Genomic DNA, 57,671 nt, shown 5'->3' on the forward strand with positions numbered 1-57,671 from the left:
TAACGCAAAATTAAATTAGTTTTAAGAACTAATAATACTCTTTTATATAAGCACAAGCTCTTTCAAATAAGATCTGATCCTTATGCAGTTTGTACTTTAAAAGTGCCTTACGTAACGACTTTTGAACTTCACGCTCTCCAGAACTTGTCACTTGCCAACCCGGAAAACGAACTATCCGCACAATGGCATCAATGTCTTCAACGATACGTTCTACTACGGCTGGTGTTTGGTCGGTTTTAAGCTCTAAGAACAATTCGGTCAATGCTGCTTTTGGTGTTCTTTCTATGAGAAGCTCTTCAAGCTCCTTCTCTGCCTCTACAGTTTGTTTGGCCAGTTTACAAAGTTCCTTAATAAATTCTATGGAAGTAATTAAGCCTTGTTCGGCTTGATTCCTTAAATCTTCAAGACGTTCACTTAGTGATTTAAATTTTGGATTTCCCGCGAATTTCTTGAAACGCTTTATTAATATCTTTTCAAGTTTTTTAACGCTCTGTGGATCTGGGTTGTTAAATATATCTTCAATTATATCAGCATCTAACCTGAATTCTTCAAGCTGATGCACCTCTCCCACATGAATGTTATCGTGAATCAACTTTGTAGTTTGTGCACCCAATGAAAACCAAAGTAATTTCCCGATATTATCTGAAGCGGGCCTTACGGATTCAAAGACTTGACTTAACCATTTATAATCCTCTTGGTAACTATTTAAAACGTTATCCGGTGATAGTGACTCCCATAATTTGGAAAGAAATTTATAATCACTAGCAAAAGCATCCTTCTTTTTGTTATCACCTATTGCATTCTGGGCAAGTTCCAACCCTTCAAAACCACCTATGGCCCTATCTACACCTTCAAAATGTGACAAAGTATCTTTCATGGCATCAGGTAATTTCTCCCTTAATTCTGATAGATTTGTAATAACTGTTTTAATACTTTCTTCATCAAATTGTAAAGCTTTAGCTGCATCATCAAAGACGCCAAAATAATCTACGATGCGACCAAAGGATTTTCCTTTATACAAGCGGTTTGTTCTACAGATGGCTTGCAAAAGTGTATGGTCTTTAATTGATTTATCTAAATACATAGTCTGCAAAATAGGCGCGTCAAATCCTGTCAATAATTTCGCGGTAACGATTATAAACTGTAAATCACCCAATGGATCATTAAATTCGTCTACAATTTTTTCTTGTTGTCCTTTATCAACAGCCCACTTTTGTTTAAACTCCAAAGTATCATTTGCTGAAGTTGAAATCACGACGCGACTGGCATCTACAGGGAAGTATTTATCTAGCTCTTCTTTGTATTGAACACAAGCATATCTATCTGGTGTAACAATCATGGCTTTAAAACCATGTGGTTCTACTTTTTCCTTGAAATGAATAGCGATGTCCTTCACGATTTTATCGACACGCTCTGGTGACTTTAAAAACGCCGACATCTTTGCCGATTTCTTATTTAATGCATCTGCTTCTTCATCTGTAAGTGCTGACGATTCTCTAAATTCCTCAAAAGCTTTATCAATTGTTTCTTTATCCACATGTACATCTACCAAACGGGGTTCAAAGTGTAATGGTAAAGTAGCATTATCCCTAATAGAGTCATGAAAGGTATAGCGCGACATGTAACCCCCTTTGTCTTCTTCAGCTCCAAATGCCCAAAAGGTATTCTTATCTGCTTTGTTGACTGGTGTTCCTGTTAATCCAAAAAGAAAAGCATTCGGCAATGCAGCTCTCATTTGTCGACCCAAATCACCTTCTTGTGTGCGGTGCGCTTCATCAACCAAAACAATAATATTGTCTCTGGTGTTCATGTTAGGTTTTGCATCCCTGAACTTAAAAATCATAGAAATGATAATCTTTCTGGTATCGTTTTCTAATAATTTTTGAAGCTGTTTGATATTATCGGTAGTCTCAACATTTGCAATATCTGCTGCATTGAACGTTCCTGTAATTTGTGTATCTAAATCCGTTCGATCCACTAAGACAATTACCGTAGGACTTTTCAAGTCTTTTTCGCGCCTCAATTTTTGAGCGGCAAAAACCATTAATAACGATTTACCAGACCCTTGAAAATGCCAAATCAAACCTTTTTTAATTTTACCCTCCTTAACACGTTCTACAATTTTATTGGCACCTTCATATTGTTGAAAACGCGGTATAATTTTAATACGTTGCTTCTTATTATTAGTGGTGAAAAGTGAAAAATTCAAGAGTATATCCAATAAACGTCTGGGATGCATTAAATCTGATAACTCTTTACCGATCTCACCTAAACCCAAACGCTTGGCTATGGCATCTTCATCATTCTCTAAGCGCCAAGGCGCCCAAAACTCTAAGGGTGTTCTAATAGCCCCATAATAGAGCTCTTTCCCTTCCGTTGCAAAGGATAATATGTTAGGAACGAATAATTGAGAGATAGAGTTCTCATAAATATCATGAACCTCATAGGCACCATCCAGCCAACTGACCGATGGACGAATTGGGGTCTTTGCTTCCCCTATAACTACTGGGATTCCGTTTATAAATAAGACAATATCTGGTATTTTGGTCTCTCTGTGATGAATTCTTAGTTGAGAAGTTGCAATAAAACTATTGTTCTTCAATTCTTCAAAGTCGATTAGCCTAATTGGCACATGTCGATTATTCTCACCAAAAGGCATGGTTTTATCACCTTGTAACCATTGAAAGAACTCCTCATTGGCACGAACCAACCCAACTTGATGTACGGAAATTAGAATAGCCCGTAACTTATAAATTACTTCATCAGCTAAATCGGGGTTTTGTGTGATTTCAGGGTTTAGCCGAATTAATGCTTCTTTTAATTTTGATTCAATCAACACCTCATTTACGGAACGTTGTAATTCTTGGGAAGATTTATATTTCCAAAACCTCGGATACGATGTTGAATCTTCAGATACTTCATTAGTATTTAAATTAACACCCGTAAGTTGTTTGATGATGTAGTTTTCTACACTGTTTAGTTCGTTGAAGCTCATATTACATTTTTATAATAATTTATACATCATAAATCCAAAACTTACCACCGTAACTATAAGAATAGATACAACAAATAGTAAAAGCTGATCTATTTTTTTCCTATTCATATCTAATTTGGAACTTAAGTTTACCATTTGCCTCAAAACTTCGTTTTCCTTCTCATCGACTAATTGTAGTTGTTCTAATAATCTGCTTTGACTATCCGTTATTGATTTATTAAGTTTTTTAGTGTTAATATCAATTTCTCCGGAAGTTGATTTCGAAAAACGACTAAAATCCTCACTAACTACTTCTTTAAGGCTCTTTAGTTCAGCAGAATAGGTATCAACCTTTTTTTGAAACTTATCGAGAACTGAATCAAGAGTTTGATTAGTTGATTCCTCATAATTATTAGCTAAAGTTTCAAACTTATGGCTTTGGTCCGAAACATTGCTACTTAATGTTATTAATGCATCATTCAAAGACTTCTTTATAACTTCAAAGTCATTTTTCTTAGATTGATAATCATTTTCAATAGATGTCTTAAAAATTTGTACAGATTGTACAAAAGACTCAATTTCATCAATTGTTTTTTTTGCGTTTTCGCTATTTTTCGATGTTATCTCGTTTATTGATTTTAAACGCTCAAGTTCATTTATTAGCGCTTCAAATTCTTCTTGTAATTTTATAGTTTTAGCCATTATTCTGTGATTTTATCTAGAAGTTCTTTTAATCTAAAATGTGTTCTGTTCACCAATAATTCAGAAGATAGTTCATTCATTAAAGTTTCAATTTCTGAATTAAAATCAAGGGTTTTTTTATTGAATAGATCAATTAAAGACATCACCTCCTCCCATGAGTCAATGCGCAACATACGCCTAAATCCTGATCTATATAAATCAATTGCTGTAGCTACTAATGGCTTAGTATTAGCACTTTCTAAGGTATCTTCTTCCTTCAACTCCAAAGCAAATAAACTAAAGGAGGTTAATAAATCAACACTAGCATTATCCACCATGTTAATCCGTAAATTATCACAGGCACCTCTCAAGTGTTTGGCGTTATCAATCTGTCCTCCTAGCCCATCTGGTGGTTTATCAATAAAATTGATGTATTTTTTTACAATAGCACAATTTTCTTTAGTTCCTTTTTCAGTGTCGGCAGGCAGATAATCTTGGCGAGCATATTTAGAAGTAAAGTATCTAATCATTCGATCACGAAATTCATCCTCCCCCTCACTTAAGTGAACCTTACACAATTCTTGCATATAATCTATTGAACGTTTTCTTTTGTCTGAAATCTCGCTTTCAATAAATTCAATTAACACATACAATACCTTAGTAAGTATAGAGTTTTCTTTGACTTTTCTAACTTTATTAAGCCACAGCTTGGTGGTTTCTATTCCCAAGTATCTTCTTAAATAAGATTTAAAGTTGTTTCTATATTCTCTATCACTTTTTGCCTTAAAACGTACTTCAATAGATTGTCCAACATAATCAATAACATAATCATCAATTATCCCTAAAATATTCAAACGATAAACAGCACGTTGAGTGTCCTGAGCATTCCTTATCCTTGAAAAATTATCTTTCAAAAACTTTTCAGTATCGCTATTTGGAGAAAATTCCCGTTTTGCTACGCCATACTTATTGATTTGAAATTTATAATATTGATATCTAATACTTTCTGAAAAATCATCTTTATCAGTACTAAAGTTATAAGCAGCTCGTATAATCCGCTCTTCGAAATCCTGATACCCAATTCCTTTAATAACTTCATTCATTTTAGAAACTGTTCCATTTGTAAAACCTATTTTCAATCTATACTGATCATTTGTACCACTCTCAATAAGTGTTCTTATACCATCTGCTGTTTTAGTTTTAAAATAGCCTAAGTAGTCGTTATTCTCACAAGAATCTTTTAAGGTCTTTCTTGCAAATTCGAGTATCTCATTTGCTTTCTCAATATTAAAGTTTTGTGTGGCATCTGGATAACTGCGCAGATTCCTCTCCAAATCTAATAATCCAATTTTTACACGCACATCTGCGTTATCGTGCCAAGGCCCGTTTACATAAACATACCGATCTTTATATAGATTCACCGATTTCACCTCTGGATATTTATCTGTAATCTGTTGCTTCAAAACATTTACGAAAAAGTTATCTTCATACTGAACTTCTTCTAAAAGTTCATCTATTATAAGTCTTTCTCGCTCTATACCCTTAAAGGCATTCTTATAAAAATCATAATTAGTTTCAACATCTGCGGGATGATACAGAATGGAACATAACGAAGGATTTCCATCTCGACCAGCTCGACCAGCTTCTTGATAGAAACTTTCTACAGAGTTAGGAAAAGAGTAATGTATCGAATAACGAATATTAGGCTTATCTATTCCCATTCCAAAAGCCTTAGTTGCTATCATTAAGTTGGCTTTGTTCTTAATAAAATCATCTTGATTACCATATGATTCTTCAGCTTCAGATTCCACTAAATTATCTTTGATAACATTATCATCTCCACCACCAAAAAAAGTTCTAATATCTAAAAATGACAAATCTTTAAGACCTCCACCAAAATTGTCTCTGCCATAAGCTAAATGCATTACTCCATTGGGCAGTTTAGTTGATTTTATTGGGCAAAAAATTACACCAGCATTTTTATATTCATTATTTGATTTTCCGAAAAAATCTAAATCTTCATTGATATATCCATATTGTTTTTCTAAAGCACGGATTCTATTAGGCATAGCCGTGATGAAATCTTTAATAACAGGATATTTACTGAGCCCAAGTTTTCGTTCTCTCTCGTAAAATTCTAAACCGTTTGGAACTTCAGCTTTTATAGGAATAATATTAAAATTAAGCTCTGCTCTGTCAATGGATTCTGCGGCTAAGCTAATTATGGCTTCTTCATTCAAGTCCAATTCTCGCTGTACATCAGCTAACACATCAAATGATGCTGTAGCCGTAAGTCCGAAAATGGTAAGTTTACCTTTCTTGGCAGAGCAATGTCGTTTTAAATTTTCGGCCAAGTTTAAATACACGTGTCTAAAGTCATGGCCCCATTCAGATACACAGTGTGCTTCATCGATTACTGCATAACTGAAATACACATTTAAATCTCGACAACTTGATAATATCTGTCGGAAATTCTCCATTTGAAACCGTTCAGGAGAAACAAATAGAATTAAATAATTTCCCTCTATAAGTTTTACCATACGCTCTTCGCGTTCTTCCTTAGTATTGAAAGAATTGATATAGCTTGCATTACTAATACCATTATCAATCAATTTATCGTATTGGTCCTTCATTAAAGAGTTAATAGGATCCACCACCATGGTAACTCCTGGATGCAACAATGCACAAATTTGAAAAGTTAAAGACTTACCACCACCGGTAGGCAACAGGCCTATTACATCTTTACCAATTAGCGCTCTATTAATAATAGCCTCTTGGCCTGGCCTAAAATGAGCTTTTCTAAAAATATTTTGTAAGATATATTGTAAAGCGTCTTTCTGTTTCTGAGTGTAATATTCAAAACTATGTAATTCCCTACGCTTACCGTTTGTCATCTCTTTTTCCGTAATGACAACTTTTCCTAATTTTTTGTAATTAATTTGACGGTCTGTAAGAATCTTGAAATTTAAAGAAGATTTCTTCCCTTCTGTGAGGGAGGACAATACTATTGCATTTTCATTCTCGTCATTTATTGATATCAGTACTTCATTATTCAATTGATTCTTTCCTAAAAGTGGTATTTTAATCTCATCTTTATCAGATAAGTTATTCAACGCGCTGAACAGTTCATTTAAATCATCTTGTAATAAGCTATTTTCCTGATCAGTAAGTCCTTTTATTTTAAAAGAAGTCTCTACAGGATTTGACATAAGCACCAACAACATGGTTTTTTGAAGTTGGTTATATGTGATTCCCATTTTTAAACATTTGAAAATATTGAAAATGGAGTGATTTAGATCATAAACCTGCTTTTCTTCTAGAAAACCAAATTGCTGCATTACCAAAGTAAGATCGGTCGTATTAACATTTTGATCCCAATTTAATTTCGATTTAATTTCTGGTCTCGAAAAGTTAAAAGGCTGGTGATCAGAAAAAAACCTATTAAGTAGATATGTACTTATTTTTAACGAAGCTCGTGTTACATCGCCCCTATTTAAAATGTTCCAACCTGTTTTAAGTAGAGGTGGTACTTCACTTTGATTTATATAATTTGGCGCATTACTAATTGAACACGAACTATTTTTCGTATAAAATTCTGCAACATTTTCAGTACCTATAAGTGAGCTGAGGTATTGATTTAATTCATCTATATAAAAGGCTCCATTTATTACAGTCATAATTTAAATATATAACACCGGTTAGCTAAATCCCAATGTATTGGGCTATGTTAATAATCTACCAATTATCCTCTTTCAATACCTCTTCGATTTTACTGGATAGTTTAAAATAATTTTTGAATGTATCTAAACTTGGCTTCAGTATTTCAAATTCAGGTAACTCCACAAGTTCCTCATCAATTATATCAAACACTTTATAATTTGCAATGACAATACATTTTATCATACCTCTTGTAATAGCTACATTCAAACGATTTGGACTGTAAAAAAAGTCCAGCCTTCTTTTAGACTCTAAAGGATGAGAGTTAGACATACTGTAAATAATATAATCTCTCTCTTGTCCTTGCATTCTGTCTACAGTATCAATAAAAATAGGCTCTGCATCAATATTTTGAACAAATTTATTCAGGGCTTTTTTAATTTCTCTAACTTGTGCTCTATATGGAGTTAATACCCCAATATTCTTTAAATCAACACCATCATTTATTAAATCATTAACTATTTCAGCAACAATATTAGCCTCATGTTGAGACCTTCCTTGAGAATCAAAAATTTTATGTAAATACAATACCTTCGAATCTGGGTGATTAATTACTTTTGAAAACCCATTGCTTTTTATATAAAATGACTCAAAAGGACGAGCAGACGTTAGATTATTATTATAAAATAAAGTATTAGGTATCCTGATAAGTTTATCGTTTAATCTGTATGAAATATTTAATAATGACTTTTCATTTGGATACAACCTTACTAATCTACTAAAAACAGATTCAGAGAACATTGAAACTCCCGTACCAGATGGCATAATTGGATCAAGCTGTTGGTGGTCACCAACAAAAATAAATTTATCTGATTTTGACATTACAGAAACTGCCATAGGAATACTCATTTGTGCAGCTTCATCTATAATAGCAACATCAAACTCCCAATTGTTTAAGCGTTTAGAAGCTGGGTAACACATCGAGTATGGCGTTCCACCTATAACTATGCCTTCCTTGCTTACATGAGTGTTAAACGCGTATTTATCCATAGGCAATCTAATCATTCTCGTCAAATTTTCATTTCCTATAACCTCAGCGGCTTGGTACTTTTCTCCTATTTTGACAACTTTAGATTTATCTTTTATTTTGTTAGATATTGCGTTTAAACAATTATTGATGGCTGTATGTGTTGGTGCCGATACAAATACTTTTTTTCCTGCATCAACTAAAAGTTTAGCTATATGTGCTATAGTTTCTGTTTTACCTGTACCTGGTGGACCTTGTATCAAATGAAAATTTGGAGCACAAATAGCTCTGTTTACCGCATTATTCTGAGAGTCATTTAATTGGATATAATTAAATGTGTTACTACTTAAATTTCTTAATTCTCCCTTGAGTAAATTCTCAATTTTGTTAAGACGCAAACTGTCATTCTCTAAATTGCCAGCTGTTGCTGATAATAATTTTAACGTGATATCTGTTTTTACAATATTAATTTCCCAGTGATTCCGATTGTAATTTTCTGAATCTATATAACAGGATTTAACATCGAAATCATTTGGTGCTAGTATGAAATTATCAAGAGAGTCTTCAATAATCTCCATTTTGAATTTTATATTACCATTACTAAGAACCACTAAGCCACCTTCTCTAAACTTAGATATGTTATTATCACAGTAAATTTTAGCAGACTGAATGAACTTTATAGGATAATTTAATTGCTGACACCATTGGTTAGGTGCCTGATCAAAAAAACTAAACACAACTTTTAGGTTGGTCATAGTTGTTCCCTTTGCCACACGTTCATCTAAAGGCAAGTTTATTTGCTCTTCATAAGATTCATCATCTTTATTTTGCTGGATTGAAATCGCTTGCCTAAACTCTGTTAATACTGACATATTTATATTTTATGGTTAATGGAATTTAATATTATAGCTACTTCTTTATCCATATTTACAAGGCTAACCCTATGATAATCCTCATAGTTTTCATGTAGCACTATTAAATTCATAGATGAGATGGGCATATTGTACTTTTTTTGAAGTATGTGTTTATAAATATTTTGTTGTAAAGCATATTTATAATAGCTCGAGTTATCTATATGGCTTAAGTCTGACATAGCATATCCGTAACCGTATTTTTTCGGATATCCATCTACCACAAGTTTCTTACTACGTTTCCAATCTGCAATTAGATACTCCTCTTTGTTCGGCTTTTTAAAAAGCGCATCTACGGTTCCGGCAACATTAAATTCATCCAGCAGAATTCTTTTTTCTGCCTCAACAAACTCAAATCCCTTTTCTACAACAATTTCTTCATAAAATTTTTTGAATAATCTAAACTCCTTAGAGTTGGCATCATGTTTTTCGCCTTTTAAGAAGTTCTCAATTTGTTCATGCATAAAAGTTCCCCTTTCTGCAGCCTCATCCCTCATTTTAAGAAATTCATCTAAAACCTCTTCCTCTGTTCTTTCTTCCCTTTTGGCTTTAACTTCAATAAACCTATCCATATCAAATGGAAAGAATCTATCAATTACTGTAGTCACTGATATATATTCGGCATTCCCAGTCTCGTCTTTTGGATGATGGTATTTATGAGATTCATCTTCAAAAGCAATATTTTCTTGAAGTGTAGCGGATTTAAATTTTTTTGTTCTTTCTAATTGATTCTCAATACCATCTATATCATATATATCTACTAAAATTTCTGAAGATCTATTTTGTTTCTCAAATTTCTCAATCCCTAAATACCGTTCTCTATAATTGTCTTTTTGCCATCTTACTGCTTGTTGATAAGACCATTGTGGCTCAGAGGCACAAGTGGAGAGTTGTTCTAGTTTATAACTGCGTATGGAATTTATGACATCCGTTATAAATGCAATACATTCCTGTTCTTGAAGATGTACTTGGCGCTCAGTGAATCTAATAACTACCCATCCACTTTCTGTAAAAAACAAATCTCTAGTATCATCTTTTTCTTCCTCATGAGTTGGGAAACGATAGTACCCATCATAAGGCTCGTCTATCTCAATATCGATATATAGATTTATATTTTTATCTATTAAAACAATGTCTGGTTCATAAGGTTTGTTGTAAAATGGAATTACCATATGTAAATCCATTGCAATTTCCATATCATGAATTTTTGCACAAATAGCCTCATAAAAATCTTGCTCTTTGTATCCTTTTCCCAGAGCTCTACCTTTTCTAGGTAATTTAAGAAATGACTCCTCTTTAGGCATTTTTACAACAGGATACTCATAAACTTCTCCTTGTTCAAAAAATTGATTAGGATAGAAATTAATTTTTAGATTATCTGTTTGATTTGGATTTTTTTCAGAATGTAATTTGGTTGTATCATTACCTACGACAGTTGATTTAATTACTTTCTTATACGTAGCAGCAGGTTCGATTGCTATAGAAGGTCTTGACACTTTAACTTTTGCGTATTGCTCTTTTTTAGAGATTGGACGCTTTACTTCATTACCGCCGGATAGTTCCCTCTTTTTTACTTTCCACTGTTGTTTTATACTTGTAAAAAACTCGCTTTTTTGTTCCTTTGTGAGATTAGCAGGTGAGCTTACATTATAGTTAGCAAGTGTTGCAAGGAAGAACTCCCTGTACGCTTTTTGTAAAAAAGACAACTCCCGCTTGGCCATTTATAAAGTGTTAATTAATTCTATGTATAACGTAATGCTGAAAATCAAACCCACTCCCACCAGACTTCACATCCTTTAAATACTTAAAATTCCTATCGGCGGAAATCTCCAAGTCTACAGCGTTTTTATCTTCTCGAATCCTGAATGGAATTCCTTTCGCAAATCCTTTTGGTAATTTTATCCAAATGGCGCTATCCGTCATATTTAATAAAAGATGGACATCATTGGCAAATTTTGATACATGAACATTAAACCACCAGACCTCTTTAGATTTATTAATCTTGGAATATGACGTATTTGAACTGTTTAGGCCTGCATTATGACGCTCGTTAATTATTGCAATAAGTTGAGATTTTGTTTTCATACTTTATTTCATTTATTACCTCGCGCTATTTCCGTACAATTGTTTCTCAAGACCCTGAGGCTATTTAAAGCGCATATCATTCCATTATTTCATTGTAAATCTTTAATGCTTTTTCTTTTGCAGTTTTATATGACTCATAATGTATTTGCAGGTCGTTTTGAAATCTTGGCCATTTACCTGTTTTGTTACGGATGAGATATACCAATTCTGATTCTACAGCTTCTAAATGTTGACAGACAAACTTATTCTCCTCGGCGCCCTTACCAAATAGATTCTGAAACACAAAAACAGTTAACTCTAATTCCTCTTGTATATGTTTCCATTTATAGCCAATGGCGCGATTATTTTCTTTTGCTTTTAAACCGGAATTTAAACGTGTTGCAATTGATTGAAACGTAAAGCCAATGTAAACGATTTCATTAGCCACACTAATAACATATAGTTTAGGCAGAGCGCTATCGGTTAATGGATCAGTGAAATTAACCTCCTTTTCGTTATAAAACTTTTTTCCTATTTTTCTATTATTTGCATCCCCAGCTAATAGTATTTTATATTTATATGGACCTCTATACATAACTAAAACACCTGATTAATTAAACTCTTTTGTAAGGCTTTGGAACTGGAGATTTTGGATTCAAGTTCCAACCTGGTATTTTCATATTCTAATAATTTCCCTGTAATATTCTTCATTACACCTTTTGGAGGAATCACAACCCTAAATCTCCTTATAGAAGATTTTGAAATTTCTAAAAAAGTACTTCCACCAGCAAGTCTAGTCAATTCGTTCGTTAAATATTTTAAGAGAAAATAGAGAAAATAATTAGTGACCTTTTCGTTACAAATGAAATTTGAAAAACCTTGGTTAGTCGCCATGGGCACATCATTAATAATTGCATGACCAATAGTTGCTCTTGAACAATACAGTAATGATCCTATTGGATAAAGTCTATTGGAGATGTTTCTCAACCCACTTTCTGTAATATATTCTTTAGTTCTGTCTAGCGTTATTCTATTATGATTTGTCACATCTGTTGGTGTTAACCAAGGAATATCACCGTTCCAAAATTCTTTCACATCTCTTGATGGTGTCGAGCCTCCTGTTATTTCAGCAATCTCCGAAAGTCGATAAACTTTATAGTTTATCGGAAGTTTTTTTTCTATTCCACTTGTATATTTATTAAGCCATTTCTTTTCATATGTCCGTTTTGAAATATCAATTTTCTCTAAAACCTCATTCTCCCTCTCAATCACCTCATCCATAGCCCAAAGTAATTCAGCAAGTTTGGCTTGTTGGTCTTTTGGTGGGAGGAGGAATTCGTAGTTGGCTAGGTCTTTAAATTTTACTCGGGGAGATAAACCACCTGCAGAATGTTTAATAGCATAATCGAAAAACTTGTCATTTTGAACTATAAATGGTAATAATTGTGGAAGTAAATTATCCTTTGCTCTCAAAACAGTTATATCTCCTGAGCAAATACCACTAAACTTAGCTTGCGCTGCTTTTTTTAAATATGCTCTACGCCTTCCAAATAATACATCACCTTCCGCAAATCCCTTTGAAAATGTTGTAGAAGTATCAAGATTTGCTGAATGACGTAAATGGATATCTTCAGATTCTATATGCTCAAGTCCAACTACATGTTTTATGCCATCTGCTTTTGGGTCTTTAGATGATTCTTTAGGCTCAAAGACTACATCGCCGAATTTAACTGGAGTCCAATCACTCTTATCTATTGATATTTGTTCACTTATCATCGTCTCCATTAATTTTGCAATATTTTAAATAAATCATCCATCGATGATTTCAGATTACTTCCTGATTTGTTCCAATTATCATATGCTTGCTCAAAGGATAAGATTTCGCTTCCTTCTTCTTTTTCAGGTTGTACATAAAGACTAATATTCATATTACCTTTATTAGCAAGTACATCTTCCGCACTTACCAAGACAGAAAAGTTCTTTTGACTTTCATAGTTTTTAAAAGCATTGAATATTTTATTGATATGCTTTTCTTCTAAGAAAGATATAGTCTTTTCCTGTTTCACTTCATTAACAGCATTGATAAATAATATTTCACCTTTTCTTTCTTCACTTTTATTAGTTCTTGTAATTAACAAACAAGCTTCCATCGGAGAGTTGTAAAATAAGTTTGGGCCTAGCCCAATAACACATTCTACCAAATCTTCCTCAATCATTTTTCTACGCATGTCGGCTTCTGCATCTCTAAACAAAATACCGTGAGGCCATAATGAAATGGAACGTCCGTTTTCAGCATCTAAACTCTTCTGTATGTGTTGCTGAAACGCATAATCGGCACAGCCTTGTGGTGGTGTTCCCCAAAGATTACGCCCAAAAGGATCGTTGGTAAACGCTTTTTGGTCCCAAGATTTTATGGAGTATGGTGGATTGGCCAATATGACATTAAAGGTTTTAAGGCTGTCGTTCTTTAAAAAAGCAGGTTGCGCCAAGGTATCGCCACGTACAATACTAAACTCTTCGATGCCGTGCATAAACATGTTCATACGTGCAATGGCCGAGGTAATTAAGTTTATTTCTTGTCCGTATAATTTTAGGGTGCGGTATTCTTTGCCTTCATCACGTAAATGCAAGGCGCAGTTCAATAATAAACCTCCAGAACCACAGGTAGGATCGTACACGCTTTCTCCTGGTTGTGGGTCCATAATCATGGTCATCAACTTCACAACCGTTCTATTGGTGTAAAATTCTGCCGCAGTATGGCCAGAATCATCTGCAAACTCTTTTATTAAATACTCGTAAGCGTTTCCTAACTGATCATCAGGAACATTGGCTTGATTAAGTTTGTGTTGCGAATAATGTTCTATAAGATTAGTAAGTGTTTCATCACTCAATCTGTATTTATTGGTCCAGGAAGCATCACCAAAAATACCATAGAGGGTTTCAGGGTTTGCTTTTTCAATGTCGCGCATGGCATCTTGGATAGCAATACCAACATTTACTGTGGTTTCGCGAACTTTATTCCAATGTGCGTTTTCTGGGACTATGAAATGATGGTTTTCGGCGAAGGCGGCATATTCCAAATCGCCATCACTCACTTCAAGTGCTTTTTCAAATTCCTCATCATACACATCGCAGATGCGTTTAAAAAACAATAATGGGAAAATATATTGTTTATAATCGCCTGCGTCGATGGTGCCACGTAGTTGGGTTGCTGCTCCCCAGAGGTATTTTTCTAATTCTTTTTGGGTCATTCTATTCGTTATCTACTGTTAATTCCGCTCTTTTCTTATATGGTCTTATGATAGAAGTGAACCATAAAATAGCAGCCTCCCCATCTTTTATAGTAGCATCTGTTATGTCTCTACTATGTCTTATTGAATTTCTCAATTCCGCAATTTGATTGAATCGAACTTCTAAAGTCCCCTTACTTCCAAAAATCTCTTCAAAAGAGGCGTAAGCAGGTTTGGATACAATAATATCTTTATATTCCTGCATATCAAAAAAGTCCATACGCCTTCTTAAGTCGTAAAACTGATTTTTATCCTCCCCTGGGTTTTTACCTAACCAATTTTTAATTCTTGCGTTGACTTTCTCTTTAATATGATTTGGAATCATTTCTTGATAAGCATCTAACTCTGCTGCCGACTCAAGTCGTTCGGCTATAATGCTACGTAAGGAAATCTCAATATTTTCAATTTCCTGATCAAAATGCTGTAGGTCCTGGTTTTTAACATCCTTAGAATAATCTTCGTAATATGATTTCAAAAAATTGTTTATTCCATCCGTTAATTTTTTTCTCCTTTCGTCCAGAAATGTGTCATAGTTATCTAAGGTATAAAGCGAAGCATCTGTTGGTACAAACTGTTTTCTCAACTGTTCTGGATCTATTTTTGGTAAATATTCGGCAGGATCACCATCCAAGATTTCCATGTTTGATTTTTGAGTAATAAATGCAATATTGGATATTTCATTTACCATTGCTTTATGTATGGAACTTGACGAATTATACTTTTTGTATAAAAATGCCTTTGGGAAAATATGATGTCTCTCCAACTTATTATTATACCCAACACTCTTAGAATATAGACTCAATACAGGATTAGTCCAATCTTTAGCATTTTGAGCTCTCACTGAACTATAAAAAAGATTGTATATCCTACTTCTCACTCCTTGCATTGAAATATCTTCTGGACGCAGATATAAATTTGTACCTCTAAACAAATGCATTTCTTCTATAAGTGCATCAATTGAGTTATGTTCTTTTATTGCATTCATATCTTTTTCTAAAAAAGATTCTGATGAACCACTAAATCTCCCCCATAGTAAGGCAGTGAACATCCAATAAACAGCTTTGTTTGCTTCTTCTTCAGATTTAAACTGACCGCCATTTTTCTTCAAATAATATCCTAAAACATAAAATACATATAAAGAGCTAAAACTATCTGATGAATCTATAAATGCTTTATCCCTTAAAATATTAATTAAATAGGATAAAATTTTCTTGATTTCTTTCCATTCGGCTTCAAATGTTTCAGGTGTTATCGCTCCTATTTCATCAGAATATTTTCCACGCTCTGTAGTAAATATATTAAGTAAACGAGTGTAATTTCTGAAAGTAAAATCATAATTATACTTGATAAACTCTACAGAGGCTTCTCTAAATCTGTCTTTAGATTCTGGCCAATTTGATGTGATAATGGCCAATGCCAAATCGGATTCATTAAGTGTAGTACCAGTTTTATTAACTAAATTAAAAATTTCTACAACTTTGTCTAATTCAGACATAGTGATTTCTTTAATATAATAGCCATAATCTTGTATGGACCCCAATTTATTTAAGGTAACAATTTTACTTAAATAGTAATTTTTCACATCATCTTCTAATGTTTGAATTTGAGAAATAAAAGTACTTACACCACCCTTACTTAAAAAGTCCGATACATTAATCCACTCAGGATTATTACTCATCTTTTTCTGCATAAAATATTCAAATTCCTCTGTTTCCAAATTAAAATATAAATCCGTTCGTAACGAAACGCCTTCATACCAATCTGGAGTTTGTCCTCTAAATATTGTATAAATTGTCGTTAAGCGTTGTTGCCCATCTAAGATCAACTGATGAAACACAGAGTTTGTATCAGTCATTTTTCCTCTAATTTTTGAAGGGTCTTTGGTTTTCCATATTAAGAATGAACCTGAAGGATATCCCAAGTATAGTGATTTGAAAAATTCCTTCACTTGCTTGCTATTCCACACATAACCTCTTTGAAATTCTGGTATTTTGTATTCTCCGTTATCTATTGAATGTAAAACTTCTGATATCTTCTTTTCCATTAAATAAACTCTTTTAAAATAGTTTTAAACTTCTCTTCTGCTTTTTGACTTTCCGCCCAAGCTGTTTTCAAATCTTTAAGTGCATCTTCTACACTTGGTAAATTGTCCTCTATTATTTTTTCAACATATAGCGGAATGTTAAGGTTAAAGTCATTTTCTTCAATGTCACTCATGGAAGCTACTTTTACATAGTTTTCAACATTATCATAGTGAATATACCAATCAAATAATTGATGTACGTGCTCTATTTCAAGATAGTTCTGCGCACGCCCTACTCTAACCTGGTCAGAACCATCAATAAACAGGACTTTATCCTTTTTACTTTCTTCTTTGTTCTGTTTAAAAACAAGTACACAAGCGGCTAATTGAGTTCCGTAGAAAATATTAGGACCTAAACCAATTACGGCTTCCAACAAATCATCCTCCAATAATTTCTGTCTTATTTTGCCTTCGGCTCCTTTTCTGAATAGGGCACCATGAGGAAGAACAACGGTCATTCGGCCGGTACTGTTCATAGATTTAATCATATGTTGCACCCATGCCATGTCGCCATTTCCTTTTGGTGGCACCCCTGCAATATTACGTCCAAAAGGATCATTGGTCCAGTTTTCTGCTCCCCATTCCTTTAGAGAAAACGGTGGATTGGCGATTACGCAATCAAAGGTCTTTAAACCATCGGCTGCAAAAAAAGCAGGTTGTCTTAAAGTATCACCTCTTGCTATTTGAAAATCTTCAATGCCATGTAGAAACATGTTCATTCTGGCAATAGAACTGGAGGTTAAGTTTTTTTCCTGTCCGAATAATTTAAGAGTTCTATAATCTTCGTTGTTTTCTTTAAGATGATCTACGCATTCTAAAAGCATTCCTCCTGTTCCACATGCAGGGTCGTAAATGGTTTCGCCCTCATGCGGATCTAATATTAATCCTAACAAATGAACCACAGAACGCGGCGTATAAAATTCGCCAGCTTTCTTGTTGGTTAAATCAGCAAAGTGTTTTATAAGATATTCATAGGCATTGCCTAAAATATCTGGTTCAACTAAAGAATTGGATAAGGTGTATTGAGAAAAGTGTTCTATTAAATCAGTCAATAAACGATCTGACAACTTGTTTTTGTTGCTCCATTGAGCATCGCCAAAAATACCGTAGAGAGATTCTTGATTGGCCTGTTCAATTCCGCGAAGTGCTTTTTCAATGGCCAGTCCAACATTGACAGTTGTTTCTCTTACATCTTTCCAAAGACAACCGTCTGGAATTTCAAATCTGTGAAATTCTGGTAAAGAAGCATATTCTACATCACCATCAGATTCTTCTAATGCGAGTTGGTATTCTTCATCGTAAACATCGGATAGCCGCTTGAAGAATAGTAGCGGAAATATATAAACTTTAAAATCGGAAGCATCAACTGGACCTTTAAGAATCCAAGCTGCTTTTGATAAGTATTGTTCGAGTTGAGATAAGGTTAATTTAGTTTTTGTCATTGAAATTGATTGAAAGCCAATAAAAACATAGCATAACACTCACTCTTACAACAAGATGAGCGCTTTACGTTTTTTATAAGTTAGGAAAGGTCAAGATATGAAGATTTTTCAATATTTATCAAGCTTCTTGAATTCCAATCGTGAAATTTTTATGAATATACGTAGAACTACGTATAGGACTATGAGGGATTCTTCCGTAAGGCTTGACTATTATTTATCAAATAACACGACTATTCAATTGAAAAAATGATCAAATTGAAATGACAACCTCAAAACGGCATATCCGTATCAAACCAATCCGATTGCTCCGAACACCTATAAATATCTGTGATCTCGTATTGGGTGAATTCTACGTAGATGGCATACTTATGTCCAGAAGTATTCCCTGAAAAGACAAAAACAGGTTCACTGCACAAGCAGCCTGTACAAATATTTGTTGAAATATTGAGGTAGGTATCCCCTATTTTTTCAAACTTAGAGAAGATCTCTTTTTGTCGGTAGATGAAACTTGTTTTCTTCAGGTCTTCATAATAGGCGTCATCATCCAATAAATCATTTAAGGCATGATAGTCCAAATTTTGGAAAGCATCCAAAACTTTTAAGAGGTGCGATTTTGTTTCTTCTCCTGTTGCTATTTTCTCTACTAATTCCAGTGCTTTCATAGGATAAATATTTCTTTTAAAACTACTGAAATTATTTATAAAAAGCCGCTCATTTTGAACCTCAAAATTTCATTGAAAAAACCTTGTTTATTCCGCACCTATTTACCTACATTTATTAAGATATTTTTATGAACAAAAGTGAACACGAAACTGAACACGATTTGGAACACGACCACAAACAGCGAATGCTTGAATCCCTTATAAAAACTGGGCTAACAGATTTCTAAGCTGCCTATATAAACCGGAGGTCTCGGCTGCAATTCCAAACTTTACCCATTGATAATCAGTTAATTAGATTAGCACACAAACACCTCTATTTGTTGGTCTAACATACCAAAAAACATGTTCTCAAAGTGCGCTGTTTTTTTAAACTCAAGAATAAATTGTTAGTGGGAACCATCAACAATGGCAGGACTAGTGGCCTAAATCCATACCGCTTTTTGCTAAAGGCAGATTCAACAATAATCATAGCCCCATTTTGGGCAACCATGGAAGAAACACCATAGAAACTATCACCTCTTTTCTAATGTGAAGGGAATACACTTATATTTGAGGCGAAAATTTAAGGGTCATAAGAAAGATGAAAAAAGGAGAGATTTCAAACTTACTACGTCAACTCGGATTACTATATTCAGCGGACCGGATGCGATATCATTTTGAAAAGTATAAAAATCGGAAGATTAACAAGACTTTTAAATTAAAAAATCCTGAGGTTAAGTTGCCACCAGATTATCTGATTTATGAATCTTTCCAGTTAAATTACCAGAAATATTACACCGAGAGTATCAATACCGCGAAGTGGCTGACCAACCATTTTGAGAAACATATTGAATTAAAAGATAAAAAGATACTGGATTGGGGCTGTGGTCCCGGTCGATTAATTCGCCACTTACCAAATATAATAGGGAATGGATGTGAGTATTATGGCACCGATTATAATGAAAAGTCGATTGATTGGTGTTCAAAAAACTTGCCCGATATTCACTTCAACAACAATACTCTGAAGGCCCAATTACCATATGATGACAATTTTATAGATATTATTTATGGCATTTCAATTTTCACTCACCTTTCTGAGCAACTCCATTACGACTGGTACAATGAGCTCTACCGAATTTTAAAACCCAATGGCATCATGTTCCTAACGACTCACGGCGATAATTTCAAGGTCAAACTAACGGAGTCCGAATTGAACACATACAATAAAGACGAACTGGTTGTTAGGGGAAAGGTAAAAGAGGGCCATAGGACTTACTCTACGTTTCAACCAAAAGCATTTATGGAAAAACTATTCAGCAATGTTGAGATTTTAAAACATATTGAAACGAAACCCGAAAATGGAGCATGGGTGCCACAAGATATTTGGATTATCATGAAACACTAAATACACCCTTGCCAAACATCTATTTAAATCGTGTGGAAGGCTAGTTTATATTACGCAGTTGCATGGCCTGAATGAATATTCCGAAAAGAGGATGTGATCACCCTTAAAACTCACCCAACAACTTAGCGCCTATCTTCACTTCGTTAAAGCTGCTCTGATTTCCAGTGTTATCTACTGCAATGACACCGATCCTGGTGAGCAGGTCTCGATCCATTTCTTCTGAATAGAGTGGCAATTCGAAAGTATTTTTGGTTCTGTCCAAGATGACGTACTCCCAATCATCGGCATATTTATAGAACACCACCCAATTGAAAACAGCTTCTGCATTAGGGTGACTCCAAGAAACAGTGACTTTACTGCCTTCAACTTTTGTGTCAACCACAGGAGCTTCTGGCAGCTTTGCATTGAGCCACGGACTTGCGGGTACCAACGCCTGTTTTCTATACGGACCGTTCACCAGCGCCTTTGAAAGGTTCGGGTATTTCAACAACGGACTAATGCTCCAATGTGCGGTGCCCTTACTTTCTGCCACCATGCCACGGGTCAACATAATCTGGTTGATGGTTTCATCCACATTGTCGGCATCCCCACCATAATCGATCCTGATGCCTGGCCATAAGTGGCGATTCTGGGTATTTTCAGTTTGCCACCATCCCAATAGTATAGGGAAACTTTGCCCCACTTGATTGATTTTCCAATACAGCTGAGGGGTGAAATAATCAATCCACCCTTCGTTCAACCATAGTTTGGCATCAGCAAACAATTCGTCATATTGATCCATGCCTACAATGGATTTAGGATACCCTGGCCTCCAGATCCCAAACGGACTGATGCCAAACTTCACCTCTGGCTTTTCAGCTTTAATTTCTTGATAGATGCGCTTTACAAATCCATTGACTGCTGCTCTTCGCCAATCGGGTTTGGTGAGCTTCCCTCCTGCTTTTATATAGTTCTGATAACTTTCAGTGTCGGGAAAGTCCAGCCCTCCGTTATAGGATGCGTAAGGATAAAAATAATCGTCAAAATGAATGCCATCCACGTCGTATCTTTTCACGATATCCATAACTACGGCCGAAGAATGATCTTGTGTGGCCTGTTTGGACGGATCCATCCACCACATGCCATTCTTTAAACTCACCATAAGTTCCGGATTTGTTTTTACCAAAGATTTTGGCATTATTTCACCACCCGTGCTGTGGTGGGAGCGATAAGGATTTAGCCAGACGTGCAATTCCATTCCTCGCTCATGGGCTGCTTCTATCCAAAACTGAAGCGGATCATAATAAGGCGATGGGGCTTTACCCACCTCACCCGACAGAAAGTAAGACCAAGGTTCCAAATGGCTTTTATACAAGGCATCCGCCTGTGGCCTGGCCTGAAAAATGACCGCATTATAATTATGGGCTTTTAAAAAGTCCAATAGTTTTAGGGCTTCGTCCTGCTGTTGTTTTGTGGACAGACCACGCTTGCTTGGCCAATTGATATTCGCCACGGTAGCAATCCACGCTGCGCGAAACTCACGCATGACAAAGGGGCTCTGATTGAATGACGAAACCACTTCGGTCTTTTCTTCGGATTTAATTACTTCCTTGACTTTTTCTTTAACTTCTACCTTATTTTCTTTTTTGACGTCTTCCTTGACCTCTGTTTTAGTTTCAGGACGTGACGGTTTAGGTGTTGCAACCACTCGTGGCGCTTCCTTTTTTGGAGGTGCAGGTCGTGACACTACCTTGGGAGATTTACAGGAATGTAACGCTACAGCAAGGAGTATGAGCAGCAAAATAGGTTTAAGTTGAAACGACATAGAGTTAAGGCAAATAATTGGGCAAATTTTAAACTTTTAATCCAGCATTCAAAATCTATTTGCAAAAGAAAAAAACTGAGGTGGTGAGTATAAAATCAAAGCCAATGATGTTGGTTGGTAACACCAAATAGCATTGTTCCATCACGATTAATCTACAGCGGCTTCTTGAGATTAATATGGGTGGCGCCTATAGTTGGTGACCATTGACACATGTGATTGCCGCGCTTGTGCCTCGTTCGCAATGACGTATTGGATACATGGTGACGTGCTTACTGTACGATACAGATTGAGTGATTAATATTACTTAAACCATTAATTTCATGCCAACCAAGACCAGAATAGGCCTATGATAGGTCTTGATTTCTTTAAAATTCCATTAAATTTGCGAACATCGCCTTTGAATACGGACCATATGTTAGATCCAATTGTTTGTCATAATTTAAAACCAACCAAATAAATGATAGGAATTTTAATTGCAATTGTCCTTTCATGGTTGCTTTTACATTTAATCGAAAAAAAGAATATTTTAGTTTTAGGATTTCTTCCAATTGCCAAAAGATTAAAACAATTCTCAATCGGATTCTTAGTAACTGGATCCCTCTGTGTTCTTGTCCAATATGTAGAGGCGTACCTGAAATCATCGGCTTGGATTTTGAATGACCATATTTCCAACGAAATTGTTTTAAAATCATTTTGGTGGGATTTTAAATCTGTATTAACAGAAGAACTCATTTTTCGTGGCGCATTGTTATACATTCTCATCCAGAAAATAGGTTCACATAAAAGTATCTTGATTTCCGCAATTGCATTCGGAATTTATCATTGGTTCTCTTACGGTGTTTTAGGAAATGTAATGGCAATGATTTTAGTTTTCATCGGAACAGGATTAATGGGCTACGCTTGGGCTTGGGCTTTTTCAAAAACCAAGTCTATAATGCTCGCTTTCGGACTTCATTTGGGTTGGAATTTTACTTATAACACCCTATTTTCAAAAGGGCCTTTGGGCGAATTAGTGTTCATTTCTCAAGGCGGAAATGAATTAACAGATTGGATGTCTTTTGTTAATTTTATAACTGGATGGGTTTTAGTTCCGGTTTTTATTTTAATTTACGTGAGCTATTTTGTAAAAGAAGAAACCGTATTAAAACCAAAATCCGCATAAAAACTGTGACTGACCCCTATCCTCAACTATGGCTTATTGAGAGCCTACTTGGAGCATCCTCTGGGGTTTTGAAAGCCATTTTTTTTGAAGTTTGTGCCGATGCACACTACAAGGATACCTAAACGCTATGCATCTCGTTACCGCCCCTCATGACTTGAAAACATAAACTCAGACATATGAAAAACCTGAATTTAAATTATTCCGCTATTAAAACAATTGGCCTGTCAATCCTAATTTCTGTTTTCTTTACCTCCTGTGACGGACAGGTTAAAAAAAATACAGCACTATTAAAAATCGCTCCAGAACAGCTAAAAGTACATGAAGACAACATTGTCTTAAGAGCTGAAACTCTTCCCGAATTCCTATCAAACCCAAACGAACAAGACTATCAGGGAAACCAAATCAGTGGTGTCGTGCGCACGGTTTTTCAAGACAAAAATGGAAATCTATGGTTTGGTACGCAAAATGGTCTCTGCCGATATAATTCACAGGGCCTTGATTACTTTGATATTACCGATAAAGATGGAAAGAGCATCACTGTGTATGTCATCGTTGAAGATAAATCAGGCGCTATATGGATTGGGTATGGTGGGGGAATTGCAAAATATGACGGTGCTTATTTTACCAATTATTATGAAAAAGACATCCTTATAAAAAGTGGCTTGTGGAGTATGGTGGCAGATAAGAACGGTTTGCTTTGGATTGGGACTACTCAAGGGGTTTACACTTTTAATGGGGAAGTTTTCACGCACTTTGAAATTCCTGAAGGAAAGGCAGATCCAACCCGAGGTGTAAGCACCTCCAGAATGGTACATTCCATCATGGAAGACAGCACAGGACGGATGTGGTTTGGTACAAATGGCGGCGCCTATATCTATGATGGCACTGTATTGACCAACATCTCCGAGAAAGACGGACTTCGTTCCAATTTTGTCAATTCCATTATTGAAGACCGCGACGGAAATTTCTATATTTCAACGGCTCATAGCGGTCTTTTCTTTTATAATGGTGATACCCTTACCAATATTACTGATGCAATACTTGGTGCTGATACGGGAATCGAAACGCTACTGGAAGATCAAAAGGGAACTATTTGGTTTGGTTCAAAAGGGCGTGGTTTATACAGCTATGATGGAAAAGACTTCACTACCTATCAAATTGAAGAAAGCACTACTGGCCCAGCCACTTTTCAAATTTACGAGGATCAACAAGAACGTCTTTGGTTTGTTGGATTTGGGGGTGCTTATCGCTATGAAAATGGAAATTTTGTCAACATTACAAGGAATGGACCATGGTAAGCATCAAACTAACGCCTGCTATTGACTAAAGTTGATACGGGTGTCAATTCAGATGTTGTTTTATTCCATCCTAATTTTATTTGTTGCCCCGTGCAATCTCCTTGCACTTATTCCGCAACATTCTGATATTATTGATAACGCCCGGATTTCCTGCAAGATTTAATAATGGCAAATGTTCCTTAATCAGCTTCGCCTCCATTTCCTGAAGATCGGTGTCAGTGGCGATCCAGTTAAAAATCAGATGCTCTTCAATCCATTGTATAATCTCCTGTTCATGCTCAGGAGCGAACTTGTAATTATTTTGATTGCTCTTCCCTATCAATGAGCCTTTCTCGGGCACATAGCCAAGAATCGCTCCGATGGTCCTGAAAAAAGTACCGTGTCCTTTGGCCCTTAATTCTTGCTCATAAAACTGTGTTCGCAAGTTTTTGGAAGCATGGCCAATATACATGATGGTGTGATTGCGTTCTGCCAAAACATTTAAAAATACGATATCCAATGCTTTGATGTCCTTTATCCGAACAGCATAAAGTCCTGGTCCTTCTGGAACGTTCTGCTCACACTCCGTAATGGATTTAAAGTTTTTTTCGTTGATCAAAACCTTCATCATCAACTTAGGATCCAAGTTTATTTTTTTTACCGACACCTGCTTTTGCTTGGGTGTTGATTTTTTGGCAACGATGCCTTCTGAACTTCTTAAGGCAATCAGATTATTGGCATTACTAAATAGATGCGAATGGCTTTTAACGCGCGCTGCGACCTGACTACTTTTGATGTCAGAGCCATCCTTTTTACTGTACCAGCTATTCGCATTTAAAACTTCAGCAATTTCTGGAGCCGTTAAGGATTTTTTAGCTTTTAATAGCGCTTGTTGTATCGCTTCGTGTAATGTCATAATTTAAAACACTTGATTAATTAAACTTTTTTGTAGGGATTTGGAACTTGAGATATCAGCTTTAACCTGTTTTTCTGTTGACAGACCAATCGTACTTGGCGAGTTGCTATGTATTACGGCCGCAACCCAAGCTTTCTGGCTTTCGCGCATGACAGAAGAGCTCTCTTTTGATAGAGGTACAACAGTGCTAGATGCTTCTGCTTTGTTCTCTTTTTTGATTACAGGAATTGACCATTTCGATGTGACATCCAACCCTGCTCCTTCCATTTTTGAAGATGTAGGACTTGATACAACCTTGGGAGATGTATAAGAATTTTGTGCTGCACTAAAGAGCATGACTATTAAAACAGATTTAATTTTGTACACCATCGAGATAGCCTACAAAATTAAGCAAAATTTTAAACTTTAGTTCGAAGGTGAAAAAGTATTTGAGGTTTGTAGGGGTTTTGTTCAAGATATTATCGCATAATTCTGAAATTTCAGAACTTACGAAGGGCTATTTACCGATTTCCCCAGACTGATATGACTGTTATATAAAACATCGTTTCATATACTTATGGATAGCTTTGTATTTGTCAATACGATGAAACATTATATATTGGTTGATGATTTAAAAAAACGACATCGCAAATAAATTCCATCAAATTAAACGACATTTTAGAATTTGATACCCTGAACAAGGTCAAAATCAGATTTAATTTAATGTTTGGAGGCTATTGAAAAGTTGAAAGAATAACGAGACGAAAAACATCCTTGGAGGGCATGTAAATATGGGTTGAAATGTGCAAATAGCTACCTTCTACCTTTTCAAACTGAGAGAAGATTTGGTTTTGACTTTAGAGGAAATTGGTCTGTTTTAGGTCTTCATAATAGGCTTCATCATCCTCAGTTTTTATGAAACCGGAAATCGAAAATCCTTTACATTAAGTTAAAACAACTTGCACATCATATAAGATTCCCTAACTTTGCCCGCGAAATGAAAATTTTGAACTACATATTACGCCTTCCTTTTTTCAGCACTTATTATTATACTAATACTTGCTCGGATAGGTTATACATATACTTGAAATTGATTTAAAAACAACAACATATAGTAACATACCTAAAGCCCGAGCAAAATGCTCGGGCTTTTTTTTATTCAAAAATGACATGAAAACAATTGGCAGATTGAAAGACAATGTAGAAATTATTCTACCAGAAGATGGGTTGGACCAGAAGTTGGAACAGGCCGAAAAGGAAGGTAAGAAACTCATCATCAAACTTGGGTTTGACCCCACCGCCCCGGATTTGCATTTGGGTCATGCAGTGGTGCTGAAAAAACTAAAGGAGTTTCAGGACTTAGGGCATCAAATCGTAATTTTGGTAGGCGATTTTACCGCCAGAATTGGTGATCCGACTGGGAAAAACAAAAGCCGCCAACCGTTAAGCAACGACGAGGTGATTAAAAATGCGGAAACCTATATCGCTCAACTGTCCAAGATCATTGATGTTGAAAAGAGTGAGATCGTTTTCAACTCCGATTGGTTGGATCAACTGTCCTTTTCTGAAATCATTCAGATTTTATCCAAAGTGACCGTGGCCCAATTGATGCACCGCAAGGATTTCAACCAACGGTTTACCGAAAACACGCCTATCGCCATGCACGAATTGGTGTACCCTATTTTGCAAGGCTATGATTCCGTAAAAATCAATTGCGATATTGAAATGGGTGGTACCGACCAACTCTTTAATTGTACAATGGGACGGCAATTGCAACAAACCTACGGCATGGCGCCTCAAACCGTCATGTGCATGCCTTTGTTAAGAGGTTTGGACGGCAAGGAAAAAATGAGCAAATCGCTGCACAATACCATCGGGTTAATCGACCCACCAAATGAGATGTTTGGTAAAACCATGTCCATGCCCGATACGCTGATTACAGAGTTTTTGGAGCTGACCACCGACTTTTCTGTTGAAGAGAAGCAGGCCTTAAAAGAGCGCTTGGTATCTGGAGAAAATCCGATGAACCTCAAAAAGATCATCGCCAAAAACATCATTAGCCAATACCATAGTGAACAAGAAGCCCAGGAAGCTGAAGATTTTTTCACCAATCAATTTCAAAATAAAATATTTGAAGAGAAAGCGTTTGAACCGGTATCCATGTCGTCCATGACTTCTGAAAACGGCAGCCTGAGTCTCATTGATTTATGCAGCCAACTAAAAGATGATTTGAGCAAGTCCGCGCTAAGACGACTGATTGAAAGTGGCGCCATTCAAATCGATACTGAAAAGATAACCGATCCGTTCCAGAGTATTCCGCTGAAAAAGAATCTACGGATCAAGGTGGGGAAACGGGGGTTTTATGAGTTGAGGTGAGAGGGATTAGGTATGAGGGATTAGGGATTAGGAAATAAGCACGAAGTTGGAAGCACGGAGATGGATGAGATGAGTGGGTAGTGGTGAGAGGTGAGAGGTGAGAGGGATTAGGGATTAGGGATTAGGGATTAGGGATTAGGGATTAGGGAATAAGTAATTATTAAAGATGGTTATTTGTTGATTATTGATTGCTGACCCGCCCTAACGTGCCTTTTCCTGCCCGAATGATTTCGTTCAGGCGGCCGATACGGGCGAGTTGTTGATTGTTGATTAATGAACGAATACCGGTCGACTCTAATCAGGGATGTTCAAAAATTAACGACTGACGACCACCTGTCAGATCGTGCCATTTCCTGGCCGAATGGATTTGTCCGGACGGGCGGCACGCATGGGTTAACGACTTGTCCGAACCTACCCTTACCTCCCCAATGGAATCCGCCTAATATTCAGTACGGAGCGGGTTGAAGAATGTTGATTTTTGAATCCTTGACAGGGATTGATGTTTGGAATTTATCCAGAAGAAGGTTGAATATCAAATAGTGAAATTTGATCAGGATGGAAACTTTGTAGGTTGAATTTGGAATTTGGAATCAGAAAGTGATTATCTATTAAAGATTGTTGATTATTGATTGCTGACCCGTCCGAACGTGGAGTTTCCTGCCCGAATGGTTTTACCAGACGGGTGGCACGGATGGCTTAACGACTTGCCCGAACCTACCCTTATCTTCCCTAATGAATCCGCATATTAGTCAGTACGGGACGGGTTGAAGAATATGGAATTTTGAATTCTTGACAGGGATTGATGTTTGGAATTTATCCATAAGAAGGTTGAATATCAAATAGTGAAATTTGATCAGGATGGAAACTTTGTAGGTTGAACTCAGAATTTAGAATTTGGAATTTAACCATTGTAGATCGTTGATTATTGTAATGTTCAGTGCTCCCGTCTTCCGTCTTCCGTCCTCGGTCCTCGGTCTCCCCTCTTCCATCTTCCATCTTCCATCTTTAGACAAATGCATTAATAATTTTTAGATTAATCTAAAAATATATTTGTTCATTCTTACATAATGTTTAGCTTTGCCTAAAACTACAACAAAATGAGAATGAAAAGTTACCTATTGGGAAGTCTGTTGCTACTTCCATTATTTTTTTCTTGTGAGGTTCTGGCGCCACAAGAACCTGAAGAATATGAATTGCTCGATGGCCCAGTAGAAGATCTGACCATGGCAGAGGCCAAGCGTTTTATCAAGGGCGATGTCGCCTTTAACGATCAGATTTTTACCGTAGAAACAGGATTGGGTCCTATTTTTACAGGAACGAGCTGTGTGAGCTGTCATGCTGGGGACGGAAAAGGACATCCTTTTGTAAAATTCACACGGTTTGGACAATCATTTCCTGGCGTTAATGAGTATTTGAAACAAGGTGGTCCCCAATTGCAAAACCGAGCCATTCCAGGCTATGAACCAGAAACTCTGCCACCAGGTGCAGCGCATACCGACTTGATTGCGCCAATTGTTACGGGCTTGGGGTTCTTGGACGCTGTGAGGGACCAGGATCTTATCGATATGTCAGATCCTGATGATTTGGACGGTGATGGCATTAGCGGACGGGTGCATTGGAACACCAGACCGGATTATGTGAGTGACCGCCCGGAAACTATTAGTAAGGACGGAAAATATATCACCCGTTTTGGGAAAAAAGGCAAAATGTATGATCTTCTGCATCAAACTGCCGACGCATATAATCAGGACATTGGCATTACCTCCTACTTCGAACCTTACGACACCTATAGTGGCGACAAAATGCCTTCGGAAATAGACCGGCAGACGATCAGCGACGTGGTGTTCTACCTAAAAACCTTAAAAGCACCTATCCCAAGAGACCAAGATGACCCCGATGTCATGGCTGGGAAAGCTTTGTTCGGTGATATCCAATGTGCCGCTTGTCACAAGCCGACCTTAAGCACCGGATATTCACCAATTGAGGCTATTTCCTATAAAGAATTTCATCCCTACACCGATTTGTTGTTACATGATATGGGACCAGAACTCGATGATGGCTATACCGAAGGTTACGCGCATTCCTATGAATGGAAAACACCACCACTATGGGGCATCGGCTTGGCTAAAGATTCGCAAGGAGGTCAGTATTTCTTACTTCACGACGGAAGGGCCAATAGCATTGAAGAGGCCATTTTATATCACGGCGGCGAAGCTGAAAACTCTAAGAACTTGTATCGCGGCCTGAGCCAAATTGAAAAAGATCAAGTCTTAAAATTTATTGAATCCTTATAAAACCACACTTATGGATCGGAAAAAATTCTTAAAAACCTGCGGGATGGGCTTGATAGGTCTTCCCTTTGCCTCCGCCCTCTTAACTTCTTGTGAAAGTATCTATTATGCCACCAGCAGCATTAAAAACAATAGTCTTATTGTGCCGCTTTCGGAGTTTGAGATCGTCAAAAAAAATACGACGACCTATAGGACTTTTGTTTTGGTCAAGACTTCCCGAGAGGACTTTCCCATTTGTCTTTATAAAACTGGAGACCATGAATATACAGCGTCACTGATGAAATGTACCCATCGCGGGTGTGAGCTCAATGTGGGCGGCGGCATCTACAGTTGCCCGTGCCATGGCAGCGAATTTGATACCAAAGGTGGAGTTTTGGAAGGACCAGCCGATCAAGATTTAAAAACATTCAAAACAAGCATTCAAAATGAAAATATCTACATTGAACTTTCTTAAGACCAATCTAATAATCATCGCATTGTTCTGCTTTGGTTTGGTAAATGCCCAGGAAGAAGACCCCGAAAAGAGTAAAGAAAAGAACGAACAAGAATTAAATATGGACGCGGTTTTTAGCAGACCCACATTGAGCTTTGATAAAGTTCCCGTAACCGTTGGCGGGTATTTGGAAGCCAATACCATGCACAGAACCGAGGAAGGCATTACCGATGGCCTGTCTTTTCAAGCACGGCGATTGACCATATTTATGGCCGCTTCCATTTCGGAGCGGATTAAGTTCTTGACCGAAATAGAATTCGAGGATGGTGGGAAAGAGGTCGCCATTGAGTTTGCAGCGTTGGATGTGGCCTTCCATCCGTTGTTCAACTTTAGAGGGGGGATTGTGATGAATCCCATCGGAGCCTTTAATGAAAACCATGACGGCCCTAAATGGGAATTCGTGGAACGCCCTGATGTTGCCGTCAATATGTTGGCCGCTACCCTATCCAACGCTGGATTTGGAATGTACGGAAAAACCTATTCGGGCAATTGGATCTTTGGTTATGAGGCCTACTTGACCAATGGCTTTAGCAGCAGGATCATTTCCAATGAAGAGGATAAAACCTATTTGCCCGCACATAAAGATGGCGATAATCTATTTGAGGATAACTTTAGCGGAAAAGCGATGTTTTCTGGAAAACTCGCTATAAAAAACAGAAAAATCGGCGAAATTGGTATTTCTTATATGGGAGGCACTTACAATAAGTTTGAAGATGACGGCGAAGAGGTAGAAGATCAGGCAAAAGTGGATGTTTTCGCCATAGACTGGAACACGACCATCAAGGCTACCGGGACGTATATCGTGGGAGAAGCTGCATGGATCTGGGCGGAGACCCCAGACACCTACACCCAGCAATACGGAAATAAACAGCGTGGCGTGTTTATGGATATTGTCCAACCGGTTTACAAGAATAAAATTTTCGAATGGGAAGATGCCACTTTTAACGTTGCCGCTCGATTTGATTATGTCGACTGGAATGTCGGTCGATTCAAGGAAACGAATACAAAAATTGGCGATCAGATTCTTGCGGTCACCCCAGGCATTAGCTTTAGGCCTACCCCAAAGACGGTGTTCCGGATCAACTACCGTTACGAATGGAAAACAGACATCCTTAACAATCCTGCCGAACGAGCGGCTACTTGGTATATGGGGTTTAGTAGTTATTTTTAGAGGGAAGTGGGTAGTGGGTAGAGGGTAGATGACGAGAGATTGATGATCGATGACAGGTGACGGATGACGGGGGACGGATGAAGTCTACCAGATTGAAGATTGTTGATTTGTGATCGACAGATTTTTGAATAAGGGGCAACAATAATCAGGGAAGTTCAAGTCCAAATGCCCATTTAGACAATTGCTATTTTATTGTACATAAATGTTATATGATTAAAAAAAATGCTCCTGTTGAGGAGCATTTTTTTTTCGATTATTATTGCAGGTTTTTCGTTACGTATTTCTATTCTGAGGTTAGAAATGGTCTTACATAGACTCAATTCTTTACCGGTTCCACATCATTTTTAGCCATATAAAGATCGGAATTTGCTAAATATAACAATCCCTCATCTTTCTGATTGATAATTCGTTTGGTACGTAAATACCTATCGTAATTGTATTTATCAAAATCATCAGCGCTAGTATCCATATTGCTGATATGGACATCGCCCATGGCGTGAATGAACTTATTATCGCCAATCCACATACCCACATGAACGACTCTTTCCTTTGAGGTATCAGTCGCTTTCTTTCCAAAGAACAAAAGGTCTCCAGGAACTAAGTTTTCAAAGTTTTTGGTAGAGTCCACCAATTCGCCAGTATGGATCTGTTGCGAGGCATCTCTTGGAATGATCAAGCCGTTCAAAAAGAAAACCGTTTTTGTAAATCCGCTACAATCCATTCCCTTAGGCGAGGTACCACCCCACAAATATGGCGAGCCCATCATCTTTTTGGCAGAAGCCACCAAGTCTTCCTGCGACTGGTCTACGGACGACACCCACTCTAAATAAGGTTTAGCCTTGTCTTTTTCAATAAAAGCTTTTTTACCATCAGGATAATTAATCTCATAAAATCCATTTTGGTCGCCAACCACTTCTATAATATTGCCTGCCACCAAGTCTGAAACCACTTGACTTTTTGTGTCCGGATTGACGTAAGATGCGCCGTATGAGTTGAGATATATCAGTTTATCAGCAGCCTTCCAATCAGCGAATTCTTCATCGGTCAAACTCACGATGCCGCCATTATCTACCCAAGAAATATAACCTTCAGGCGTTTGGATTAAGCTCCAACCCGGCGTGTGCTTAAGAATTGTCAAAGGCGTCCCCAACATGGCTTGGGTTACCAATTCAGCCGAATGACTCCCCTTACCTCTTAAATTGGCCACAGAAATCTTTACAAGGCCTCGAGACTTTCCACCCTCTTTAACTGGAAGGACCTGAATGCTATCGGTGTATGAAATAGACTCCTCATCCAATTTCTGCTTTAGCGCGTCTACCGCATCTGGTAAGTTGGACTCGCCTTTTAATATATAGTCACCCTTTAACTTTTCAACATCAATATCAAATAAGGCCACTCGTTTATCTGGAGCAAACTCCTGTTTAATATCGGCAATGTAGGTTTCAGCTATATTACCTTCCTTTTTATTGCTATTCTCATTACAGGACGCCAGTATTAAAATTCCTAATAGGCTAAATAGATGGATTCTTTTTAACAGATTCATTCTACGACAATTTAATTTAGTTTGTGTTTATTAATATATTTTTGAGCTCTATTTTCTGCAACAGAATCTGTTCGGAAATACAGCTCTTTTATCTTTGGGCAATATAAACCTTTTTTGCAAATATACTCAGGAGAATCCCGTAGGTATGCCCCTTGATGATCGCTAAAGAACAGAATGGGTTCAATCATTAAAACTTAATGTACTTCGCTTTTAAGCTTGGAGTTTCACTAACTCACAAAGATAATCATTTTTAAAGCGATAATCGGCCAGTGTAAAAGCGATCATAAATTCGCCTTATTCCCATATATCAGGTATAAATATTGAGTATTGATCCAAGATATTTTAAGTATTAAGACTAATTTAAGCGTCACATCGAAAAGGTTGTTATAATTTTGCAGCAATGAGTTCCACAACTAAAAATAAGTTTACAGAAGGGAAAATATTTAGCTCGCTATTAAGCTTGGCGCTGCCCATTATTTTTGCCAACATTCTTCAATCTGCCTATCAGCTCATCGATACGTTTTGGTTGGGAAGGTTGGGTGCCGATGCCGTTGCTGCCGTGAGTCTTAGTTTTCCTTTGCTATTCCTAGTGCTTTCAATTGGCTCAGGCCTTACCTTGGCCGGAACCGTTATGGTGGCACGCTATAAAGGTGCCAACAACCAAAAGGCGGTCGATTTCAGTTCGTCACAAAGTGTCTTTCTGATTTTATTAACCTCCATCTTTTTGGCCATCATAAGTTATTTTGCCTCTGGCCCCTTAATGAGAATTATTGGAGCTGGGCCGGACATTATCGAGGATTCGGTCACTTACTTTAAAGTCTCTTCCTTGGGCTTTGTGTTCCTATTCCTCTTTTTTATTTTCCAATCGCTTATGCGCGGTATCGGAAACGTGATGCTTCCTGTTTATATTGTGTTGTTCACGGTGATCCTCAATGCAGGATTGGATCCGTTGTTTATCTATGGCTATGGTCCTATCCCGGGCTACGGCGTGGCCGGAGCGGCAGTATCAAGTGTCGTTACCCAAGCTATTGCAGCCACTATCGGATTGATCATTATGTTCAGGGGGAAACACGGTATTAAAATTTCTTTAGCCTCCATGTATTTCAATATGGAAAATCTAAGGAGAACCTTCACCATTGGATTTCCGGCAAGCATTGAGCAATCCACGAGGGCTTTAGGAATGACGTTCATGATGGTGATCGTGACCAGTTTTGGAAGTGATATTGTAGCTGCTTACGGAATTGGCGCGCGCATGCTGAGCTTTATAGTAGTACCCGCATTGGGACTTGGCATTGCGACCACTTCGTTGGTGGGCCAAAACATTGGTGCCCTGAAGATTAAAAGAGCTGAAAAAGTGGCCAATCTGAGTGCCAAAGTGGCCTTCTTCGGGTTTACAGGCATGGGACTGATCATGTTTTTGGTGGCAGAACCCTTAACAGCATTCTTTATTCCCGATGATCCCCAAGTCATCCAAGATGGGGCGCTGTTCATTAAGATCATGTCCATAAGTTTTGGTTTCATGGGGCTACAACAGGTGATGAACGGCACCTTCAATGGGGCGGGGTTTACCAAAGCCTCCATGTTTATTTCCATCTTGGGCCTCTGGGTGGTGCGGTTTCCTTTAGCCTATATCCTGTCCTATACTTTAGCGATGGGCCCGGTGGGAATCTGGTGGGCGTTCCCCATCTCCAACATTATCGCCGGTACTGTGGCCTTTATTTATTTCAAAACTGGGTATTGGAAAAAAAGAGTCATTCGCGATCGGAGCTTTTTAACTGCGCATGAATAAAAGTATCATGAATCTTTCATTTGCTACAGCATTGTTGGTGGAAAACACCAACAATGGCACATGTTTTTAATCCTGTAGGCAGAGTAATTCTAGAATGCATCGTGAAAGACATCTCGAAAGCATATTATAAAAATCCTCCAAACTACTCAACACTTTGCAACCAGCGTTGCACATAGTCGTCATTTCGCGCATACCATTGTGTATTCATGGCATAAAAATATCCGTTGCGATTAAACTCAAAATCCCAGGTCCATCGGATCACACCTTTTTCATCTTTTAAGGCATTCGCTTTTTCAGTCTCAGTAAAATGCTCTGGTACTTTTAAAAATAGTGGCGTACTGATATCGAAAACCGTTTTTGAATGCGATTTTTTGCAGAACTTATCTACATCGGCATCGGATAGTTTTTTAATGGCAGCGGCGATTTTTTCTTGAATTTCGGTATTGGAATAGATTCTTTGGCTCATAATGGGGACTGAGATTATATGGGTTTAATTAACATAAATGGACTTCCCAAGTGGATCCCGGATGAGCTCAAATATTTGGCAAAAGTAAGCATATATAATTGTTGTTTTCTCTATAACTTATGATTAATTGGTTATTTAAGGCTTTTGATGTGGATAAGGGTAAAAGTGCGCTGGTTTAAAAACATTGAAATGGATAGAATTATTGGTGGAAAGAATGTTGGGAAAAAAACCAATAATAGCTGAATGGCAACTTGATCATGTTCCTGATAACCTTAGTTCGATATAAGGATCCTGAAGAGATGGAGGACAGCGAAAATTAGGAACGTGCGAAGTCTATTAAAGGTTGATATTCGTTGTTGTCGGCCAGTTTTATGGCTGTTAGATAATGAGCTCTGGCATCGCTCTCTTTAGAGAGATTCAAGGCTCCCCAAGAAAAAGGCTCTTCGTAGAAGAGTTTTTCAATAATAATATCTGCCATTAATCTGCTGTGTCTACCATTACCGTTAGAAAAACAATGGATGCTCACTAAACGGTGCTTAAAACGAATGGCTATTTCTATTGGTGGATAGGTACTGTTTTCAATCCAAAACAAGACATCGTCACAAAGCATTTTAAGTTGTGTTGGGATTTGATATTTATCTACTCCAATATTTTTTTCTGTTTTTCTAAACTTCCCTCCCCAAACCCAAATATTACCATACATCCGCTTATGTAGATCACAAATAAATTTTTCAGTAAATACGTGTTTTGCATTGAACTTTTTGCTAAATACCCATTGCATTGCTTCCTCAATATTAAGCTGTTCAAATTCATCCAGTTCAGATATTGTAGAGATGGTTTCTACCAATAAGCCCTCCTTTTCTTCATCATCAAGGGGAGTTTGGCCGTCTCTGTAATCCATGTCTAATCCCACAGTGTTTTAGGCATTTCGTTCTTGATAATTGCTGTACGTTCCTCTATAGCCATTTTAAGACGCTCTTTGGAGTTTTCTTGATCTTCCAACTTCATTGTGTTAGAAGTTCTACTGACAATTCTGATAGCTAATTCGCGAGCTTTGCGATCAATTAAGTCGTTTAAAGTTCCATCTTTTGGAACCAAACCGTAAACGAGTCGCATATCAAGAGCGTTAGCAGTGTCTTTTAAGGTTTTAAGCGTGACATTCCCTTCCTTTTCTCTTTTCTCAATCTCACGCACGCTTTGTTTAGTAATAGATAGTTTATCGCCTAATTGTAGCATTGTCATTCCTAAAGAAGTTCTTACCGCTTTAATCCAGCCGGTTGGAGGTGGCGTGATTTTCGCCGCGGTATTAAAGCCTTTTAACTTTCGGTCAAGTTGCTCTAATTGTAAGTTCTTTGTATTCATATCTTAATGTTTTTTTCTGATATATTTAAATCAAAAGTAAGCCTATGCATTGACTTATACAAACAAAAAGTAAACTTATAGACTTACTTAACCGTTAAATAGTAAGTCTGTACATTGACAATCTGTACTAACTGTAAAGTTTTAACCTCATAGTAAAAGTATATCAAACCTTAATTATACATTTATTTTTTGTTCAAAAATTGGCCCACAAAATTCTATACAATTAGGCAAGAAAATACCAAAGCAACAGATTACAAGTCTATTTAATGATTTCAGGAATTTAGAATTAGGTGAAGACTCTTAGCTAAAAACGCTAACATTAATATAGTTTTTTGTAGATGTCGCTCCTATGAGGCTCGTTTGTGATAAGTTATGCGCTTCAATTATCAGATTCTTCTTGATGCAGGTATTCAGACGTTTTGTGGTGTTACTCAAGAAATGATGGAATTCTCTGAATTATAGCATATAATCGGAGTTTTGGCAATATGGGACTTTAAAATTTTAACAAAACATTTTAGATCAGATCGGAAGTTTATATCTTCGAAATCTCGCGCGAGTAAATACTTGCTGTGGTGCACAAGCAAAAACCGAGTAAAACAGCGAAAATGACAACAAAATAGAATCTGAACAACCTATAATGAAATCAATTGCATTTATTGATATCGAGATTGATCCAAAGAACCGAAAGATTCTTGATATTGGGAGTATCAAGGGTGATGGCAGTTCTTTTCACAAAAATTCGATGAGTGACTTCATCCAGTTTTTGAACGGAACGCAGTTTATATGTGGACACAACATTTTGGCTCACGACATCAAGTATACTGGTAAAACACTCATCGATTCTGGCGTTAATCCGTCAAACATTATCGACACGTTGTTTCTCTCTCCCTTACTTTTTCCGACCAAACCGTATCATGCCTTATTAAAAGACGACAAGCTACAATCAGAAGACACAAATAATCCTTTGAATGATTCCATTAAAGCAAAAGACTTGTTTTATGATGAAATTGCTGCCTTTAATGAAACTGACGAAACCCTTAAACAAATTCTCTTTTTACTGTTGAATGACAAGAATGAATTCCAGTCTTTTTTTCGTTTTATAGCATTTACAACCGAAAACAACGACATAGAACAACTTATTCGTCAAAAATTTGAAGGCGAAATTTGCAATCATGTTAACCTTCCTAAAATAATTTCAGAGTATCCCATAGAGCTTGCTTACTGCTTATCGCTTGTAAACTCATTCATTCAGTACAAAAAAATTCATTCGATCACCCCGCCTTGGGTCCTCAAAAATTACCGTGAAGTTGAAAGAATTATGTTTCGATTGCGAAACCGACCTTGCGTTAGCGGTTGTGGGTATTGTAATCAAGCTTTGGATATACATAAGGGCTTGAAAAGCTTTTTTGGTTTTGATACCTATAGAACTTATGGCGGTGAGCCGCTCCAAGAGAAAGCGGTAAAAGCTGCAATTGATAACAAATCAATATTAGCTGTTTTTCCGACTGGCGGCGGAAAATCAATCACTTTTCAAGTGCCAGCATTCATAAGTGGAGAAGCTGTCAATGGTCTAACGGTTGTGATTTCTCCCTTGCAATCGCTGATGAAAGACCAAGTTGATAATCTTGAAAAAATTGGAATTACAGAAGCCGTAACAATAAATGGCTTACTTGATCCGATTGAAAGAGCAAAATCTTTCGAACGTGTCGAAGATGGTTCGGCAACTTTGCTATACATATCACCTGAATCCCTTCGTTCAAAAACTATTGAACGATTGATTTTGGGCCGAAAAATTGTTCGTTTTGTTATAGATGAGGCACATTGTTTTTCTTCATGGGGTCAAGATTTCAGAGTGGACTATCTGTATATTGGTGATTTTATTAGACAACTTCAGGAGAAAAAAAATCTTGAGGATGGAATTCCTGTTTCATGTTTTACCGCAACCGCAAAGCAAAAGGTAATTGAAGATATTTGTGAGTACTTCAAAGAAAAGCTTTCCCTTGACCTTGAAGTATATTCTTCCAAGGCATCACGAACAAATCTTGAATACAAAGTTTTTGAAAAGAGTAATGAGGAAGAAAAATATCAGACCGCCAGAGATTTGATTGAGGAGAAGAATTGCCCAACCATCATTTATGTTTCAAGAACTAGAAAAGCCTATCTGCTTGCAGAACGATTGAAACAGGATGGTTTCAACGCCAAGCCGTATCATGGAAAAATGGAAAAGCAAGAAAAATCTGCAAATCAAGATTCTTTTATTAATGGTGACACCCAAATTATGGTAGCCACCTCAGCGTTTGGAATGGGAGTAGATAAGAAAGATGTTGGCATGGTAATCCATTACGAAATTTCCGATTCACTTGAAAATTACATTCAGGAAGCAGGAAGAGCCGGTAGGGATGAAAATATTGTTGCGGATTGCTTCGTATTATTCAATGAAGAAGACCTCAGTAAACATTTCATTCTTTTAAATCAAACAAAACTTTCCATCAAAGAAATACAACAAATATGGAAAGCCATTAAATATATTACCAAATTCCGCTCAAAAGTATCAAACTCTGCTTTAGAAATCGCACGAAAGGCAGGATGGGATGACAATGTAGTAGAAATTGAAACCCGGGTAACGACCGCTATTGCGGCTTTAGAAAATGCAGGTTATTTGAGACGAGGCCAAAATATGCCTAGAATTTTTGCAAACAGTATCCTCTCTAAGAATTCGCAAGAGGCCATTGATAAAATCAATGCTTCAGAACGATTTGAAGAGAAGCAAAAAGAAAAAGGAATCCGGATCATCAAAAAGCTCTTTTCAAGTAAAAACAGAAAGCAATCTAATGAAGATCCTGCTGAGTCAAGAGTGGACTACATCAGCGATCATCTCGGAATAGTGAAAGAAGAAGTGATAAACATCGTCAATCTTCTTCGTGAGGAACATATTTTGGCCGATGCAAAAGATTTGTCTGCCTTCATCAAAAAGGGTGAAAGCAAGAACCGTTCTCTCAACATTGTTGAATCATTCGGCAAAATTGAAAATTTTCTGTTGTCGGTTTTTGAAGAGCAGGAACAAACATTTCACATCAAAGAGTTAAATGAGGAAGCCGAACATAAAGGCTGTGACGATGTATCCCCAAATAAACTAAAAACAGTCATCAATTTCTGGGCTATCAAGAATTGGATCAAGCGTCAGAACTTAGAATATTCAAAGAACCATGTTGCGGTACTTTGTCTTTATTGCAAGGAAACCCTAAAAGAGAAATTGGAGAAACGGCACGAATTAGCAAAATTCATTATAGAACTTCTCCATAGTAAAAGCCATCAGAATGTGATCCCAAATGAGATTGAAAAGGAAGAAGTATTGGTTGAGTTCTCAGTTCACGAATTAAAATCCGCTTATGAAAACCATCAAAGTCTATTCAAACATGATATTAGCATTGATGACATAGAAGATACTCTCTTTTATCTTTCACGGATTGAGGCTATCAAAATTGAAGGTGGTTTTCTTGTGGTTTATAACCGACTTACGATTGAACGATTAGAGCAGGATAATAAAATACGCTATAAAGTTGAAGATTATCAAAAGCTGAATCAGTTTTATGAAAACAAAGTTCAGCAAATCCATATTGTTGGCGAGTATGCCAATAAAATGATAAGTGATTACAAAGATGCTTTACAGTTTGTAGAAGATTATTTTCAACTCAATTACCAGTCGTTTCTCAATAAGTATTTCAAAGGTAGTCGTCAGAATGAAATCAAACGCAACTTGACACCTGCCAAGTTTAAGCAACTCTTTGGAGAACTTTCACCCACACAACTGAAAATCATAAATGACAATGAGTCTAAGCACATTGTTGTTGCTGCCGGGCCCGGGAGCGGAAAAACAAGAGTGTTGGTTCATAAACTTGCCTCGTTACTTTTGATGGAAGATGTGAAACACGAGCAATTGCTCATGGTGACATTTTCCAGAGCGGCAGCCACCGAATTTAAAAAACGATTATTAAAACTGATTGGTAACGCTGCCAACTATATAGAGATCAAAACCTTTCATTCTTATTGTTTTGATTTATTGGGAAAGGTTGGTAATTTGGAAAAATCAGATGCGATCTTAAAAAAGACAATTGATAAAATAAAGAATAGAGAAGTTGAGCCGAGTCGGATTACCAAAACTGTTTTAGTCATCGATGAAGCACAAGACATGAACGAAGACGAGTTCAATTTGATTAGCACTCTAATGGAACATAACGATGAAATGCGAGTCATTGCAGTGGGTGATGACGACCAGAATATCTATGGATTCAGGGGTGCAAGTTCAAAGTATCTTGAACACTTTATTAAAGCAAACCAAGCCACCAAGTATGAGCTGGTCGAGAATTATAGAAGCAAAAACAATCTTGTAGAATTTACAAATCAGTTTTTAGCAACAATTCAGCATCGTTTAAAAAGCATTCCAATAATTGCCAAACAAACCGACAATGGAAACATAAAGTTGATCCGTTATCAATGTGGTAATCTTATCACACCGCTTGTTCATGATATTCTTACCACCGGGCTTACTGGAACTACCTGTGTGCTCACAAAGACTAATAATGAAGCACTTCAAATCACAGGACTGCTATTAAAAAAGAATATGCCAGCAAAATTGATTCAGACAAATGACGGGTTCAGTTTATATAATCTTTTGGAAGTCAGATTTTTGTTGAATCAGCTGAATTTGAGTGATGATGTTTTTATAATCAGCGATGATTCATGGCAAAATGCCAAACGAAAATTGATAAACGAGTTTCGCAACAGTACAAATTTGGAGGTGTGCACTAACATCATTAAGGATTTTGAAGCAACCAATCCAAAAAAGAAATATAAATCTGATTTAGAAGTCTTTATTCGCGAATCGAAACTTGAAGATTTCTTTAATGAGAATGGTGAAATAATTTATGTTTCAACCATTCATAAAGCAAAAGGTAAGGAGTTTGATAATGTTTTTCTGATGCTTGAATACTTTAATTCGACTACAGACGAAACCAAGAGGCAGTTATATGTGGCCATGACTCGGGCAAAGCAGAATTTGACCATACACCTTAACACAAACATCCTCGACAATCTTTCAGCCGAAAATTTAAAACGGACAGAAGATCAGGAAATTTATTTGCCACCAAAAGAGATGGTCATGCATTTAACTTACAAAGACGTTTGGCTCGACTATTTCCTAAAAAGACAACATTTAATTTCTCAACTCTCAAGCGGAGATACTTTAACTCTGAAAGATGATGAATGTTTAAATACAAGCGGACAATCAATATTGAAATTTTCACAGTCCTTTTTGATACAAATTGAAAGCTTAAGGGAGAGGAATTATAAACTGAAAAGTGCAAAAGTAAATTTCATTATTTACTGGTTAAAGGAGGGAACTGAACAAGAAGTGAAAATTATGTTTCCCGAACTTTATTTTGAGAAACAACCGAATGAAGGTTAAAAAGAATGCAAGCACAAGGTGCCAACAATCACTATTATAACATGCGCTAAAAAGCTCCGAAATTTCATCAATTACATTCAATATAATTTTAGAAAATCATAGAGTTAGTCTCTTGAGATCCGTAAAACCTAAACCGTGCCTCGCCGAACCTTTCAGAAAAAAACCTATACATTTCAAACTCATCGTCAATCTACCCAAAAGCAAATATTAGAGTACATTAAAAAAGACTAATGGGTAGGAAAACAGTATCCGGAAAATAAGTCACTTCTGCTCCCATCCGGCAAACCGAGCGACGCACCTTCTCAATTAATTTTGTATCTTTCAAATAAATAAAAGATGCCCCTGTTGGACACTTCGTACGGGCGCTTAAACACTTCAAATCTCATAAATTAAAATGTAGCATATATATGTCCGCATCAACGAAAATATGGAGTGAAATTCCAAATATTGAACTCTTTACTGATGGAGGAGCCGAACCAAATCCAGGGAAAGGAGGTTTCGGAGTGATATTATCATATAAAGGGAGGCGAAAGGAGTTTTTTAAAGGTTATAGATTAACCACTAATAACAGAATGGAGTTAATGGGAGTAATTTTCGGACTTGAACAATTAAAGACAAAATCTAATGTTCAAGTTTTTACTGACTCCAAATATGTGATTGACGGAATTACAAAAGGTTGGGCAGAAAACTGGAAAAAAAATGGTTGGAAAAGAAAAAAAAACATACCAGCAATTAATAGCGATTTATGGGATAAATTATTAACCGTAATTTCTGAACACAATGTAGAATTTAATTGGGTTAAAGGTCATTCAGGGCATATAGAAAATGAACGGTGTGATACTCTTGCCAATAATGGGATAAACTCAAAAGAACTTATTGAGGATATCGGATATGAACCCCAGGAATTCAGTAAAGACGACAAATCAAGTTCTAACGCAACATTTACCAAGAACAGCAAAGTTAAAATAAAAAATGTTGGAGATGAATGTCGAAAATGTGGGGAATCTGTCATAAAGAAAACACCAAAAAACAAAAAGATTAAAGCAAATCAATCCTATTATTATGAATATTATCTGTTTTGTCCGTCCTGCAAAACTATGTACATGACAGAGGATGGAAAAAGAGAAATAAATAATGAAAACAGATTGTTTGAATAATTCTTTTTGCTAACATTGACAAAGGTTACACAACCGATACTCCATAAAATCAAAGTTTATTATTGAAGTGCTTTTTCAATTTTTTGGAATCCCTAACTTTAAACCTTTAGACCTCCCCTTTTTACATCCAATCGGTAATTTATTCCATATCCAACTCACTTTAATACTCAAACTAATTGTGTAATTTAGCACGTCCAGTTTGAAGCTGGCAGTAGGTCCATTTTTATACTTTAAAACCCTCATGAATGAAATACCGAAATAATATAGGGGCTTTGCTAATCACGGGAACACTTATCATCTCTTGCGCCTCGAATCCTTATGCCCCCACAAATAGAGTACATAAAAAGCAGGCTAAGGCACTCAGTAAAGAATTAAAAGTCCTACCTCCACCTTCACCGGGAACTACGGCCAAGTATAATTATGCCGAAGATTGGGTGGGCACTACAAATTTCAGTTTACGAAGACCTAATTTGGTGGTCATCCACCATACCGCTCAAAACTCTGTTGACCAGACGCTTAAAACATTTACCTTGCCACGGACGCAAGTCAGCTCGCATTATGTGATTGGAAGAAACGGTGAAGTGTATCATATGCTCAACGATCTTTATCGGGCTTGGCACGCTGGAAACGGCCAATGGGGCTCCAACACCGATATCAATTCCGCCTCTATTGGTATCGAATTGGACAATAATGGATTTGAAGAGTTTTCACCATTGCAGATGGCCAGCCTCCTGAACCTTTTGGAAGATCTCAAAACTAAATATAAAATCCCGGCCGCCAACTTTATTGGCCATTCGGATATTGCACCTACCCGTAAAAATGATCCGAATAGAACGTTTCCATGGAAGTTGCTCGCCCTAAAAGGTTTTGGATTGTGGTATGATGAACCTATTGATATTATTGGTGAGCCAGTGGAAGGCAGCAGCACTGCGGTTGGAATAGAACCATCAGAATTCGGTAGCGTTAGCAACGATTCAACGCCAAGCCCTAATTCAATAAGTCAAAATCCTGAATTATTGGATGTAAGCCCTCGGGTTGCTCTAAAAATAATTGGTTACGATGTGACCGATCTCCCCGCGGCAATCAAAGCTTTTAAACTCCACTTTATACAAACGGAAGTCGATACTACATTAACAGATTATGATTTAAAAGTGCTCAATAATCTTTATAAGAAATATTTGTAAAGGACGAGATTTAAAGGAATTCCTTTTGGTCATTGAAAGAGCGCAAGTGAGATCTCAGTACTAGGACTTTCTTCTTTACTATAACTCTGTATGGATTGCAAAACAAGGGATATAGTAGGGTATGGTTTGTTAAAACTTTAGAACACTCTCAAACGTTTAATATTACTGTTTCTTTAGATGTCGCCCCCATGAGATTGTTTGTGATAAAATATACACTTGTTACAAAGGTGTCATCCCTTTGGGATTTTTACTATGTCCGCCACTTTGTATTATCATAAAATGTACTTCGACCCTGCTCGATCTGACAATTATGCTTAACTAAACAATATTTAATTTAAAGAGGTTTCGACTGCGCCCAACCTGACAATTACGTTCAACCTGACATTGGATAGGCTTCGAAGTAATATTCTCTCGATTTCTATAGTATTAACTATACGTTTTAAAAGGAGCCGCATAGGTTTTTATCGTGCGATTCTTGATCGTGCCTTCATTAAATATATTCCGTTCCATTACATGTCTGTACTTGGTCACTTCGTCTATTTCGAGAATTGGTGACAAACAGATATCGTGGGTAGCGCTTAAACGGGCCCATTCGTCCCTTGTTTTGGTTTTAAAAAGCAATTCCAAATCCTTTTTGGGAAAAATGCCATCGATCAATTCCATATCTGTTTTTCTTTTCCAGTCTGGTTTATCCACCATCTCACAGAAGGCATTCCAAAATTTAGGTTCCAAAGCTCCCAAGGCTACCCATTTCCCATCTGAACATTCGTAAACATTATAGTTGACCAGCATGCCACTTAAAATAGGTGTTTTTTTATAAGAAGCACCGCCTTGGGACATACTGTGGGCAATGGCATTTAAAGGAATGGTGGCATCGAGTAAGCTAAGATCGATATACTGTGGTTTATTTTGTAGTTTTTGAGCTAACAGACCAGATGTACACGCCGAAATCAGCATATACGATCCGCCGGCAATATCGGCGATTTGAAAACCAGGAATAACGGGTTTCCCTTGGTTATCCCTATTCAAATCCAATAAGCCTGCCGTAGCCAAATAATTAATATCATGCCCGGCCTTTGTATGCAGATCTCCATTTTGTCCGTAGCCTGTAACCGAGACATAAACAATATTGGGGTTGATTTTTTTTACCGTCTCAAAATCCAAATTAAAACTGGCCATGGCACCCGGACGAAACTGTTCGATCAACACATCGGCAGTGGCTATTAAATCGCTTATTTTCTGATAGCCTTCTTCATTTTCATAATCGATTATGACCTGTTCCTTAGAATGGTTCATTGCATGAAACATGAGCGAACTATCTCCTATTTTAGGCTCGTAAAAACGGGTGTAATCCAATCGCTTGGGACTTTCTATTTTGATGACTTTAGCGCCCAATTGGCTTAATAAATGCGTGCCCAAAGGCCCAGGCAACAAACGCGTGAAATCAATAATGGTAATCCCTTGCAGTGGCTTTGTTTCTTGCATTAATCTTCTATTTGATGGATCTCATCTAAAATCGCTTGAGGGATTGCAATTTTTTGTTGCTTGTTATAATCGACAATTACAACTTCGTGTGTTTGTATTGCAACCAATCGGTTTTGCTGGGTACTGAAAAAGTAAGATTTTAACACAAATCGATCGTCTTTAATGGCATCGGTCTTTGTTCCAATAACTATAGTATCCGGATACACCACAGGAGCAATATACTTTACTGATTGAAACCCTAAGATTGGTGCATAGAGCATCTTTTTAGGTTCCTGATTTATAATAAAACCCATAGCTCTAAAATAATCCACTCGAGCGGTTTCTCCCCAACGTACATAATTTACATTATTCACGTGTTGGTAGGCATCCATTTCTCCCCATTGCACAACAATAGTGGTTTGAATTTTAAAATCTGCTATAGTCACTTGGCGCATTATTTCTTTTTTTGCTGACGCGCGGCCTTCATTTGCGCAAATAACTCTTTAAATAGGCCTCTTGCCACCACTAATTTCATGATTTCATTGGTTCCGGCATAAATCCGTGCCACTCGATTATCGGCGTACATTCTCGCGATAGGATATTCCCACATATAGCCATAGCCTCCAAAGAGCTGTAAACATTCGTCAACAACTTTACTGTGCATGTCGGTTGCCGAAAACTTGGCCATGGATGCACTTTCCGCGGAGAGTTTATGCTGTGCTAAATCTTCTGTACAACGGTCCACAAAGGCTTGATGGATCTGTAATTGCGCCGTAGCCTCAGCTAATTTGAATTGGGTGTTCTGAAACCCTGCGATCGGCTGTTTAAAAGCCGTTCTGGTAGAGGTGTAGTCTATGGTTTCTTCGATGGCACCTTCTGCACCTCCAATGGCCGCTAAAGCTACGGACAAACGCTCTCGTGCCAATTCCTTCATCATAATCACAAAACCTTCGCCTTCTTTGCCCAAGAGGTTTTCTTTGGGCACTTTGACATTGTCAAAAAAGAGCTCGCAGGTGTCTTGTGCTTTCATTCCTATTTTATGGAAAGGCACCCCTTTTTCGAAGCCTTCCCATTTGTTTTCCATAATCAATAAGGACACGCCTTCGTCAGGAGTTCCTGAATTGGTTTTTACAGCCACAATGGCCATATCACACATATAGCCATTGGTGATAAATGTTTTTTGTCCGTTGACCAAATAATGGTCGCCTTTATCTACCGCTGTTGTGCGAAGGGCTTGCAAATCTGAACCACAATTTGGCTCCGTCATCCCAATGGCGGTGATTATTTCTCCGGTGGCCATAATGGGCAAATACTGCTGCTTTTGAGCTTCTGTTCCCCATTTTAATATATAGGGCGCAATAATGTCGGAGTGCAATGAAAATCCAGGACCACTGATGGCTTTTTTAGCTAATTCTTCAATGAACAAAGCGCTAAAACTAAAATCCAATCCAGAGCCACCGTAAGCTTCTGGCATGTCTATACACAGCAAACCCAAGTCCCCTGCCCGTTTCCAGATGTCACGACTCACCATGCCATCCTTTTCCCAAGCGTCCATTTGAGGCAGGATTTCATTTTTAATAAAATCCTGAATCATGCCCTGCATCATCTTGTGTTCTTCTGAGGCATATATTTTCCGTTCTAATAATACGTTCTGTAACATGGCTGTTATATTTTATTATTCGTTATTATTTAATTTTTATAGAACACCCGATTAGTACCCGCATCTTGAATACGCTGTAAAAGTGATTCTGGCAATTGAAAACGCTCTCCATGCCTTTGCGCCAAAAATGCTGCATAGTCTTTAAACTTTTGTGCCCCTATATAATCGATATAAGACATGACGCCTCCAGTATGAATTGGGAATCCAAGTCCTAAGATAGAACCTACATCGGCATCTTTAGCTTCTTTTAACACACCACTTTCCAAACATTTGTACGAATCGATGACCATTGCGAATAACAAACGTCTTCCTATTTCTTCTTCGTCATAGTCTTCTACAGTTGGATAAATGTTGCTCCACTCCTCCCAAATGTATTTTTTTGCTCCCTTTGGATACTCATAAAAGCCTTTACCTTCCTTTTTCCCTATTCTTTTGTGGGTATGGACTATCGTAGAAGCTGTGTCTTGCAATTCTTTTTCAAAATCAGTTAAGTTGGGATCTTCAGACATGATATCTAACATGAGTTTCAAATTCACCTCATCAGCTATGGCCAAAGGACCTACCGGCATGCCAATCTTCTTGGCAACATTTTCTATGACTGCTGGCGGAATGCCTTCCGTTAACATGGTGATGCCTTCGTTTACAAATTTTCCAAAAACACGAGAAGTGAAAAATCCACGACCATCATTCACAACAATAGGTACTTTTCGTATTTTAATAACATAATCAATAGCCGCTGCCAAGGTTTCATCAGACGTTTCTTTACCAACGATAACCTCAACCAAAGGCATTCTATCTACCGGAGAAAAGAAATGTAGGCCTATAAATTTATCAGGTTTAGATGAAGCTTTAGCTAAGCTGGTAATTGGAATTGTTGAAGTATTACTCGCATAAACGACTTCCGGTCTTATGACCGCTTCCGTTTCTTTGGTGACCCGATTTTTTAAGGCTTCATTTTCAAAAACAGCTTCAATAATTAAATCACAATCTTTTAAATCGCCCACACTATCCGATGGGATGATATGATCCAAAATCGCCGTTGCTTTTTCTTGAGTACTTCTTCCCTTCCCTATTTTTTGCTGTTCAATAGTTGCTGCATACCCTTTTCCTCTTTCAGCGCCTTCTAAAGATACATCTTTTAACACCACATCCAAGCCTGCTTTTGCCGACTCATAAGCAATTCCTGCGCCCATCATTCCCGCGCCTAAAACACCAATTTTTTTGAATTTTGCTTGCTCAAAGCCTTTTGGTTTCGCTTTTCCTTTGGCAGCATCGCCTATAAAAATGAAAGAGGCTCTAATAATATTTTTGGTTTCTTTAGTAAATAAGGTATCCACAAAATAACGCGCTTCAACTTCTAAAGCATTGTCAATTCCCGTAGAACTCCCATGGTATAAGGCACTCAATACGTTTTTGATGTGCGGCAAATTGCCATGGGTTGTTTTATAGGCCATGGCATTTGAGACCGAGTAAAACTCAGTATACCCAGATAGTTGTCCGATGCCATTTGGGGTTCCCGGAACTACAAATCGCTTGTCATCCCAAGGTTGTCTGACTTCTGGGTTTTGTAAGATCCATGCTTTCGCCAAGGCATTAATATCGTCTTCTGGACTACAGATTTGATTGACCAATTTATCTTTTAAAGCTTGTGCTGCGGATAGCTTTCGCGATTGTGTAATGTATTCTATCGCTTTTTGAGGGCCCAACATTCTCAAAAAACGTTGTGTTCCACCTGATCCTGGAAACAAGCCCACAGAGCATTCTACCAAGCCTATTTTATTGGCAGGGTGATCAGTCATAATGCGATAATTACAAGCCAAGGCGATCTCTAAGCCGCCGCCTAAAGCCAGTCCGCTCAGTGCTGCTACCACCGGCTTGGAAGAAAGCTCCATTTGACGCATGGCTCGATTGGTTTTCATGAGCAACTCAAAACACTCTTCTTTGGATTGGTCATAATTTAAGAACCAATTCAAATCGCCTCCAGCAATAAAATCTCTTTTCGCCGAGTTAATAACGATTCCTTTTACGGTATCATCTGCTAATGCATTGCCTACAGTAGTCAAGAATTCTGACATCGTCTGCTCATTCATAAAATTAACCGGAGAGTTGGCCACATCCCAAGTAATAAAAGCAATCCCGTCAGTATCTATTGAATATTTTATATGTTGCATTTTGTCTTTTTTTTTAGAAATTATACACGTTCGATGATCGTCGCAATACCCATACCGCCACCAACGCAAAGCGTCGCTAAAGCGTTATTTTTATCTTGTCGTTCCAATTCGTCCAAGGCTGTTCCAAGAATCATACAGCCTGTGGCACCCAAAGGATGACCCATAGCAATAGCGCCTCCGTTGACATTGACGATGGAGTGGTCGATCTTCATGTTTTCCATAAGGCGCAACGGCACTACGGCAAAAGCCTCATTGACCTCCCACAAATCGATATCTGAAGCCGTCATTCCTGCTTTGCGTAAGGCTTTTTTAGTGGCTGGGGTTGGCCCTTCCAACATAATCAATGGTTCTGAACCAATGATACTCCCCATTCTGATTTTTGCTCTTGGGGTCAAACCTAATTTTTCTCCAATTTCTTTGGTACCAATGAGCATTAATCCAGCACCATCTACAAGACCAGACGAATTTCCGGCATGATGGACGTGGTTGATGCGTTCGATCTCGATATAAGTGTCCAAGGCCGTTTGATTGAATAATAGCTCGCCCATCATTTCAAAGGATGGATTTAATTTCCCTAAAGCTTCTAAGGTGGTGTTTGCACGAATATATTCGTCTTTTGATAAGTGTTCCAATCCATTAAGATCCCTGACCGGAATGATCGATTTATCAAATGCTTTCTTAGCCCAAGCCGCTGCTGCCCTTTTTTGGGATTCTACAGCAAAGGTGTCCACATCCTTTCTTGAATAGCCGTATTTGGTAGCAATTAAATCAGCTGAAATCCCTTGGGGTACAAACTTACCAAAAGCAGCATCCGGCTCCATGACCCAAGCCGAACCGTCAATGCCCATAGGGACTCTCGACATGGATTCTACACCACCTGCAATGATCAAATCTGACCATCCGGACCTTACACGAGCCGCAGCTTGATTGACCGCCTCCAATCCAGAAGCGCAATATCTGTTTAGGGACACTGCCGCTAAATGATCGCCGTAATTCGCGACCTGCGCAGCTACTTTGGCAATATTCCCACCTTGCTCCCCTGCCTGTGTGACACAGCCCAATACCAAATCTTCCACATAAGAGGTGTCCAAATTATTGCGCTCTTTTAATGCTGAAAGCAGTGTTGTTACCAATTGTACGGGACTTACTTGAGATAAGCTTCCTGTGTTTTTTCCGATTCCTCGAGGCGTTCTTACAGAATCATAAATATATGCATCCATTATGTCAAATTGTTTAGAGTTACTAAGTGGTAACATGGAAAGAAAAAAAATATGTGACCAAGTGGTTACAAACTTATACAAAAGAATTATATTTGTCAAATAATACTAATTTAATTTTTTAAAATCGTGTTCATTTTTATGAGGTATAATGCCGATATAGATTTTAACGAGCGTTTTTAGCGACAATTAAAATCATAATCGGTATAAAACATCAGTAAATATTAAGATTGACTACAAATTTATGACATGCAACTCCCTGCTAATTTATCGCTTAATTAAAGCTAAAACATATGGAACCGACTTATTTAGAAGAGAATCCTAATTTTGATTATTCCTCTGAGGGTATTCAGGATTTAGTTAAAAAGATTGAGGACGGCGCATCGGATGCCTCTCCCCTTGATTTTGCCCTAAAAGCCTATCACTATATTCGAGATGCCTGGCCCTACAATCCCTATCGTTTCAGTTTAGTTGAAAACGATTGGCGTGCGTCTGAAATTTGCACACATAAATCTGGACATTGCTTAGATAAAGCCATTCTATTGATCAGTGTTTTACGTGCCAAAAACATCCCAGCGCGACTAGGACTGGCGAAAGTTAAAAATCATATTGCCGTTGAAGACATTATTGAAAAATTCGGTAATGATGTTTTGGTGCCACACGGCTATGTTGAACTCTATTTAAACGGCAAATGGGTGAAAGCAACTCCGGCGTTCAATAAATCATTATGCGAAAAACTGAATGTCGCACCCTTAGATTTCGATGGGACAACTGATTCTTTATTTCAGGCGTATGATAGTTCGGGCACATCTGTATTTATGGAGTATTTAGAAGATTATGGTGCCTTTGATCACGTCCCGTTAGCCTATATGTTCGATTTAATGAAAGACACTTATCCTCCTTTACGAGAAAAAAATATTGAATTAGGAATAGTACTGAACCTCAATACTTTATAAAACAATGAAAAAAGACAGAGCCGCTACCGAAGATAAAATATACGAAAGCTTTTTAAGCCTTTTAGAAGAAAAAGGACCTCAAGCCGTCGGCATTAATGCCATTGCTAAAAAAGCAGGGGTTTCCAAAGAACTCATTTATCGCTATTTTGGAGGTTTGCAGGGTTTACTTCTCCAACTGGCCAAAAAAGGTGATTTTTTTAAATCGATGTTGGCCCTTCACGATAAAGACTTAGCCACAGTGGAAGATCTAAAGGAATTTGCGAAAGCAGGAACCCAAGAGCTGCGAGAAAATAAACTCACACAGGAAATCTTGCGTTGGCAATTGCTCGAAAATAACGAGGTGACGCGCGATTTATTTAAGTACAGCAATAAAGAAATAGGTAAAATGTTCGCCATTTCGGATAAGGACAGTTCTCTTAACCACGCCTTTCAATTAATGATTGGAGGTTACGTATATTTTACGCTATTGTCCAAATTCAACAAAAAGTTTATTACCACTGATCTGACCTCTAAGGAGTCATGGGATAATTTTGATAAAGCGATTGAAAAGACGATTGATTTATTTAATAAATAAGCGATTTCGATTACCAATCAAGAACTTTGGGCCCGTCCGACTGGCGCGGTGAAACAAGACCACGAGGAGTTAAAACCCAATAGTGGGAATAAGTGAGATGATTGATGAGACGATAAAATATGGAATAATTACATAATGACTGCTGGTTGACTTAAGCCAACCATCTCATCTAAATAGATAACAGAATGGAATCATATTTAAAATTGATTCGTCTTCCAGATTATAGACATAAAACTGACATTTAGAGGATACAAAATGCTCAATATTCGTATCTGGTGAGTTCCCTTGGTCTTCATAACTTCTTTTACTATTACATTTCAATCTCATTAAAACTGCTCTGGTTTCCAGTTCTACCTATCGCCGTAATCCCAATGGCCGACAAAGCCAGCTGATTTTCATTGGTGGTTCTATGCAATTGCAATTCCGTTGCCTTGTAAGTCCTGTCCAAAATCTTATACTCCCAATTTTGGCCATATTTATAGAAAACCACCCATTTAAAGACTTCTTCAGATCCTATTGGGTCCCAAGAGACAACCACTTTTTGTCCCTCAATTTTGGTTCGGACCTTTGGGGCATCGGGAAGCTTACTGTTGAGCCAAGAACTCGCAGGAACCAAGGCCTGTTTTTTGTAAGGTCCATTTAATATGCCCTGCGCGAGATTGGGATAGGTGGTCAACGGACTGATACTCCAATGGACGGTGCCCATACTTTCTGGAAGCATGCCCCTGGTTATCATAATCTGATTGATGGTTTCATCAACATTTTCAGCGCCACCACCATGGTATAGGCTGATTCCCGGCCACAAATGGCGGTTTAAGGTATTTTCACTTTTCCACCACCCCAACAACACTGGAAAACTTTGTGGAATTTGGTTGATTTTCCAATACAATTGCGGTGTGAAATAATCGATCCATCCCATATTTAGCCAAAGCTTGGCATCAGCATACAAGGCGTCATACTGATCCATACCGGCAATAGAACTTGGGTGGCCAGGTCTCCAAATCCCAAATGGGCTCAGACCAAATTTGACTTTAGGTTTTTCTGCTTTGATTTCGTTGTAGATCCGCTGCACAAAACTATTGACCGCATCTCTCCTCCAATCCGGTATTGACAGTGAGCCTCCTGTTTTTAAATAGTTTTGATAGCTTATGGAGTCTGGAAAATCCTGTCCATCATTATAGGAGGTGTATGGATAGAAATAGTCGTCAAAATGAACCCCATCAACATCATATCGTTTTACGATATCCATAACAACTGCTGCGGAGTGATCTTGGGTCGCTTTTTTGGAAGGATCCATCCACCACATTCCGTTTTTCAATGGCACCATAATTTCCGGGTGTGTATTTACCAACGATTTTGGACTCAATTCACCTCCTGTTGTATGATGTGAACGATAAGGATTCAACCATACGTGCAGCTCTAAACCTCTGTCATGCGCAGCTTCGATCCAGAAACTGAGTGGATCGTACCAAGGTTCTGGAGCTTTCCCTACTTCTCCCGAAAGAAAGTAAGACCAAGGCTCCAAGGAACTGTTGTATAAGGCATCTGCCTGGGGCCTAACTTGAAAAATTACGGCGTTATAATGGTGATCCTTTAAAAGATCGAGTAATTTCAGGGCTTCCTCCTGCTGTTCTTGGGTGGACAGTCCGGGTTTGCTGGGCCAATTGATGTTTGCGACCGTTGCAATCCAAGCCGCTCTAAATTCGCGCATCACTTCAGGACTCCTCCTGAATTGTTCCTCCGTAAAGGTCATGTGGTCCTCACCTGCCACGTTTGCTTCTTGTTGAAATTCCACGCCAGTTTTCGGAGTAGATGTAGAAGGTTTTATAGACTTACATGACTTTAGAACGATACCACAGAGCAGCATCAACACAATAGATCGAATGTTTGTTGACATAAGAAAGTAAAATTAGAATGAATTGAACTTTTGAAATTATTTCCATCCTATTTAAATAAGAAAGAGCCACATTAAGTGTCTCTTTCTCATTTTTAAGGTTTTTGAATAAGATTTAACGCTCTCTCCAATAATCAATATTTTTTGAAGTTGGTGTTGGAGCATAGGTTCCCCTAATTTGTGTAGAATATACTCTACCCAAACTTCCAAGCGTAATGGTGTTTTGAATATAAGGTGTCGATGTTTCCACATCATAATCAGTCCCCGATTCAAAAATTCTGTAGTTGTATTTCCCAGTCTTTAATTCTTTATAGTCTCCTGCTTGTTTAAAAGCTATCCCAGTACCAAGAGTAACGATCTCAACAGGTTCTGCAGGTGAATCCTCAGTGGCTGGAACAGCAGCTCTCACCGCATACGCATCAACAGCAAATGGCATATTGGCCATGGAATTGACAAATCTCCAATAGATCTTTTCATAATTAGCTTCCGGAAGATCATCTTCGATAGTAAAGATCTCATAGTTCCCTTCGGTACCCCCAAGATACACTGAATGATGTGAATCAGCAGCAAAGGTCAGGGAATTGGCAGCTACAGTATTTCCTTCCAAATCTCGCACCGATACATTAAAAGTGCCAGAAGGGATGAACGCATAGGCGTTGGAAGGAAAAACAGAACCGTAGACATTTCCCTTGACTTCATCTGATGTGGATGAAGCTACTGAACTCACCTTTTTTTCATCAAAATAAAAGTTTACCGCTGGTGCGTCCTGTACATGAAAAAAGAATTTGGCATAGGTACCTGCATCAGGAACGTTCTCTGTAACCTCAGGAATTGCATTTTCATCGCACGCATTAAAAACGAGACTTAATGCGAATAATAGTAGTATAGTATTGAATGACTTTCTCATAATTTTATAGTTATTCAGGTTTGCTAAACCAAGTTTCATAAGTGTGATAATCTTCTTCATATGCGCCAATAATCTCTAATGCTGCTTTGTTCCACATGTATTCTGAGTTATACCTTGGTCTGGCACGGTAGGCAGGCTTATCATTATTGGTGATATACAGTGGATCTGGAAGCTCAAAGCCTTTATAAACAGGATCGGCAGCATCAACATCATAATGATAACGTCTCATGTCAGACCAAGTTTCCAAAAAGCCCCATCCCCAAGTAGCAATATATTTTTGAAGCATGATCTTGGATAAGGTTAAATCTTCAGTTGCCACTGGAAACAATTCGGTACTGGACAAATAAACCGCTTTTCTTTCTTCAAAAATTGCAGGATCCGGCGCATATTGTTTTGAAAACTCCATGTGCGATTTTACCCCTTCTTGGTAGGCAGTAAGGGCCACGTCTTTTTTATTTGAGATAAATGCAGCTTCTGCCTTGATAAATTGTAATTGTGCATAGGTCATCAATGGAAATCTCTCTGAATTGTTAAAGATATAAATTTGAGGTGATGGCGATGAGCCTTTATAGCCCACCTCGTTCCAGAAATTTTTAGGCACCTGGCTTGCCTCTGCGGAAGACCATTCGTTGATTCCTAATTCAGGAGAAACACCTCTGTACTGTCCATCTGGAGATGGTGCCATCATAGCGGTAATACGCGGATCTTTAAGATGTTCGGCAGAATTTTCAGGCAATGGATCGGCACCAATAAGACTAGGATCTGTAAGTTCTGGATTGGTACCGTCAAGAAGCCCTACCATAAATTTTGTCTGACGGTAATATCCGATATTATCTCTCAGAGGTCCAAAAAAGTTAGTGTCAGAACTAATCGTTCCATCAAAACCAATGCTGGCATCATCTTGGTTTCCGGCCAATGACTTATCAACATAGGCAATCACTTGGTCGGCGTTATAAGAACTTTTGTTGGTTAGCCTGTGGGCATTCATGGCAAGCAAGCCATAAGCAAATTTTATCCATTTGTCACGGTCGCCATTATAGATAAGATCGGCTCCGCGTAAGCCAGAATCGGCAGGACTCAATCCGTCGGTTCTTTCCAAGTTTTCTATTCCTAAGAGCAAAAGCCTTTTAATCTCTTCATAAACCACCGGTTGTTCATCGTAATTAAAAACACGCTTACTGGAATTAAAAGCTTCTGTTACAATAACAGGCCCATGATAGTCGGTCAACATCTGCCATCCGTAAGCTCTCATGATATGCCCTACTCCGACAAAATCATACTTTTTATTGAGCTCCCCGCTTTCGATCATATCGGATAGATTGTATCCCATACTCCAATAAATTGCCCTCCAAAGTTGCGCATAGGAGTCTGACAACGGATTGTTGTGGAGATTGAGAGAATAACTTGCTCCAGACGTATAGGCCCAGTTTTGAGTGTAAAACCCTGTAAATCGTCCGTCCCATTGTACGGCAACTGCCATCTCAGATTGTATCTGAGGCAGGAAAAGTTCAGGTTGCAAAAGTGCATCCGGTCCATTGGGGTTGGTATTGACGTCCAAATAATCAGAACACCCCGAGAAGGTCAATGTACCGGTAATTATTAAAAATGTATATAGTAATTTTTTCATCGCTTTTTTTATTTAAAATCCAACTTTTAATCCAAAATTCAATCCCCTTGGAAGCGGAAAGTTTCCGTAATCCAATCCTGCACCTCCAGCACCACCTACAGCAGCAGAGTTTCCATTAGCCACAGGATCTAAACCAGAATAATTTGTAAATAAGAACAAATCAGTCCCTGTGATGAATAAACTGGCACTTCTTAAGAACTTAGTTCTATCCAAGAAGCTTGTTGGCAAGTTATAACCTAAGGTAACATCTCTTAAACGCACCCAATTGATATCCTTTTCAATAAAACTTTGATGTGGATATATTGAACTCCAATAGGTTGAGTTGCGGTACAGATCAATAGGAATATTGTTCTCGGTAGGATTGGCGGAATTTTCATTCCCGTCTTTTAGCACCCCTGTTACAATTCGTGGCACTTCCCTATCCAAGGTTCTTTTACTTAATCCTCTGGTGGTTAAATAATGTTCCGTAGCATTATAGACATCGCCGCCAACTCTGAAATCCAACAGGAAGTTCAATGAGAAGTTCTTATATCTAAAGGTATTAGTGAGACCCATGGTGAATTTAGGGTTTCTATCTCCAACAATGATCCAT

The 57,671-nt window shown here is 37.7% G+C and carries 42 protein-coding genes (2 of these 42 running past the window's edge); 14 read left to right on the top strand and 28 right to left on the bottom strand.

Going from position 1 to position 57,671, the window contains the following annotated elements; all coding sequences use genetic code 11:
• A protein-coding gene (locus tag J4051_RS08400) for a LytR/AlgR family response regulator transcription factor (RefSeq protein ID WP_208233425.1) crosses the window boundary here: on the top strand, nt 1-14 show its 3' portion. It extends 745 nt beyond the left edge of the window; the window shows 14 of its 759 coding nt (coding positions 746-759); its start codon lies off the left edge, out of view; it ends in the stop codon at nt 12-14.
• A 14-nt stretch (nt 15-28) separates the two neighbouring features.
• Here the strand turns inward: J4051_RS08400 and J4051_RS08405 are convergent, their stop codons facing one another.
• From J4051_RS08405 to J4051_RS08460, 12 genes are all read right to left on the bottom strand, one after another.
• Nucleotides 29-2,995, bottom strand: coding sequence for a type I restriction endonuclease subunit R (locus J4051_RS08405; protein ID WP_208233426.1), 2,967 nt, complete (start codon nt 2,993-2,995; stop codon nt 29-31).
• A gap of 9 nt (nt 2,996-3,004) precedes the next feature.
• Nucleotides 3,005-3,676, bottom strand: a complete 672-nt coding sequence (locus J4051_RS08410; protein ID WP_208233427.1) for a hypothetical protein — start codon at nt 3,674-3,676, stop codon at nt 3,005-3,007.
• A complete protein-coding gene (locus J4051_RS08415; protein WP_208233428.1) occupies nt 3,676-7,332 on the bottom strand; it encodes a DEAD/DEAH box helicase in 3,657 nt (1,218 codons plus the stop codon). The genes J4051_RS08410 and J4051_RS08415 overlap by 1 nt, the downstream gene beginning before the upstream one ends.
• A 58-nt stretch (nt 7,333-7,390) precedes the next feature.
• Complete coding sequence (locus tag J4051_RS08420) at nt 7,391-9,211, bottom strand: AAA domain-containing protein (RefSeq protein WP_208233429.1); 1,821 nt, start codon at nt 9,209-9,211, stop codon at nt 7,391-7,393.
• Nucleotides 9,212-9,213: 2 nt separating this feature from the next.
• A complete protein-coding gene (locus tag J4051_RS08425; protein WP_208233430.1) occupies nt 9,214-10,971 on the bottom strand; it encodes a hypothetical protein in 1,758 nt (585 codons plus the stop codon).
• A gap of 10 nt (nt 10,972-10,981) precedes the next feature.
• Complete coding sequence (locus J4051_RS08430) at nt 10,982-11,335, bottom strand: hypothetical protein (protein ID WP_208233431.1); 354 nt, start codon at nt 11,333-11,335, stop codon at nt 10,982-10,984.
• A 76-nt stretch (nt 11,336-11,411) separates the two neighbouring features.
• The gene (locus J4051_RS08435; protein ID WP_208233432.1) at nt 11,412-11,909 is read right to left on the bottom strand and encodes a hypothetical protein; all 498 of its coding nucleotides are present in this window, start codon (nt 11,907-11,909) and stop codon (nt 11,412-11,414) included.
• 2 nt (nt 11,910-11,911) lie between these two features.
• Complete coding sequence (locus tag J4051_RS08440) at nt 11,912-13,099, bottom strand: restriction endonuclease subunit S (protein WP_208233433.1); 1,188 nt, start codon at nt 13,097-13,099, stop codon at nt 11,912-11,914.
• On the bottom strand, nt 13,099-14,565 hold the full coding sequence (locus J4051_RS08445) for a type I restriction-modification system subunit M (RefSeq protein WP_208233434.1): 1,467 nt from the start codon (nt 14,563-14,565) through the stop codon (nt 13,099-13,101). The genes J4051_RS08440 and J4051_RS08445 overlap by 1 nt, the downstream gene beginning before the upstream one ends.
• Before the next feature lies 1 nt (nt 14,566).
• Entirely contained in the window at nt 14,567-16,648 is a 2,082-nt protein-coding gene (locus J4051_RS08450) for a GmrSD restriction endonuclease domain-containing protein (RefSeq protein WP_208233435.1), read from the bottom strand.
• On the bottom strand, nt 16,648-18,129 hold the full coding sequence (locus tag J4051_RS08455) for a type I restriction-modification system subunit M (protein ID WP_208233436.1): 1,482 nt from the start codon (nt 18,127-18,129) through the stop codon (nt 16,648-16,650). The genes J4051_RS08450 and J4051_RS08455 overlap by 1 nt, the downstream gene beginning before the upstream one ends.
• Before the next feature lie 269 nt (nt 18,130-18,398).
• Entirely contained in the window at nt 18,399-18,791 is a 393-nt protein-coding gene (locus J4051_RS08460; protein ID WP_208233437.1) for a hypothetical protein, read from the bottom strand.
• 580 nt (nt 18,792-19,371) lie between these two features.
• Here J4051_RS08460 and J4051_RS08465 point away from each other — a divergent pair.
• Nucleotides 19,372-20,175 carry a class I SAM-dependent methyltransferase gene (locus J4051_RS08465; protein WP_208233438.1) on the top strand — a complete coding sequence of 268 codons (804 nt, stop codon included), beginning with the start codon at nt 19,372-19,374 and terminating at the stop codon, nt 20,173-20,175.
• Nucleotides 20,176-20,278: 103 nt separating this feature from the next.
• Here J4051_RS08465 and J4051_RS08470 read toward each other — a convergent pair whose 3' ends face one another.
• Nucleotides 20,279-21,979: a glycoside hydrolase family 10 protein gene (locus J4051_RS08470; protein ID WP_208233439.1), complete on the bottom strand. Its 1,701-nt coding sequence runs from the start codon at nt 21,977-21,979 to the stop codon at nt 20,279-20,281.
• Between the two features lie 457 nt (nt 21,980-22,436).
• Here J4051_RS08470 and J4051_RS08475 point away from each other — a divergent pair, with 457 nt between their 5' ends.
• Both J4051_RS08475 and J4051_RS08480 read left to right on the top strand, forming a co-directional pair.
• A complete protein-coding gene (locus tag J4051_RS08475) occupies nt 22,437-23,141 on the top strand; it encodes a CPBP family intramembrane glutamic endopeptidase (protein WP_208233440.1) in 705 nt (234 codons plus the stop codon).
• Nucleotides 23,142-23,317: 176 nt separating this feature from the next.
• Nucleotides 23,318-24,439, top strand: a complete 1,122-nt coding sequence (locus tag J4051_RS08480) for a ligand-binding sensor domain-containing protein (protein WP_208233441.1) — start codon at nt 23,318-23,320, stop codon at nt 24,437-24,439.
• Nucleotides 24,440-24,515: 76 nt separating this feature from the next.
• Here J4051_RS08480 and J4051_RS08485 read toward each other — a convergent pair whose 3' ends face one another.
• Both J4051_RS08485 and J4051_RS08490 read right to left on the bottom strand, forming a co-directional pair.
• On the bottom strand, nt 24,516-25,334 hold the full coding sequence (locus J4051_RS08485; protein ID WP_208233442.1) for a GIY-YIG nuclease family protein: 819 nt from the start codon (nt 25,332-25,334) through the stop codon (nt 24,516-24,518).
• A gap of 3 nt (nt 25,335-25,337) precedes the next feature.
• Nucleotides 25,338-25,670 (bottom strand): hypothetical protein, encoded by a 333-nt coding sequence (locus J4051_RS08490; RefSeq protein WP_208233443.1) that lies wholly within the window; start codon nt 25,668-25,670, stop codon nt 25,338-25,340.
• An 813-nt stretch (nt 25,671-26,483) separates the two neighbouring features.
• On the opposite strand from J4051_RS08490, the gene tyrS reads away from it, so the two are divergent.
• The 4 genes from tyrS (at nt 26,484) to J4051_RS08510 (ending at nt 31,644) form a co-directional block, all read left to right on the top strand.
• Complete coding sequence (gene tyrS, locus J4051_RS08495) at nt 26,484-27,689, top strand: tyrosine--tRNA ligase (RefSeq protein ID WP_208233444.1); 1,206 nt, start codon at nt 26,484-26,486, stop codon at nt 27,687-27,689.
• 1,097 nt (nt 27,690-28,786) lie between these two features.
• Nucleotides 28,787-29,983 carry a di-heme oxidoredictase family protein gene (locus J4051_RS08500; protein ID WP_236027314.1) on the top strand — a complete coding sequence of 399 codons (1,197 nt, stop codon included), beginning with the start codon at nt 28,787-28,789 and terminating at the stop codon, nt 29,981-29,983.
• 10 nt (nt 29,984-29,993) lie between these two features.
• Nucleotides 29,994-30,434, top strand: coding sequence for a QcrA and Rieske domain-containing protein (locus J4051_RS08505; RefSeq protein WP_208233445.1), 441 nt, complete (start codon nt 29,994-29,996; stop codon nt 30,432-30,434).
• Nucleotides 30,406-31,644, top strand: coding sequence for a hypothetical protein (locus J4051_RS08510; protein ID WP_208233446.1), 1,239 nt, complete (start codon nt 30,406-30,408; stop codon nt 31,642-31,644). Before J4051_RS08505 ends, J4051_RS08510 begins: the two co-directional genes overlap by 29 nt.
• A gap of 316 nt (nt 31,645-31,960) precedes the next feature.
• Here J4051_RS08510 and J4051_RS08515 read toward each other — a convergent pair whose 3' ends face one another.
• A complete protein-coding gene (locus tag J4051_RS08515; protein WP_208233447.1) occupies nt 31,961-33,187 on the bottom strand; it encodes a C40 family peptidase in 1,227 nt (408 codons plus the stop codon).
• A gap of 400 nt (nt 33,188-33,587) precedes the next feature.
• Here J4051_RS08515 and J4051_RS08520 point away from each other — a divergent pair, with 400 nt between their 5' ends.
• Nucleotides 33,588-34,976: an MATE family efflux transporter gene (locus J4051_RS08520; protein WP_208233448.1), complete on the top strand. Its 1,389-nt coding sequence runs from the start codon at nt 33,588-33,590 to the stop codon at nt 34,974-34,976.
• Nucleotides 34,977-35,118: 142 nt separating this feature from the next.
• Here the strand turns inward: J4051_RS08520 and J4051_RS08525 are convergent, their stop codons facing one another.
• From J4051_RS08525 to J4051_RS08535, 3 genes are all read right to left on the bottom strand, one after another.
• Complete coding sequence (locus J4051_RS08525; protein ID WP_208233449.1) at nt 35,119-35,442, bottom strand: hypothetical protein; 324 nt, start codon at nt 35,440-35,442, stop codon at nt 35,119-35,121.
• Between the two features lie 316 nt (nt 35,443-35,758).
• A complete protein-coding gene (locus J4051_RS08530; RefSeq protein WP_236027315.1) occupies nt 35,759-36,343 on the bottom strand; it encodes a mobile mystery protein B in 585 nt (194 codons plus the stop codon).
• Nucleotides 36,344-36,345: 2 nt separating this feature from the next.
• Complete coding sequence (locus J4051_RS08535) at nt 36,346-36,804, bottom strand: mobile mystery protein A (RefSeq protein WP_208233451.1); 459 nt, start codon at nt 36,802-36,804, stop codon at nt 36,346-36,348.
• A gap of 637 nt (nt 36,805-37,441) precedes the next feature.
• Here J4051_RS08535 and J4051_RS08540 point away from each other — a divergent pair.
• The 3 genes from J4051_RS08540 (at nt 37,442) to J4051_RS08550 (ending at nt 44,609) form a co-directional block, all read left to right on the top strand.
• Nucleotides 37,442-42,268 (top strand): RecQ family ATP-dependent DNA helicase, encoded by a 4,827-nt coding sequence (locus J4051_RS08540; RefSeq protein ID WP_208233452.1) that lies wholly within the window; start codon nt 37,442-37,444, stop codon nt 42,266-42,268.
• Between the two features lie 407 nt (nt 42,269-42,675).
• Nucleotides 42,676-43,425 carry a ribonuclease HI gene (rnhA, locus tag J4051_RS08545; RefSeq protein WP_208233453.1) on the top strand — a complete coding sequence of 250 codons (750 nt, stop codon included), beginning with the start codon at nt 42,676-42,678 and terminating at the stop codon, nt 43,423-43,425.
• 245 nt (nt 43,426-43,670) lie between these two features.
• A complete protein-coding gene (locus J4051_RS08550; RefSeq protein ID WP_208233454.1) occupies nt 43,671-44,609 on the top strand; it encodes an N-acetylmuramoyl-L-alanine amidase in 939 nt (312 codons plus the stop codon).
• A 426-nt stretch (nt 44,610-45,035) separates the two neighbouring features.
• Here the strand turns inward: J4051_RS08550 and J4051_RS08555 are convergent, their stop codons facing one another.
• From J4051_RS08555 to J4051_RS08575, 5 genes are read right to left on the bottom strand one after another with little or no spacing between them, the layout of a single operon-like run.
• Entirely contained in the window at nt 45,036-46,094 is a 1,059-nt protein-coding gene (locus J4051_RS08555; RefSeq protein WP_208233455.1) for a CaiB/BaiF CoA transferase family protein, read from the bottom strand.
• A complete protein-coding gene (locus J4051_RS08560) occupies nt 46,094-46,528 on the bottom strand; it encodes an acyl-CoA thioesterase (protein ID WP_208233456.1) in 435 nt (144 codons plus the stop codon). The genes J4051_RS08555 and J4051_RS08560 overlap by 1 nt, the downstream gene beginning before the upstream one ends.
• Nucleotides 46,528-47,733 (bottom strand): acyl-CoA dehydrogenase family protein, encoded by a 1,206-nt coding sequence (locus tag J4051_RS08565; protein ID WP_208233457.1) that lies wholly within the window; start codon nt 47,731-47,733, stop codon nt 46,528-46,530. Before J4051_RS08565 ends, J4051_RS08560 begins: the two co-directional genes overlap by 1 nt.
• A gap of 29 nt (nt 47,734-47,762) precedes the next feature.
• On the bottom strand, nt 47,763-49,904 hold the full coding sequence (locus tag J4051_RS08570) for a 3-hydroxyacyl-CoA dehydrogenase NAD-binding domain-containing protein (protein ID WP_208233458.1): 2,142 nt from the start codon (nt 49,902-49,904) through the stop codon (nt 47,763-47,765).
• A 20-nt stretch (nt 49,905-49,924) separates the two neighbouring features.
• Nucleotides 49,925-51,124 (bottom strand): acetyl-CoA C-acetyltransferase, encoded by a 1,200-nt coding sequence (locus J4051_RS08575; protein ID WP_208233459.1) that lies wholly within the window; start codon nt 51,122-51,124, stop codon nt 49,925-49,927.
• Between the two features lie 290 nt (nt 51,125-51,414).
• Here J4051_RS08575 and J4051_RS08580 point away from each other — a divergent pair, with 290 nt between their 5' ends.
• Together J4051_RS08580 and J4051_RS08585 are read left to right on the top strand one after the other, a co-directional pair.
• Nucleotides 51,415-52,077 (top strand): transglutaminase-like domain-containing protein, encoded by a 663-nt coding sequence (locus tag J4051_RS08580; protein ID WP_208233460.1) that lies wholly within the window; start codon nt 51,415-51,417, stop codon nt 52,075-52,077.
• A 4-nt stretch (nt 52,078-52,081) separates the two neighbouring features.
• Complete coding sequence (locus tag J4051_RS08585) at nt 52,082-52,651, top strand: TetR/AcrR family transcriptional regulator (protein ID WP_208233461.1); 570 nt, start codon at nt 52,082-52,084, stop codon at nt 52,649-52,651.
• Between the two features lie 310 nt (nt 52,652-52,961).
• Here the strand turns inward: J4051_RS08585 and J4051_RS08590 are convergent, their stop codons facing one another.
• The 4 genes from J4051_RS08590 to J4051_RS08605 all read right to left on the bottom strand — a co-directional run.
• On the bottom strand, nt 52,962-54,548 hold the full coding sequence (locus tag J4051_RS08590; RefSeq protein WP_208233462.1) for a glycoside hydrolase family 10 protein: 1,587 nt from the start codon (nt 54,546-54,548) through the stop codon (nt 52,962-52,964).
• A 112-nt stretch (nt 54,549-54,660) separates the two neighbouring features.
• Nucleotides 54,661-55,452, bottom strand: a complete 792-nt coding sequence (locus J4051_RS08595) for a DUF4397 domain-containing protein (protein WP_208233463.1) — start codon at nt 55,450-55,452, stop codon at nt 54,661-54,663.
• 10 nt (nt 55,453-55,462) lie between these two features.
• A complete protein-coding gene (locus tag J4051_RS08600) occupies nt 55,463-57,079 on the bottom strand; it encodes a SusD/RagB family nutrient-binding outer membrane lipoprotein (protein ID WP_208233464.1) in 1,617 nt (538 codons plus the stop codon).
• 12 nt (nt 57,080-57,091) lie between these two features.
• A protein-coding gene (locus J4051_RS08605) for a SusC/RagA family TonB-linked outer membrane protein (protein WP_236027316.1) crosses the window boundary here: on the bottom strand, nt 57,092-57,671 show its final stretch. Its footprint extends 2,480 nt past the window's final position; the window shows 580 of its 3,060 coding nt (coding positions 2,481-3,060); its start codon lies beyond the right edge, outside the window; the stop codon is at nt 57,092-57,094.

Origin of the sequence: Gelidibacter pelagius, assembly GCF_017581925.1 — a bacterium.
Lineage (GTDB): Bacteria > Bacteroidota > Bacteroidia > Flavobacteriales > Flavobacteriaceae > Gelidibacter > Gelidibacter pelagius.

Bases quoted from the DNA above. Each gene is read 5' to 3' on its own strand.
- J4051_RS08505 (WP_208233445.1), top strand. From the start codon at position 29,994: ATGGATCGGAAAAAATTCTTAAAAACCTGCGGGATGGGCTTGATAGGT.
- J4051_RS08465 (WP_208233438.1), top strand. From the start codon at position 19,372: ATGAAAAAAGGAGAGATTTCAAACTTACTACGTCAACTCGGATTACTA.
- J4051_RS08425 (WP_208233430.1), bottom strand. From the start codon at position 10,971: ATGGCCAAGCGGGAGTTGTCTTTTTTACAAAAAGCGTACAGGGAGTTC.
- J4051_RS08540 (WP_208233452.1), top strand. From the start codon at position 37,442: ATGAAATCAATTGCATTTATTGATATCGAGATTGATCCAAAGAACCGA.
- J4051_RS08420 (WP_208233429.1), bottom strand. From the start codon at position 9,211: ATGTCAGTATTAACAGAGTTTAGGCAAGCGATTTCAATCCAGCAAAAT.
- J4051_RS08415 (WP_208233428.1), bottom strand. From the start codon at position 7,332: ATGACTGTAATAAATGGAGCCTTTTATATAGATGAATTAAATCAATAC.
- J4051_RS08575 (WP_208233459.1), bottom strand. From the start codon at position 51,124: ATGGATGCATATATTTATGATTCTGTAAGAACGCCTCGAGGAATCGGA.
- tyrS (WP_208233444.1), top strand. From the start codon at position 26,484: ATGAAAACAATTGGCAGATTGAAAGACAATGTAGAAATTATTCTACCA.
- J4051_RS08585 (WP_208233461.1), top strand. From the start codon at position 52,082: ATGAAAAAAGACAGAGCCGCTACCGAAGATAAAATATACGAAAGCTTT.
- J4051_RS08515 (WP_208233447.1), bottom strand. From the start codon at position 33,187: ATGAATCTGTTAAAAAGAATCCATCTATTTAGCCTATTAGGAATTTTA.
- J4051_RS08455 (WP_208233436.1), bottom strand. From the start codon at position 18,129: ATGACAAAAACTAAATTAACCTTATCTCAACTCGAACAATACTTATCA.
- J4051_RS08480 (WP_208233441.1), top strand. From the start codon at position 23,318: ATGAAAAACCTGAATTTAAATTATTCCGCTATTAAAACAATTGGCCTG.
- J4051_RS08470 (WP_208233439.1), bottom strand. From the start codon at position 21,979: ATGTCGTTTCAACTTAAACCTATTTTGCTGCTCATACTCCTTGCTGTA.
- J4051_RS08590 (WP_208233462.1), bottom strand. From the start codon at position 54,548: ATGTCAACAAACATTCGATCTATTGTGTTGATGCTGCTCTGTGGTATC.
- J4051_RS08580 (WP_208233460.1), top strand. From the start codon at position 51,415: ATGGAACCGACTTATTTAGAAGAGAATCCTAATTTTGATTATTCCTCT.
- J4051_RS08450 (WP_208233435.1), bottom strand. From the start codon at position 16,648: ATGGAAAAGAAGATATCAGAAGTTTTACATTCAATAGATAACGGAGAA.
- J4051_RS08485 (WP_208233442.1), bottom strand. From the start codon at position 25,334: ATGACATTACACGAAGCGATACAACAAGCGCTATTAAAAGCTAAAAAA.
- J4051_RS08600 (WP_208233464.1), bottom strand. From the start codon at position 57,079: ATGAAAAAATTACTATATACATTTTTAATAATTACCGGTACATTGACC.
- J4051_RS08500 (WP_236027314.1), top strand. From the start codon at position 28,787: ATGAGAATGAAAAGTTACCTATTGGGAAGTCTGTTGCTACTTCCATTA.
- J4051_RS08560 (WP_208233456.1), bottom strand. From the start codon at position 46,528: ATGCGCCAAGTGACTATAGCAGATTTTAAAATTCAAACCACTATTGTT.
- J4051_RS08535 (WP_208233451.1), bottom strand. From the start codon at position 36,804: ATGAATACAAAGAACTTACAATTAGAGCAACTTGACCGAAAGTTAAAA.
- J4051_RS08410 (WP_208233427.1), bottom strand. From the start codon at position 3,676: ATGGCTAAAACTATAAAATTACAAGAAGAATTTGAAGCGCTAATAAAT.
- J4051_RS08555 (WP_208233455.1), bottom strand. From the start codon at position 46,094: ATGCAAGAAACAAAGCCACTGCAAGGGATTACCATTATTGATTTCACG.
- J4051_RS08460 (WP_208233437.1), bottom strand. From the start codon at position 18,791: ATGAAAGCACTGGAATTAGTAGAGAAAATAGCAACAGGAGAAGAAACA.
- J4051_RS08530 (WP_236027315.1), bottom strand. From the start codon at position 36,343: ATGGATTACAGAGACGGCCAAACTCCCCTTGATGATGAAGAAAAGGAG.
- J4051_RS08570 (WP_208233458.1), bottom strand. From the start codon at position 49,904: ATGCAACATATAAAATATTCAATAGATACTGACGGGATTGCTTTTATT.
- J4051_RS08435 (WP_208233432.1), bottom strand. From the start codon at position 11,909: ATGTATAGAGGTCCATATAAATATAAAATACTATTAGCTGGGGATGCA.
- rnhA (WP_208233453.1), top strand. From the start codon at position 42,676: ATGTCCGCATCAACGAAAATATGGAGTGAAATTCCAAATATTGAACTC.
- J4051_RS08520 (WP_208233448.1), top strand. From the start codon at position 33,588: ATGAGTTCCACAACTAAAAATAAGTTTACAGAAGGGAAAATATTTAGC.
- J4051_RS08475 (WP_208233440.1), top strand. From the start codon at position 22,437: ATGATAGGAATTTTAATTGCAATTGTCCTTTCATGGTTGCTTTTACAT.
- J4051_RS08490 (WP_208233443.1), bottom strand. From the start codon at position 25,670: ATGCTCTTTAGTGCAGCACAAAATTCTTATACATCTCCCAAGGTTGTA.
- J4051_RS08595 (WP_208233463.1), bottom strand. From the start codon at position 55,452: ATGAGAAAGTCATTCAATACTATACTACTATTATTCGCATTAAGTCTC.
- J4051_RS08565 (WP_208233457.1), bottom strand. From the start codon at position 47,733: ATGTTACAGAACGTATTATTAGAACGGAAAATATATGCCTCAGAAGAA.
- J4051_RS08550 (WP_208233454.1), top strand. From the start codon at position 43,671: ATGAAATACCGAAATAATATAGGGGCTTTGCTAATCACGGGAACACTT.
- J4051_RS08440 (WP_208233433.1), bottom strand. From the start codon at position 13,099: ATGGAGACGATGATAAGTGAACAAATATCAATAGATAAGAGTGATTGG.
- J4051_RS08525 (WP_208233449.1), bottom strand. From the start codon at position 35,442: ATGAGCCAAAGAATCTATTCCAATACCGAAATTCAAGAAAAAATCGCC.
- J4051_RS08430 (WP_208233431.1), bottom strand. From the start codon at position 11,335: ATGAAAACAAAATCTCAACTTATTGCAATAATTAACGAGCGTCATAAT.
- J4051_RS08510 (WP_208233446.1), top strand. From the start codon at position 30,406: ATGAAAATATCTACATTGAACTTTCTTAAGACCAATCTAATAATCATC.
- J4051_RS08405 (WP_208233426.1), bottom strand. From the start codon at position 2,995: ATGAGCTTCAACGAACTAAACAGTGTAGAAAACTACATCATCAAACAA.
- J4051_RS08445 (WP_208233434.1), bottom strand. From the start codon at position 14,565: ATGACCCAAAAAGAATTAGAAAAATACCTCTGGGGAGCAGCAACCCAA.